Genomic DNA, 57,671 nt, shown 5'->3' on the forward strand with positions numbered 1-57,671 from the left:
AATTGCTGCCGACAATAATCGGTTGATCCGGGTCACCGTGGACAAAATCCACCAAGACTTCATGACCGATGCGGGGAATGGCGATCATCCCCATCAGTTGCCCTGCCCATGCCTGACTGACACGCACCCAGCAGGAACTGTGGTCATTGAACTCACCATATCTGTCCCAGTCAAACTGAATACGGACGCGCCCATGTTCATCACAAAAAATTTCCTCACCCTCCGGCCCCACCACAGTGGCAATATGCGGGCCTTCCATTTTGGGTTTCGGGTAGGGAGAAGGACGATAAGAGTTTTTCCGGGTGGTGAAGGTAAACTGATTGGATAGCCAAGTCCCGCTATCACCTGAATGGGTTTCATCGGCCTGTGGCTGGCTGCCGGAATGGGTGATTTGGATGAGCTGCCATTGATCATTGAAAACCGCTCTGGGGTGATCCGTCAGATTAAACAACAGCCCCGGCCACAGGGCGAAACAGTCACCCTGACCATGACCCAACTGGGTATCCCGGCGCAGGTATTCCAGACGATACTGGCTGGCTCGTTGCCCCGGTTCATCATCCTTAAAACGACTGGGAAAATCGTAGTAGTGGTAGCTGGGCAATGCACGCTGGTTTTGCAGATTACGCCCTTCATACCAGAACTCCCGGTTCCAGCGCGGATTCTTAAAGGTACGGTCTTTGGTCGTGATCGTGGCAACGCCCACCTGTTCTGACCAGACCACTTGCCGGATACCGGTGGTTTGACCGGTGACATCGGTTTCCGGGCGATAAGGCACGGAAATCACCCGATTGAGTGACAGGCAGGAATCGCGAAACACGATGCGTTGTTCATGCTGTTCCTGATCGAAAATAAAATAGTAAAAAAAGCCTTCATCGGCCAGCAGGCGCTGAATAAACGCCAGATCACTTTCATCGTATTGAACGCAAAATTCCCGTTGGCGATGTTTGTAACCGAAGTGAAAAAAGTAACTGCTTATTTTGTTTTCTTTCAGCAGGATCTCAACGATATCCATCACGGACTGGTTCTGGAAAACCCGGCTATTGACCCGCAGGGAGGCGCGCCATAAAGGGGGCTGAATAACGATGTGGTAATGGCTACTATGACGCCCGGTAGACAGCAATGAAAACTGCGTGACCATGCCGGTGACTTGCCGTTCAACCTGCCCGTTGCGATGTACCGCAAAGACGGCATTGCTGTCGAGGACGTTGGCAAAATCAATATCCGGCGTTTTACAGGTCAGAGTGGCTTCCAGCCGAAAAGGGGTAGATAGCGCTTCATTGAGAGAAAAATCGATAACTGCAAACGTTTGTTCGGGTAAATTTTCCGTCATCAAGGTAAAAACCAAACCTGAGCGATCAAGTTGTTGGTTGATTTTATCCATTACCCTGCTCATTTGTGTTCTCCATAATTTATTTATGTGTTAATTAGTTAATCATTGCCGAACCCTGTTGCTGATCATATCTATAAGATGGGAGTTTTCAGTGAGTAATAAAAATTTAAAATATGACTCAATAATCAGATGATTCTTATGAGGAGACATCCTCGTCACTTTCCACCCACCTTAACACCTTTCTATTCACAATTAGCAATGGGTTAGTTTATTAAACCCTGCCATTTTTAGCTGATTTCAGTCTCTTCCTCACCATTATCTACTCGCGTAAGGAGTATTTGCGCTGGCGTTTTTTCAGGAGGTTTATTGTAATGCTCTTTATTTAATTCACTGTCTGGAAACGGAGCTGTTATTGATTTTATATCAAGAATGTTATTGTCAACTTTGACAGAGCCTTCAAAATGACCCAATATTTTACGACCGGCGGTATGAAGTGAATCATAGAAGTTTATTTTTGGCTTTAACCCCGCACTGCCCAGTGCTTTCCAGGTAAAATCAATACAGCTATTCCACGTTCCGACGTAATAAAGGTCAAAGTCAGGATTATCTTTATCTCTGGCTAAATCGCCATATTTTTTCAATTGCTCATAATGTTCTTCTTTAATCTCTATGATTCGACTATATCGAGGTTTTTCATAATGAATTGTATCGAATGGCGTTACCTCTCCATCCCCCCATATTCCTGAATCAATGGGTGCAAAACCATAAGCATGCTTAGATTTTTCATCTGAGATTTCATACCACATATGTCCTGCTGCTGATGTCACTCGTTCTCCGTTCTCAAATTTAGGTTCTCCATTATCTTCATTAAGAGGGGTACCTGGATGAGCAGCATAAATGGTAACTGTATATCGAATCCCTAAAGATCGGATTAGATTTTCTACAAATACAGGCCTTGCTTGTGGAGGTGGACATACAGCGCAGGCTTTCCCTGCGGCATAATTATTATATTGGTCCGGATAAGCTGTGTAATTAATAAGAGTTGTCTTGTTTTCTTTTGTAAGACTATTGTCATTAGCGATATGCAGCAATAACTCTTCTGTCGAATTTGTTGGTGTCATATTTAAATATCCTTATTTTATAGCATGTTGTCTAATATAAACAGAATAACTTAAATCATCTATTTCTAACTCTGGCCAATTAGCTAGAACTTCTACCTGCAACCGATATTGTCCATATTTATAAGGATCAGCCAATTCAACCAAAGTAAAGAATATACCTTCTCGACTTCCATAACCCCCTATAATTTTAGTAAATTTTTTATCATATATTAATTCTTCTGCCAGATTGTCATTAATTTTATAGATTTTTACGTCTAAAATAGGATCTCCATTAAATGTAGTTATGGGGCCTTTCTCCGTAAAAATTTCATGAGTATAGAACCCTAGTTTAGCCCCCTCACGTTTATTAATTTTCAACATGATTTGAGGTGATGGGGTATTTGCAGGGATAAGATACAACAGCTTAGGCCTGGGTTGAGGAACTTTCCAAAAGACTAAATCTATTTTTTCCCCTTTTTTATACAGTTTAATAGGGGTTTCTATTGATTGATATCCACCAATTGTCGTTGCTTTAGGATTTAAGAAAAAGTAAGGATCTTCTGTAGGCGGGCGCATCCATTGAACCAGCAGGACGACCCCCGCACCAAAAAAAGCAGCAAACATAAATAGTATAAACTTTTTCACCCTATCTCCTATATTCCATCAGAAGAAAAAAATTGAGTATCCCGTGTCACAATTAAATGAATCTCAGCAATGATATCACTTCATCCTGACTCCTGAGTGAAAAGCATACTCCATTTCGTGCATGACGTCATTACCGAGAGATTATGATTGCATATTTATAATCAATTATAATTGATTATATGTTTTTTTAAAAAATTTATAACAGAAAGCATTTCCTAAAGCGGATTTTAACCCAATGAAATTGTAGTTTATAACTTGAGCAATTAATTTAATATCATTACCTTATTTATATCTATGGTGTATAAATTAAACCACAATAATCACATATTGATATCATTTATATTCATTCATTCAATAATTCCACTGGAATCCAAGGAGAATATATAAATTCAGACTTTTCTTAAATAAATGGAAATACAGCACATGGTTTTTCCTGCGACAGAGAGCGGGCTGATCAGGCGAATCTCACCGTAAACTTATCTTTGATCAAATTAAGTACAAAGCGGGTTTCCGCCCAAGCCACCCCAAAAACCAAAAAATAGCCGATGCTAACACTAGCATCGGCATAAGAATGGTCAATTATTCTGTACAAATCTCAATATGAGAAGAACTACAATTATGGAGCACAACGTTCATCGCTCAACGTTGTATTCACCTGCGGGAGTTATAGTGCCTTAATTGAGAAACCGGGTTATTGATATATCTCAAACTCGATGCCATTAATTTTTCCTATCCCCTTTTTCCTATAACCATTTGCTTCGCCTTAACCACAAGGCAAAAATGACCATCAGTATAGATAATAGAAAGCTGAATAGGCCGAACCCAAACCGGTAGGTATTGCCGGGTATTCCGCCTAAGTTGACACCAAATAATCCCGTTAAAAACGTCGTTGGCAAGAATATCATCGCCAACAGCGACATCATGTAAGTACGGCGGTTCATCGAGTCTGCCATCATGGAAGTAATTTCATCCGCAAGAACGGCGGTTCGGGCAATACAGCCATCAAGGTCATCCAGGCCACGCCCCAAGCGATCGGAAATTTCCTGCATTAACTGACGCTCATCGTCATTCATCCAGGGCAACCGCTCACTGGCTAACCGGATGAATACATCACGTTGGGGAGCCATATACCGACGCAGGACGATTAATTGCTTGCGCAGTAATACCAACTCCCCGCGACCAGGAACTTTTTGCTCCAGAATATTATCTTCAAGCTCAATCAGGTTATCATGGAGCTCTTCAATAAAATCATTGACTTCATCAGTCATCGCCCCGGCAATCTCAATCAGCCACTGCCCCGTGCTTTTTGCACCAACGCCATTATGTAAATCATCCAAAACTTGATCAATGGAATGAATCTTCCGATGACGGGTGGAGATAATGATTTTGTCATTAATATAGATGCGGAACGAGACTAAATGGTCAGGCCGTGCATTATCATTGCGATTGACCGACCTCAAGGTAATTAAAGTGCCTTCCCCCGTGCGCAACACTTTCGGGCGAATACTTTCATTCATTAACCCTTCCTTAATAGGAGGTGTTAACAATGTGGTATTCATCAGCCATTGATAACTATCCTGATTTTTATAATCAAGATGTTGCCAAAATGGTTGTTCTGTTGTGGCAAGTGAATCTTCTCCCAGTGCCACCATTCCCCCCTTACCATTTAGCTGACAGGAGTAAAGGGCATTTGAATCTTTAAATACCGAGCCATAGATCGTTTCCACATCTGCTCCTTGTTCGTACTGGTCTTTTTATAGTTTAGTGCTTGATGATATACATGTTATGACTATAGGCGACGTCTTCAGGATTGGTGATCGGGTATCCTTTTAGCCACGGTTTGATCAATCGACCATTGGTATATTGATAAATCGGGACAATCGGCACCTGTTCTGCAAGCACTCTTTCTGCCTGATTGTAAGCGCGGTTTCTGGCTATATCGTCCGTTTCATGACTCGCGGCGTTAAGCAATGCATCATAGTCAGCATTATGGAATTTCGCTATGTTGCCACTGTGGGTGGAGGTCAAAAGAGACAGAAAACTGGATGGTTCGTTATAGTCTCCCGTCCAGGACGCCCTGACCACATCGAAATTACCCGTGTTGCGGTTATCAACGTAGGTTTTCCATTCCTGATTAACTAATTTTACCTCCACACCCAGTTTTTTCTTCCATTCTGAGCTAACGGCAATCGCTATCCGCTGGTTATTTTCCAAGCTGTTATAGAGCAATGATATTTTCAACGGATTTTCCGGGCCATACCCCGCTGCTTTCAGCAATGCTTTTGCCCGTTCATCAAGCTCTTGTTGGGTTAATGCCTCTTGCTGGCTTTTCTCTGGCCGGAATCCCGCCGTAACGTCAGGGGTCAAACGCCATGCCGGTTTTTCTCCCGTTCCCACGACTTTTTTTGCAATTAAATTTCTATCGATTGTCATGGCCAGTGCCTGCCTGACCCGAACATCATTCGTGGGTGCCCGTTTTGTGTTGAAAGCATAGTAGTAGGTTCCCAGTTGATCCGGCGTGAAAACTTGTCCCGGAAGCTCCCGCAATAATTTTTGATACCTGTTTTTAGGGAAAGATTCCGTAATATCCAGATCACCTGCCAGATAACGTTGGGTTGCATGAGATTCCTGGTTAATCGGCATAAAGGTGACTTTTTTCAGTACCGTCTTGGGGTTATCCCAGTAGTTGGGGTTCGGCTTCAGGACAATTTTTTCATTCACAACCCGCCCCGTTAAGATAAATGCACCATTACCCGTTAAGTGCCCCACCCGAGTCCAATCGTTGCCATATTTTTCGACGCTCTGTTGATTGACAGGATAGAGACTGAAATTGGTTGTCATGCTGGGAAAATAAGGGACGGGTCGATCCAGACTCACCTTTAATGTATAAGGGCCGATGGCTTCTACGCCCAATTTTTCTGGCGGTAACTTGCTATCAATGATTTGCTGTGCATTCTGAATGCCCGCTAAGGCAGCGAACCAGGAAAAAGAAGATGCATTTGCAGGATTGACCAGCCTCTGCCAGCTATAAACGAAATCAGATGCCGTGACATTGTCACCATTAGACCACCGAGCGTCCTGACGCAATGTAAATATCCATGTTTTGTTATCTGTCGTCTTCCAGCCAATCGCAACGCCCGGGATCACTTGGCCGTGGGCGTCCTGATTGACTAAACCTTCAAACAGATCACGTAATACCTGCGCTTCTGTCAAACCGAAAGATTTTATCGGGTCTAGCGATGCCGGTTCATCTTTCAACTGGCGTACCAATTCCTGGCGGGGATCAAGTTGAATGCCAGCAGGAATATGGGCAGCAGAAACAGAGAAAGAAAGACCGGCCATGAGTAATACAGAAGGAAGTAACGTGAAATGATGATGCATAATTTTTGCCTTGTAAGTCTAATAATTACCCTAAAAATATATTATAAGACATTGTTAATTAAAGGAAGGTGGAGTATTTCATGAATATTGGTTCTATTTTTGTGGGCAAGATCGCACTATTCCTTTACACTGACGGCGCAGTTTACTTTATAGAGGGATAAAACCATGACACAAACAGTCAAGTTTCAAGGTAGTGATATCACCGTTAACGGAGATTTTCCACAAGTAGGTCAAGCGGCGAAAGAATTCACTCTGGTTGCTAAAGACCTTGCTGATGTAGCGTTAAGCCAGTACGCAGGTAAACGTAAAGTGCTTAACATCTTCCCAAGCATTGATACCGGTGTTTGTGCCACATCTGTCCGTCAATTCAATCAACTTGCCAGCGAGTTGGATGATACTGTTGTGCTGTGCATTTCAGCAGATTTGCCTTTTGCCCAGTCTCGTTTCTGCGGTTCTGAAGGCTTGTCTAACGTCATTACTCTTTCCACACTTCGTGGCGGAAAGTTTCAGGAAGATTACGGTGTTGCAATAACCGAAGGCCCATTGGGTGGATTGACTGCCCGTGCTGTTGTTGTTTTAGATGAAAATAACCAAGTCATTTATAGTCAGTTGGTTGATGAAATCACGAATGAACCTGACTATGACAGCGCGCTTTCAGCATTAAAATAATTATTCCATTATCGATGATAATATTGCTTTCGTTTTACGGCGCAGCAAACTAATTGTTTTATAAAAAAATTATTTTCATGGCGGTGATAATTTCACGATAGGTGAATTTATCGCCGCCAATTTTTATATATGCATAAAAAACACTCACCGAAACTCTAAATAATTCCCCTTTCCGCTGCAAAAATCACCTTCACCATTAAAAATGTAATTAAATCAATCAATTACATTTTAAACGGTCTGTTTTACAAATCTAAAACAACATGATTCAAAATTTACTATTCCGTCACAAAAAAAGAAACAAAGGTTATAATCCTGTTGCAATATAGTTTCTTGTGTGAAATATTTGATTCGCGTTAATAACCATAAGAACTAAATGAGTTGATAGCGGTTAGTTGATAACTGTAGTTAGAAAATATTAGAGGTTTTTATTGATTTTCTGGCCCTCCACTAAAGGTTCATGCGGTAGCTTTGGTTTTAAAAGGAGTATTTGATGGAAAAAATCATTATTGCTCACTCTTCACTGGGTGATGACGATTTGCTGTTTAAGTCGTTGAAAGGAGAAGAGAAATTATCAACTATTTATAGTTTCGAAGTTGAACTGTTTAGTAAGAAAAAAGATATTGACATCAAAGAATTACGAAACAAACCAATATCTATTGAGATCAAGGACCCAGCGAATACTTCAGCAGAATCACGCTATCTGAGTGGATTGGTGCGTGAGGCCATTTCCTGTGATTACTACGACAACTATTTATATTTGTATAAGATCATCATCCAGCCTGCTTTGTTTACTCTAACCTTAAACAAAGATTTCAAAATATGGCAACAGAAAACCGTGCCTGAGATTATTAAGGATATTCTAGATAAGCATAAAATAAAATTTAAGAATTCTCTCACTGCAAAATATCAACCATTAGAATATTGCACCCAATATAAAGAAACTGATTTCAATTTTCTGAGCCGAATAATGGAGCGTGAGGGAATTTATTATTATTTTCAACATGGTAAAAAGGAACATACACTTATATTAGCTGATTCACCTCAATCTCATGCGGCTCTGTCAGGATATTCTTCCTTTGAATATTACCCTAATTCTCGTCCGCCCAGAAAAAAAGATAAACATTATTTATATGGCTGGACGGTAAGTTATTCAATTACACCAAAACTCTATACAATGAGTGACTATAATTTTCTTAAACCCAACGCACAGTTAAAAGAAACGCAGCAGAATCCAGATGCCACGGTGCCAGAAACAGAGCTGTTTGAATGGCCGGGGAATTATACCGAAAGTGCCCAAGGGCAGTTCTATGTCAAGGTGCTGCAACAGTCCTGTACCGCACAGAGTCAGTCTATCAACGCGAAGAGTAAAGAGTCAGGCATTGCTCCCGGTTGTACTTTCACATTGTCCAAGGCGTTACGGGATAAAGATAATGGTGAATACCTGATTATCAGCACGAATTATGAATTCTACCAAACCCCATACCTTATCGGGAGAGATGATTCTCTCCCCGATAAAACAGAAGAAAACGTGACTGAATTTACGGCTATTCCAGCCAAAGTGAATTGGCGCGCTCCCCGCATAACACCATGGCCAATCGCAGGCATAGAGCCGGCCACTGTGGTTGGGGCCAGTGGCAAAACGATTTGGACAGATGAAAATGGCCGGGTTAAATTGAAATTTCACTGGGATCGAAGCGATACAAAAGACGATAAAAGCTCCTGTTGGGTTCGCGTTTCCAGTAATTGGGCGGGGGCTAAATTTGGAATGATACAGATCCCCAGAGTTGGGGAAGAAGTCATCGTCAGTTTTGTTAACAGTAACCCTGACGACCCCCTTGTCATAGGACGTAGCTTTAACAAGAATAATATGCCGCCTTGGGGCTTACCTAAAGAAGCCACAAAAATAGGCATCATGTCGCACAGTCTCGAAGGAGGAAATGATAATTCCAGCTACTTGTTTATCGATGATGCTAAAGATAAAGAGTCTTTCGAAATACACGCTGAAAAGGACATGACCGTTTCCATAGAGAATAACCAAACCGTAAAAATTGAAGGTGAGCGTGAAACAACGGTAGAGAAAACAGAAACGGCTATCTTCAAGGATCAACAAAAGACCACCGTTACCAACGGCAAAGAGATTGAAGTCACTAGTGGTGGGATTAAATATACTATTTCTGATGGCTATAAAGCCGATATCACCGGCGATAAAACAGAAAAAATCAGTGCGGCTGCAAAATTAGATATCGGTGGTGATAAAACAGAAAAAATTGGTGCCGCTTTTAAGTTAGATGTCGGTGGTGATAAAACGGAAAAAATCAGTGCGGCTTTTAAATTAGATGTCGGAGGCAATTTTACAGAAAGTGTGACTGGAAATCACAAGTTAAGCATCACGGGTAATAAAAATGAGTCAGTCACAGGCAGTGCCGAGGTTAAAGCAACTAAACTGGCTTTACAATCTAATTCTACATTAGATATTAAGAGTGCAGCCATGATTTCCGTATCAGCCGGAATTATCAAACTGGGTTAGCCCACTGGAAATTTTCCCCGTGCATTCCTTATGTTAGCGTTAGTGAGAAGTCATCTCTAATACAAAAATAAACTGCATCACTCCTTTTTCTCTTCAAAGACTCATTCGGGGCGTTTCAATGAAAATCATTAAACCTCTGCGCTTAAGTATGCTTTATCGCCCTTATCGCTGGCTGCAAAAAAATTATCTTGGGGTCTCCATAATGACTCTGGCTGATATGAGTGCATCCCCTCGCCTACGACCAGAGCCTGAACTTTGGCAACTTGCAGAGGCTGAATTGAAAACCTGCAATGGCATCATTGATCTTGCCATGCCCAAATCCTGCGCTGAATTCCTCGCGACAGGCTATGCCTATACTCATCACCAGACAGATAAAACATCGTGTTCTGCGCGTATTCAGGTTGGGCAATTGGATAAAACATTGATTGCTTTCGGCGACCGTCATTGGATTGATGATAGTCCATCTAAGCCCCTGACATTTGAACAGATGCGACTCGACTGGAGCCGGGCTTTCGGGGGAAAAGATGATGAGGAGAATCCACAAGGTCTCGGTTTCACGCCAGAAAAACAGGAAGATGGCACCGAGATCCATCGGTTGCCGAATATTGAAGCCCTGCACAGACAGTTATTATCGCCACGGGATAAACCCAATCCAGCCAGCTTTTGTCCATTGGACTTTATGTGCCCACGTCGTTTTACCCGTATAGGTAAAAAATATGACAAGGCGTGGCTGGAAAATGAATTTCCCGGTTTTGCCCACGATATCGACTGGCGGCTGTTTAATGCGGCTCCCCGCGATCAATGGTGGGAACAATATGAAGCGTTACCTGAAAAAGCAGCATGGCGCATTTGGAATATGCACCCGAAGAAACCGGTGCTGGAAGGCGTACTTCCCTCATGGCAGGCGCGTTGTTTTATCAAGCGATTGCGGGGTGATGAAGAGGTTTTCGAAGAAATTGTCATGCGCAATACGACCGTCTGGTTTTTTCCCCATTTAGAACAAATGATCCTGATCTGGCACGGTTGTGCACCGATTAATGAAGATGATGCCACTGATGTTTTACAGATGCTCGCAGCAATGGAATTGAGTGGAGAGCCTCGTACTGAAAGCGATTATCTCCAAATACTCAACCAGCGCACAGATAAAGAAAAAGGGGCACTGTATGCCTTCCGGGAAAAGGATTTGATTCCAGAAGAAATTATTGGCCCGTGGGTGGATACAGAACAACCGGAAAATGACAGCCCTCTGAGCGAGAATCTGCAAAATCGTGAAAAACGCCTGCGTGAGCAACAAAGGGAACGGATGGAGAAATATGGGCGAGATATCAATACATTAATTCCTCTTGTCACTGAACGCCCCCCTAACCCAAAGCCTGATGAATTGCCGGAGTTTGTCAATCAAATCGAACAAGACGCGATGCAAAAACACACTGAAGCCGAGCAACACAGGGAAAAAATTCTGGCGCGAGCCAAAGCATTGGGCATCAATGTCAATAACGCCACAATGGAAAATCAAGCCAGGGGGCCACAAAATTTCCATCAGGTACGGGATATGCTGCACCAACAGCAACAACAAACAGGACTTAACGATGAACAGCTAACGCAGGCAGAACTGGCCTTGTACAAAATGTATCTGGCTTCTGCGCAATCACACAGTCCTGCCCTGCGTTTACCCACGGATTTGTCACAGATTATTCGCAAACACGCCCAACGGATCATGCAGAAAGGCGGTAATTTCTGCGGGATGGATTTTACTGGCGTTGACTTCTCCGGCATGGATCTGCGCGGTGCCCATTTTTCCCGTGCCTTGCTGGAAAGCGCCTGCTTCAATAACTGTCAACTGGATGATGCAGATTTCAGTGAGGCCATGCTGGTCAGAACAGAGATATGCCATGCCTCTTTATATGGCGTAAAACTGGATAATGCCAATTTGGCACAGGCAGTATGTAAACAGAGCGATTTTTCCGTAGCCAGTTTTAAGGAAACTCAATTGCAGGAGACGTTGTTTGACCATTGTCGATTCAACAATGCCACCTTCACCGATTTATTCCTGCAAAGTACTTTTATCACCCATTGTCGCTTTCAGCATTCACGATGGCAGAACTGTACTTTTCTGGAAATGACATTACCTGCACTTAAGTTCAACTACGCCAACCTAAATAAAGTGTCTTTTATCAAATGTCAGCTAGAGAAAGCGGTTTTTGATCATGCCACACTGGATGGCTGTTCATGGGCGGAAACAAAAGCAGAGGCCATCCATTTTCGTTCTGCCAAGTTGCTGGCCTGTTCATTTGTTATGGAAAGTGACCTGAATCAGGCCGATTTCAGCAATGCCACATTAACAGAATGTAACTTGCGTCAGGCCTATCTGGTTCAGTCTATATTTCATTCGGCAACCCTCAATAACAGTGACTTAAGCGAAGCAAACTGCCAGTTAACCAATATGCAGTATTTGAATACGGTTCAAAGTACATTCATCAGAACCGATTTTCAGGGGGCACAGTTAAATAATGCCAATCTGATAGGCGCCCTGATGCAGAAATGCAGTTTTAATGGAACTGATTTAAGGGAGGCCAACCTGTTCCGTACTGATTTGTCCCAATCCATCATTGATGATTTAACGTTGATTGATCATGCCTATACAAAACGGACTAAAACTTTACCCAAACGCGATCAGGAAGTGATATGAGTACACTGACGGCGGATGAACTCATGATTAAAATCAGGCAGGGTGACGTCATTGAAAAAGTCAATTTGCAGGGAATATCATTGACTGGGTGCAATTTATCCGGGGGCAGATTCAAGGCGGTCGATTTTTCAGAAGCTGATTTTTCCCATTCCATTCTTAGAGAGTCCGTTTTTATTGAGTGCCTGCTGGAAGAAACCCGTTTCAATTCGGTCATGTGCGATCAAACCCAATTTGATCAATGTGGTATGGTCCATGCCAAGTTCAATAAAAGTACCTTGAACAATAGCGTATTCACGCAATGCGTTTTGGAAAAAACCCAGTTTAAAATGACCCAACAAAATAGTAGCCAGTTTTCATCCTGTAATCTGCAATATGCTGATTTTAGTGACAGTGAGCTTGATCGGGTGACTTTTATCGGTTCTTCACTGGATCACATCATATTGCATCATTGTTCCCTTTTTCTGGTTACCTTTTTCCGGCAGGACTTACGGAAAACTGATTTTTACACCTGTGAATTCATCAAAACGGTTTTTTTTGCCTGTGATCAACGTGGTCAGAATTACCAAAAACAGAAATTTCAAGGGTGCCTGTTTACTGATAATCAACTTGAAGCGGTCAATTTCAACCATGCCAAATTGACTCAATGCAACTTTAAGGGCGCTGGATTGCAAGACGCCCAGTTATCCGATGCCGATGCGACTCAAGCGTTATTCATTGACACCGATTTAACGAGTGCATGTTGTCGCAATAGTTTGTTCAATGGGGCTATTTTTATCGGCGCTTGTCTTAACCTGGCTGACTTCCGGCAAAGTCAGTTGCGACAAGCCATCATGCACAAAGTCCATGCGGTAAATACACAATTTGCCGGCTGCGATATGACTTATACCGATCTTTCCTATGCCAATATCAGTAAAAGTGATTTTCGCACCGCACGGTTCATGAGAACGCTCTTTCACCGTACTCACCAGGTTGGAACCTTATTTTCTGACCGTCAGGGCATACTGGAAAATGATCCTGAGCTATTTGCTGCTGAAGAGTGGAGTACTCAACAACGCCAACGTAAAATTTAACTTGGAGAATCGATATGACGGAATCCTCTTATGCTCTTTCTTCATATTCTCTTGCTACAGAGCCACTACAACAGATTGCGGGTCAGGTTGTTAATATTCTTCAAGATGGCAGTTTGATGGTCGAAAGCAAAAACCGTGGATGGCATTGCCGGCGGGCTGCAAGCTGCCTTTTAACCCCTGAAATGGGTGACATCGTATTAATTATAAAGACCCATGAACAGTTATGGATATTAGCGGTTTTAGAACGGGCAGCACAACAGAATCCGGCTGAAATAAACATACCCGGTGATTTATCCATTACTGCCCAGGGAAATTTAAACCTGAGCAGTAACGGGCTGAATATCACGGCAGATAATGGGAGCTGCCATATCAATGAAATGCAATACAGTGGTGAATCTCTGTCCGCTTGGGTTTCCATCACCAGAGTCATCGGCAATCAATTTGAATCGGTTTGGCACGTCGTCACACAATTAAGTCATCGCCTATTCCGCCATACCATCCAGACCGAACAAGTCCACGCTGGGCAATTAGATATGCAGGCTGAAAGCTATGCGCGGTTACATGCCCAAAATACCGTCGTTTCTGCCAAGGCAATCACCAAAATAGATGCGGAACAGATCCATATTGGCTAGAGAGGTAAAATGATGTTCGCTAATACCCAAGGTGGCGGCTCTGATATGGCAACACCCGATGTCTGCCTGACCCCGGCGCCGCCCAGCCCTCCCGTACCCATGCCTTATCCCAATATCGCACAGGGTACGAGCGGGATTTGTGCCAGTACCTGCAATATCCTTTTTGTGGGCAGTCCGGCCCATAACATTACAACAACCATTGCCATGACAAATGGCGATAATCCGGGGGTCAATCTGGGGGTTGCTTCGGGTATGGTGATGGGACCCTCCCGGCATACGCTGGGAGCCAATAGTATTCTGATTAAAGGTTCACCGGCAACCCGTCTGTCAAGTCCCACCATGCAGAACTCAACCAATGCCATAGGGTCACGCATCTGCCCCAGCCAGACAAAAGTCATGATCTCAGGCGCCTGATTCATCTTGTTATAGGGCAAAACGAAAGATGAGGAAGACTATGGCTAATACCGGCGTTAATGCAGGAAACATTTTCCATGAGAAACCGTCTTTCGATAACAAAGTCAAAATAGCTTCAATAAATAAATTAAGATTAAACATCAAGCGGATAAGGACGATATTACTCCCGCTCATTTTGATGGCATTCGCCGGGTGTTCTTCATCACCAGAGCAGAAAATATTACCGCCCTATCAATTGCATTTCGACGCCCAGCCTAACGTGAATGACTCAGCGCCACTGAAAATACGAGTTATGCTATTGAAATCCAAAGAAGAATTTATGTCGGCTGATTTTTTCGCCCTACAGGGGGATACAAAGGCGGTATTGGGCGATAAGTGGGTGAATGTTGATCAGTTTTTTTTACTTCCTGCCCAAAAATCACATTTTCTGCGTGAAAAGAATGTTCCCGAAGCCAGCTATATCGGAATTTTAGCTGAATATAAGCAGTTGAATGGGAAAAGATGGCGGATCTCATTCCCGGTTCCCGAACCTGAAGAACCCGCTTTTTACCAATTTTGGGCATCATCGCCAGACGAATTAAACATCGACATTCAGGTCACCGCCAACGGTTTGGCTCTTGATCATCAATACAAATAATAACAATCAATACAACTAACGTATGCCGCAAGGGAAGGAACTGCATGAATAGATCAGAAAAAGTTATCTGGACAGAAGGCATGTTTTTGCGTCCCCATCATTTTCAGCAGGCTGAAAATTATCTGGAGGCCTATGTTCGTGATTGGGGAATGGCCCAGATTGCCTATTATTGGGGCTTTCTGACGCTGAAATTAGATCCGTCATTCCTTGAGCAAGGCAAGGTGATGGTTTCATCCGCCAGCGGCATTTTTCCTGATGGAACCCCTTTTCGTTTTACTGAAGCCCAGGCACCCACCCCATTGCAGGTTGCGGAAAACCAAACAGGAGAAAAGGTGGTCTTGGCACTACCCATTTTCCGGGGCGGGAAAGAAGAGATCATTTTCAGTGAGAGAAACGATTCTATGGCGCGTTTTGTCAGCGTTGAATCTGAAGTCAATGATTTTAATGCCATGTCAGTCGGAAGAGCCACGGTGCAATTTGGGAAAATGCGCCTGCGGCTGATGCTGGAGTCAGAATTAACACCAGAATGGACGTCACTGAGTGTTGTGCATATTGTGAACAGAACCCGTGATAATAAATTGCATCTCAATCCGCAATTTATTCCTCCCCTGCTCAATTGTCATGCACATCCGCAAATGGTCAGTTTCATGACTGACTTACAGGGATTGCTGGAACAACGCCGCCAGCAAATAAGCCAGCATTTGTTACAACTGGGGCGAAACAACGATTCAGAAGTCATGGATTTTCTTCTATTGTCCTTGGTCAATCGTTATAGCGGCCAGGTGAGCCACATCCGAAACTTGCCATCACTGCATCCGGAACGTTTGTTCAGCGAATGGCTGCAATTTGCAGCCGAATTGACCAGTTTCACCCGGACACGCATACCCGAAGAGACGTTCCCTCTTTATGATCATGACAATCTGGCGATGTGTTTCAATCACCTCATCTTCCAATTGCGGCAGGGGTTATCCATCATTCTGGAAGAACATGCCATTCAGTTACCGCTGACCGAATATTCTCATGGGTTGAATGTTGCCACTCTACCCAACGCCAATATGCTAAATACGTTCAGCTTTGTGTTGGCTGTCTATGCTGATGTGCCCAAAGAAACACTGATGAGCCGTTTTCCCACACAGATGAAAATCGCGCCTGTTGGCCGTATCCGTGAATTGGTTCAGTTGCAGTTACCGGGCATTTCAGTATGCGCAATGCCCTCTGTTCCCCGACAGCTCCCCTGGCATTCAGGTTACCTATACTTCGAATTAGAAAAAGAGGGTGAACTCTGGAACCAAATGGAAAAATCGGGTGGCTTTGCGTTACATCTGGCGGGTGATTTTCCCGGCCTGAACATGGAATTCTGGGCTATTCGCAATCAGTCCAAATAGAAAACAGTCCAAATAGTCAGTCCAAATAGATAGCTAGAGGGAACGTTTCATATGACGCAGAAAAAACATCCTCACAGTGACACTGTGCTTTCTGGTGATCCCCGTGACAATCCCTTGGTTCATGCTGCAAACCGCTTGTTGAATAGCATCCCACAGATCCGTCATTCTACTGACCATCCAGACCCGGCCGATTTACGGCAAAAACTGATTGATGAAATTCGCAGCTTTGAAGTGAAATGCCAACATGCCCAACTGGCTTATGAAGTGATCATTGGAGCACGTTACTGCCTGTGCACCGCGTTGGATGAAGCCGCAGCACTCACCCCCTGGGGAATTCGCAGTGTCTGGTCCGGCAGTGGGTTACTGGTCACTTTTCACAATGAAACATGGGGAGGTGAAAAATTTTTCCAGCTATTAGCGACGTTATCACAACAACCCAAAGAAAATTTGTGGTTGCTGGAACTGATTAACTTTTGTCTACAACTTGGATTTGAGGGGCGCTACCGTATTATGGATAACGGACGCTCCCAGCTTGAGACAGTGAAACAGCGCCTGTTTCAGTTGATTCATTCAATCCGTGGCAACCATCCCCCAGAATTATCACCGACGTTAAAGAGTATTACGGTTCAGAACAAATCCTGGCAGTCCCCTTTCCCCATCTGGGCCTGTGCAGCGATAGTCAGTTTCTTCGTGTGTATTCTGTATATCGGATTGAACTGGCAATTGGGGGATCTGACCAGCCCGGTTTTAGCCACCATTTATCAAACCAATATTCCTAATGTATCTGTCGATGATCGGGTATCCCCTTCCGTACCACCGACGTTCAATCTGCAAGAGATGCTGCGGAATGAAAGGACAGCAGGATTGCTCAGTGTGAACGATGCGGCGGACAGAAGCATCGTGACGTTGAAAGGTGATGGATTGTTCAGGACCGGTTCCATCCAGATTAAAAGCAACTATCTGGCTGTCATCAAACATATTGCCCAAACAGTCAACAATTTCAAGGGCGAGATCCTGGTCATTGGCTATACCGATAACATCCCCATTCACAGCGCGAGCTTTGCATCCAACTATGCACTGTCTCTGGCCAGGGCAAAATCAGTAAAAAGAGAACTTCAGAAATATCTGGATCAACCAGAACGGGTCAGAACAGAAGGAAGAGGAGCCAGTAACCCTTTGGTTCCAAATGATACGCCAAATCATCGGGCTAAAAACAGACGAGTAGAAATCATACTGTTAGTTTCTCCTGTAAACCAGACGGAGTGAGAAAATTTAAACATGTTGAACGCCATTCTTTCTATCATTATTAACCCGTTATTGTGGAGTTTCCTTGGAATAACCGCCATTTCTTTCATTATCTGGACGATTGGCCCGATTATTTCCATTGGCAACGCCGTTCCTTTTGAGTCGAATTTGGTACGCATAGTTACCATTGCCTTATTCTTCTTTATCTGGATCTTGACCCTGTTAATACCTCGCCTTTATCGGGCACGGTTGAATAAAAAACTCGCCAGCCCATCGAACAAGGACAGCAAAGATAAGAAAGAGGGCAATAATGAAAGCGAACAATGTCAATATGTACAATATGCCTCACTGTCAGAACGCTTTTCTGATGCTGCACGGCTCCTGAAAAATGCCTATTTTTATGGTCTGAATACCAAATACAAGCCGAACTGGAAGTTCCTTTTCAACCGCCAATACTTATATCAATTACCCTGGTATGTCGTTATCGGACCACCCAACTCAGGGAAAACTACCGCGCTGGCAAATTCCGGCCTGCACTTTCCATTGGCAGACCATTTCGAAACATTGTCCCTGCAAGGCATAAAAGAAGCGAATAACTGTAATTGGTGGTTCACCAATGACGCGGTTTTTCTGGATACGGCCGGGCGATATACCCTACAAGATGCACAGCATCCGCAAGACGCCAGTGAATGGTACGGTTTTATTAAACTATTGAGAAAGTATCGTAAACGTCAACCCCTCAATGGCGTCATTATTACCATCAGTGTGGAAGATTTACTTAATTCACCAAAGGAAGCCTGTGAACGGCAGGCTTATCTGTTACGCCGCCGTCTGTCAGAATTGCATGAGCAACTCAAAATCCGCTTTCCAATTTATGTCGTCATCACTAAAACGGATTTATTGAAAGGATTTAGTGCTTATTTTTCGCATCTTGATAAAGTTCAACGCAATCAAATCTGGGGATTTAACTTTCCGTGGGACAAGACTGACTGGAATATAAGCGAGGTTTTTGAACAGCAATATAGTCTGTTACAAAAAAGATTAGATGCAGAATTACCCGATATCTTACTGCATCAGAATATTCCTCGATACTGCGCCGAAAGTTATCTGTTTCCACAAGAGTTCGGGACACTGCGCCCATTGATGGCGCAATATCTTGAGATAGTATTCGCTAAATCCGGATTCGAAATTCCTTATTCACCCCGTGGGCTTTATTTCACCAGCGGAACACAAAAAGGCGTGCCATTTGATAAGGTCATGGAAGGATTTAATCAAAATCTCCAATTACCAACCGACAATGAGAGTCGTTCTCTATCATGGAACAGTAATAAGGCGTGGGAGAATAATGGAAATATTGTGTCTCAGCCTCCAATTCATCAAGTTTATTTTCTAAAGGATTTACTGGGAAACCTGTTTCAAGAAGCCGGATTAGCCAGTTACAACCGTTGGTGGGTATACCGCAATCATCTACTGAATGGATTAGCTTATACTATTCTGGCGGCGGCGTTGGGGCTGATTATCACCCTATTTTTTACCAGCTATAACAACAACAAAAATTACCTTATGGAAGTACAGGCTAAAATCTCCCCTATCCTGCGCCAAGGGGCAGAGTTAAGAAAAAACACCGACAATACCGATATTTATGCCTTACTGCCGATTCTGAACAATCTGGCTAACTTAGCAAAAAGTAAGCAATTTTCACTTGATGATCCGCCTCTCTCCTATCGCATGGGATTGTATTGTGGAGAACAGATCAGTGATGCAAGCCGGACTCTGTACACCAAAACCCTCAATGCGTTGCTGCTGCCACAGGTAGCGCAGTTAATCACGACCCAGATGCGCCGGGATCAGGGCAATAATACGGATAACACATACAGTACGTTGAAAGCCTATCAAATGTTGTATCAGCCTAAGTATTATGACAGCCGGTTTTTACGTCATTGGGTCATGCAATATTTGCAAACCTACTTACAACCTAATATTCCCCAAGAACAGTTGGCTCAAATAGACAGTCATCTCAGGCAATTACTGGATAATCAAATTGTTACTTCGCCCTATATTCGTGATAACTCACTGGTGGAACAAAAACAGGCACTCCTCAGCAATATTCCACCCGCACAACGCATCTATACCCATTTGAAAGATAGCTTGTTGAATGACGGGAACTTATCCCCGGTCAGTTTAAGAACGCTTGCAGGCTCCCAGACTGAACTCGTTTTTTCCCGTATCAGTGGTAAACCCATCACTCTCGGTGTACCCGGAATGTTTACGCCGGCGGGTTATAAAGCAGGTGTCGGCAAAAAACTCAACGCGCTTATCAAGACATTGTACAGTCAGGATAACTGGATACTTGGCCATTATGAAAGAAAACAACCGCCGGAAGAGATCGCCGTTTTCGTCCGCCAACTTTATATCAATGATTATATTTATCAGTGGGATCAATTTCTGTCTGACATCCGCCTGAATGATTTCGTCACTCTGGAACAACGCGCCAATGTAACCCGGTTATTGGCTTCAAATCTTTCTCCCCTGCGTTACCTACTGATTAATGTCAGCAAGAATGTCAATCTGGATGAAGGACTAAGCGATGGCAAAGTCAATAAAATAAGCCGTCTCGTAAACAGTAAACCCAGTTCATTAACCCAATCAGTGACCAATCAACGACGGCCGGAAAATGGGCAACCCACGCCAGAAGAAATACTCAGAGAGCACTTTGCACAAATCATTGCCTTGGCAAAAAGCCCTGATGGTCAGAACAAGAAAATTCCTTTTGATGAGGTACTTAAACAAATCAATGAATTACATGAATATTTAAATTCAGTACAAGATGCAGCCAATATAGGTATGCCTGCTCCATCAGACAAAATCATCACGCAGCTACAAGCAACGACTGAATATTTGCCCACACCGTTCAACGGCATGATTTCTTCACTGGCGATGGGTGCCAGCAATGATACCCAGCTCAATGACATAAAGAGTGTCAATAAGCATCTCAGCGCAGAAGTCAGCAGTTTTTGCAATCAGGCCATTGCCAATCGCTACCCTCTGACACATCAGGCACGTAGTGACATCAAACCGGATGACATGGCCCGGATGTTTGCCCCCGGATCAGGCATAATGGACAGTTTTTTCCAGAAAAATCTGGCGGGGAAAGTGGATATCACCCAATCTGACTGGCGTTTTATACCTGAATTAGTTAGAAAAAATGGCGCTGGAAAAACAGTCATTGGAAAAACAGTGCCGGAAAACGGCAATAGAGATCTGCTCAAACCGTTCAAACAAGCCCAAATTATCCGTAATACCTTTTTTAGCAGCGGAACACTCACCCCTTCATTCCGCGTCATCGTTCGCACGATTGATATGGATGACAGTATCCTGAACATGATACTGGATGTGGATGGTCAGCAATTACAATACAGTCATGGCCCACCCGTTTCACTGTTGCTCAATTGGCCCGGCCCCGGTAAAACCAATCAGGTTCGCATCCAATTGAATTTAGTTGATGGAACCACCGCCAGTTTAACAACTTCGGGTCCGTGGGCTTTAAACCGCCTGCTTGATGATGCAAGCGATTCTCAACTAAAAACAGCCCCTAACGATGATATGAGCCTACAGGCAACATTCAATATCAGTGGTCATCATGTTTCATTGAAATTTATTCCAAACAGTATTTTCAGCCCGTTTCAGTTACCCAGTTTCACCTGCCCCAGCCTGATGACGTCATAAAAAAACACGCGTGTATTTAATCATCAACATCAGCATCGGTTAATACAGATATTATTGCCGTAGATATTATTACTATGGATATTGTTACTATGGATATCGTTACCATGAATATTGATGCCTTACTTGAACCTGTCAGCACCGAATTACCTTGCGGGGAAGATTTGGAATACGATGTCGAATTTATGGAATTAGAGCAATCCTTGTTCGGAAAAACAGAACAACAGTTCGGCGATATCACTATTCCAGCAGAATCCCCCAACTGGATACAGGTAGAACAACAAGCCATTAACCTATTGACTCGTACCAAAGATCTGCGGGTCGTCATTGCGCTGGCCCAGGCATGGCTGGAACTACGAGGACTCTGTGGTTATGCGGATGGCATGAATTTGCTCAGACAGATACTGGAACGTTATTGGGAAGAGGTTTGGCCAATACTGGAGTTTGAAGATGAATATGACCCCTTGTTCCGCCTGAATATACTGGCAGCCATTGAAGATGATTCACCTCTCACCCTGCAAGTACAACGTTCCATTCTGTTAAAAAGTATTTCAAAAGAATTATCGTTGCAGGAAGTCTATTCATTACTGGATGGCTCAATAAGTGAACTCAGTGGTTATACCGGGGGGCGCACCCGATTGCAGGATGAGCTGAAACAACACGTCAACAGCCCTGAAATTTTGGCCGTCACCCGTATTCGCGATCACCTCTGTGCAATACTGAACATTATCCGCCAGAAATTATCACCAAATCATACGCCTGAATTGACCAGACTTTTAAAAAATTTGAATAAGGTGATTGAGTTCTGCTTTATACCTCAGCCAGCCATGAACAGCCCTGAGGGGAAAATGCCTCAGGAGGCCATGCAATCAGTCTCATTTGTGAAACAGACTGAACCTTTATTATCAGCGACGGCGGTGGATCAAGCCGCTATTCCCTGGAGTGAGATTGAAGCCAGCAACCGCGATGAAGTACGCATGTTATTGGAGAAATCCAAAAACTATTTTCTCAAATATGAGCCAAGCCACCCTGCCCCGATGATGATTGCCCGCATTCTGCGGTTAATTGATCGTGATTTTATTGACATTGTTTATGATCTTGCCCCGGATGGGTTAAACCAACTCGAAATTATTTTTGGTCGCCCGGATAATTTTAACTCAAATTAGCATTCATCGTTTCTGGTCTTAATGCAACATTCGGATCACCGAATGATTTCTTATCAGCCTGCCAAATTAATTAGCTAGTACCAGTAAGTCAATGGAGAAATTGCCATGAAATCCAGTGGACAAAAGTTTATCGGTCGAAATCGTCCCCCGAGGGTACAGATTGAATATGATGTCGAACTCTACGGTTCAGAACAGACAATTCAATTACCGTTTGTTATGGGGGTCATGGCCGATTTAATCGGAAAACCGATAGAAGCGTTGCCTGAAGTCAGTGATCGCAGCTTCTTGGAAATTGATGTTGATAATTTTGATGAGCGCATGAAATCACTAAAACCCCGTGTCGCTTTTCAGGTGGACAATACCTTAACGGGTGATGGACAACTCAGTATCGAACTAACCTTTGAAAAAATGGAGGATTTTCAACCTGGTGCCATTGCTAAAAAAGTGGAACCACTGGCCAAGCTACTGGAAGCACGAACTCAACTGGCAAACTTATTATCCTATATGGATGGCAAAAGTGGTGCAGAACAACTGATTACCGATATTCTGCAAAACCCTGCCTTGCTGAAATCTCTGGCCGAAACGCCAAACCCCTCAGAGAGTGCCCCTGAAGCAGAGAGTCAACCTGCTGAAGGGACTGAAAATAAGGAGTAATACATGAGCGAACAAGAAACTGAACTTCAGCAAGAGCAAGAACAGGCACGGAAAGAGTATACGCCTGATGAGTTAAGTGTATTACTGAACAAAGAATTCCGTCCTCAAAGTGATCAGGCACTCAACGCTGTTGAAAATGCAGTCGCAACGCTGGCGCAGCAAGCGTTGGAGAATACCGTTCCCGTTTCCGGTGATACCTATCGTACTATTCAGGCGCTCATTGCTGAAATCGATAAAAAATTAACCGGGCAAATCAATCATATTCTGCATCATAACGAATTCCAGACACTGGAAGGTGCCTGGCGCGGTCTGCATCATCTCATCAACAGCACTGAAACAGATGAAATGCTAAAGATCCGGGTGATGTGCATTTCCAAAAAAGAGTTGAGCAATACCCTGAAACGTTTCAAAGGGGTCAGTTGGGATCAAAGCCCCATCTTCAAAAAGATTTATGAAGCGGAATATGGACAGTTTGGTGGTGAACCTTTTGGCTGTCTGATTGGTGATTACTATTTCGGCCATAACGCTCCCGATGTTGAACTTTTGCGTGAGATGGCCCAAATTAGCGCAGCAGCACATTGCCCATTTCTTGCAGGTGCCGCTCCGGGCGTTATGCAGATGGAGTCTTGGCAGGAGCTATCTAACCCGCGTGATCTGACCAAAATTTTCCAGAATACTGAATATGCTGCCTGGCGCAGTTTACGCGAATCAGAAGATGTTCGTTATCTGGGATTGGTTCTGCCACGTTTTCTTTCTCGTCTTCCTTATGGCAATAAAACCAACCCGGTGGATGATTTTAATTTTGAAGAAGATACTGAAGGCCCTACACACAGTAACTACACTTGGGCCAATTCTGCTTATGCCATGGCCGTTAATATTAATCGTTCATTTAAACTGTATGGCTGGTGTACTTCTATCCGGGGCGTAGAATCCGGCGGCAGTGTAGAAAATTTGCCTTGCTATACTTTCCCATCCGATGATGGCGGGGTTGATATAAAATGCCCCACCGAAATTGCCATTAGTGATCGACGTGAGGCTGAATTAGCCAAAAATGGTTTTATTCCATTATTGCATCGTAAGAATACCGATATGGCGGCATTTATTGGTGCGCAATCACTGCAAAAACCTGCCGAGTATTACGATCCTGATGCCACTGCCAACGCCAACCTTTCAGCGCGCCTACCCTATTTATTTGCCTGCTGCCGTTTTGCCCATTATCTGAAATGTATCGTGCGCGATAAAATAGGCACTTTTCAAGAACGCAGTGATATAGAACGTTGGCTCAATGGTTGGATTATAAACTACGTTGATGGCGACCCTGTTAACTCGTCACAAACAGTCAAAGCGAAAAAACCGCTAGCCAATGCAGAAGTTCAAGTAGAAGACGTTGACGGGAACCCTGGATATTATAATGCTAAATTCTTCCTGCGCCCTCATTATCAATTAGAGGGACTGACGGTTTCTCTACGTTTAGTATCAAAACTTCCCTCATTAAAAGGGGGTTAAAATCAAACAATCTATATATCAACATCTTTTAATAAAATATTTTCGTAATATCGACCCATACACAATTACAAAATATATATTATTTATACATCATCAATTTAATTGGAGTAAATTATGTCTGAAGTTAATCCTCATTATGGATATATTCAGTTTGAGGGAATTAAAGGCGAATCCGGAGATTCAGGACACACAGGTTGGACCGGTTTTGACAACTTTTGTGTTCAAACTTTAAATCCAGCCAGTACAGATGATATTAGTGGCCTAAGTGCGGCTACACCAACAATAGATTTAATCCAAATAGCATTCGAGCTTGAGAAGGCTTATGTAACAATGCGTAAATTTCTATTACAAGGAAAGCATATTCCAACAGTGACAATAGAAGTCATGAAAAGGGGGGAAGGAAAAGATACACCATGGCAGAAAATTGTCCTGACAAATGTATTATTTGTTTACCTTAATGTGAGTATTTCTGCTGGTTTCCGTTATTGCCAGCTTGGTATGGACTTCGAACAATACGATGAAACATACACAGGGCAAAAACCAGATGGTACGGCTGATGCAGCAATTAAGCATGGTTACAATCGTTATACCAACGTAGTTAGTTGATTAATTTAAAGAGAAATTAATTATGAGCGAACCAACCTGTGGATATTTAGAAATAAAAGATATTAAAGGTGAATCCAGGCACACAAAATATAAAGATTGGATAGCTGTTGTAAGCATAGAACATACTATATCCAATGAATCCAGTATATCTCAGAAACAAGGATTATGTGCAGGAACACCTTTCGTTAATGAAATAGCACTAAAGATATTATATGATAAATCCAGCACTGCTTTACGTGGTTTCTTATTCAAAGGCAAACATGCTGAAACCGCTAAATTAGTATGTTTAAGATCATCAAGTGGAGACGAAGAAGTACCATTTTATACATTTGACATGAAAAAGGTTCTTATTACCGCATGTCATACAAATTACACATCTCTTGGTCCTGGTAAGAGTGTTAATGATATTTTTATTAAGTTATCTTTTGAAGAATATACAGAAAATTATATCGGCCAAAAATTTGACGGCACTGCAGAAGCTGCAATCTCTTGTGGCTATAATGTTTCAACCAAGGTCATCACTTAATATACTCAATGGATTTCAAGATACAGCCAACAAAGCTACAACTTGAAAGACAACAAGTATAAACATAAGAAAATATTAATGTCAGCAACTTCAATAATAACCTCCCTATTCCAAAGGGAGGTTATTTTTCTCAATCATCGACATTTATATCAACAATAGGCATATCAACAATAGGTATCCATGGTTATGCGATTCACCATTGTTAAAAACACCGGTACAAACCAACCGCCACAGCTCAGTTATGAGTTCATACCGCCGGGCGGCACTATTGGCCGTAGCCCGGACAATAACTGGGTTTTACCCGATGAAGAACAGGCTATTGCCCGCTTACAGGCCATTGTATCCATTTCTTCCGATGGCGAATGTCGTATAACTAATCGAGGGGCTGCCTCTGAGATTTTACTGAACACAATACCCATGGCGCCCGACCGTCAGATTGAAGTTCGTGATGGTGACATGCTGAACATGGGGGAATACCAAATTCAAGTTGTTAATGTCAGCCAAAGTGCCCCGCCTGTGGCTACAACCCGTGTTCTCAATACGACTCGCCCCTTCGGCGATAAGTCGGAAAATATCCCTAATGAAATTTGGGATGGATTAGAAAATATTTTCACTGCAACCGAGGCAACACCCACGCAAGAGGCCCGGCAAAAGCCTCAGGAACTGCATGACAATAACCCGCTAATCAAGCCCCAGCAACATCAGGAGCGTAATCCCATCGACCCACTCGCACAAATGGAAACAACAATCAGCCTTGATGATCTGCAATTTCGCGCCACTGATCCCGTTACGATGTTTAATCCAGATACTGATTTACAACAAGAAAACATTCTGAATGACACCACGCCCAGCACGTTATTACAATCATTATCAAAACCATCATCAAAACCATTATCAACACAAAGAAAACAATATGATCAGCGAGATGACAAATCAGACGTTGATCCCTTGGCACTGTTTACCAATAAATTGTTTACCGATAAATTGTTTACCGATAAACATACACGGAAAGAGATTAAAAATGATGATCCTCTTAGCCTAATGCTGGATAATGCTGAACCACTGGCACCTTTGGATAACACAACGATTTCTGCATCACAGGAAAACCCTTATCAGGATAAATCAGCCTATTTTACGCAAGCATCTTCCCCCCCCTTGCCACCCCTTTTCGCAACAGAGGATACAACAGAAAAGTTAACCCAAAAACCGCCAGATGCCGATCCCCAGAATCAGAATCCAGTTAATCACCAATACCCTATCAATAATGCCGATAAGATTAATAGTGCCGATCATACCCATAATTCGACTTCCCGTCGTGATAATGGCATTGATGCCAGTGAGCGCCTTAATATTGATCCTGTTACATATAAAATCAATCCTGCCAAAACAGATGAAGTCAAATTAGAAGGTAAATTATTGGCGGCTTTATTGGATGGCATGGGACTCAATCATTTTCAACCGCTGCAATTCGATGAACATATCATGTATCAACTGGGCAAATTACTCAGCCAGCTCTCCCAGGGAATTATGGCTCTGAACGCGGCACGAACCCAGCTAAAACATCAGGCGAATGCTGAAATGACCCAGATTCTGACAGATGCCAACAACCCGTTTAAACTACTGCCTTCGGGTCAGGCGGTGCTGGTTCAAATGTTTGGGACGCATATGCCGGGTTTTATGGCACCGGAACAGGCAACACGGGATATCTTAATCGAACTACAGGCTCATCAATTAGGCATGATTGCGGGGTTACACTCCATTACAGCAGATATTTTGCAATCATTCGAGCCTGACGTGATTGAGAGAAGAGCACGTGAAGAAGGTGGATTTTCCCGCTTATCATTATCGTCAACTTATAAAGCCTCTTTATGGGACTATCTCTCTAAGTATCATCAGAAAATAGCGCATGAATTTAAACAACATCATGTCCTGTTTGGTGAAAATTTCCTGCAAGCCTATGAGGCAGAAGTCGAGCGATATAAAAATTCTCAAGATAGATCAAGAAAATAAAAAAATTAGTGTTAAAAAATAGCTCGTGTTAGTACTTCTTTCCTGCAATTTTTTCGTCACCTTAATCAATATTTCCTATACCCACAATGCCTAACCTAATAGGTGACTAATGAATGACAATATCACTTTATTATATGGCGGTTACCATGCACGAAAACCTCCTGCGCGCATAACCGCCAGAGATAAAATGCTGCCTTCTTTACTCGACAGACTCACAGATAATGAACCCGACAAGAAAAAAGAAACGGTCAGCAATTACTTACTGTCACACAAAGCCCTGCGACAAAATGTGCTACGTGATTTGCAGTGGCTGCTCAACAGCATCAATAAAGGAGATCATCAGGATCTTGCCTTTTTCCCAGAAATACAACGCTCCACCTATAACTTCGGCATAACGCCGTTGGCGGGTAAAAACATGTCTGATATTGAATGGGATGATATTCAAAATAAGATTATTCATGCCATTCATGTTTTTGAACCCCGCATCATTCCCGACGAACTTCAGGTGAATTGTATTTCCGATATGACCTCACTGTACCTATACAATGTATTATCCATCGAAATAAAAGGGTTTTTGTGGTGTATTCCTTGGCCACTGGAATTCCTGTTCCGCAGTGATATCGATCTGGAAAATGGCTATTTCACCATGCAAGAAGCAGGATAAAAAATACAGGAAAAATAATGGATAGCAAATTACTGGAATATTACAATCGAGAGCTGATGTATTTGCGTGAAATGGGCAAAGAATTTGCTGAACGCTATCCCAAAGTTGCCAGCCGGCTGGGAATGCACGGTATTGAGATCGCCGATCCCTATGTTGAACGCCTGTTGGAAGGTTTTGCTTTCCTGACTTCCCGCATCCAGTTAAAAATGGATGCCGAGTTTCAACATTTTACCCAGCATTTATTGGAAATGCTGTACCCAAACTATTTGGCTCCCACTCCCTCAATGGCGATCACCCAACTCCAGCCTGACCTGAGTAAGGGAGACATCAGCCATGGGTTTTTGGTCCCGCGCGGCACCATCATGCTCTGTCAGGCACTGAAAAAAGAGGGAATTACGTTTCAGTACGCTACCACTCAGGATGTCGTTTTACAGCCATTGACATTAAAAAACGTTGAACTTGGCAAAATCCCCGCCAATATTCCGCTTATGGGATTGAATCTTCATCAATATGGGGCGGTCAGCGCACTGCGGCTCCGCCTTGCCTGTGAAGGAAAGTTTTTTCTCGAAGAGCTGAATCTGAATAAACTGACTTTTTTTCTCTCAGCACCCGATATTCAGTCCCAAAAATTGCTGGAACTGATTATGGAGCACTCTGTTGGCATGGTCTGCCAGACAGGGGCTGAAACGCCGCAATATCAGGTTTTACCTGATATTTCACCACATCATGAAGGTTTTGAAGATAATCAGGCACTTTTGCCTAACGATCCCCGTAATTTCAGCGGATACCGCCAAGTTCAAGAGTATTTTGCCTTTCCAGCCTGTTTCCGTTTCTTCAGTATTCAGGGGATGCAATCTTTGCTGGAACAAACAAAAAAAGAGAATGAATTTGAACTCATCTTACTTTTGGACAAAACTGACAGTGACTTAGAAAGTTTAGTCGATGTCTCCTATTTGGCATTGAACTGTACTCCCGTCATCAATTTATTCCCCAAAGTCACTGAACGAGTCACTGTCGATGAGAGCACCAATGAATATCATCTGGTTGTCGATAATGTCCGTCCTCTGGATTACGAAATTTTTTCTGTGCAACGCCTATATGGTGCCGATAAGCAACACAACGAAGAACGTATATTCCGCCCTTTCTGGTCAACGAACAGTGATGACAAAAGCAATTACGGCGCTTATTTTACCCTGCGCCGTGATCCCCGCGTTTTGTCAGAACATGCTTATCATTACGGAACCCGCACCAGCTATGTGGGTACAGAAACATTTATCTCCATTGTCGATGAACATCATTCTCCGTGGCCTGACGCACTCAAATATTTGAGTGCCGATGTTATGTGTACCAACCGCGATTTACCGGCGATGCTACGGCAACAGGATATCGACAGTTTTGTGATGTTGGACTCTATTCCTATTAGTCAAATTATCTTTCTCAAGAGGCCCACGATCCCACACCCAGCCCTGGCAGAAGGTGCCACATCATGGAATTTAATCAGCCAGCTACAAATCAATTATTTGAACCTGATGGATAAAGGCAAAAAGGAAGGAACTCAGGCACTACGGCAATTATTAAGCCTCTATGCCAATCTTGCTGAACCGGCAGTAACACGTCAAATCAATGGAATACGCCATTGCTCGTTAAAAGAAATTTATCGTCGGGCGCCTGAACCAGGGCCAATCGCTTTCGCCCGTGGCATCAGTATTAAACTTGAAGTGAATGAACAAGAGTTTGCAGGTAACAGCCCATGGCTTCTGGGCAGTGTGTTGGCAAAGTTATTCTCACGTCTGGTGACGATAAACTCATTCACGGAGATGACACTGCATAGCCAACAACGCGGGCAAATCGGTTTTTGGTCTGCCCGCATGGGCAGCAAGAAACTGATATGAGACGATATTTATCCCGATAGATGGGTTGATCTTGTTGATATAAAAGATAGAGATACAGATGACTATGAAAGCAGGTATTGTTGCCATTCATCGTGTGTGTCGTTTACCCAATGCTTTTTGGCAGCAACTCACGCAAGTCCCGTGGCAATTTGATTTATTCCAGACTCTGCGCCGGATTGACGCTCAATCCGGCGAATATTATCGGCTGGGGACGGCCCCATTACCACGATATGAACCCTTGCGCTTGGGGCAAAAAGCGTCAATGGCTTTCGCGCCTTCGACGATTTCAGCCGTTCAACAGCGGGAAAATTCAACATTGTATGAAATTCTCATTTACAGTTTCGGGTTATTTGGCCCCAATGGTCCCTTGCCACTGCATCTGACTGAATATGCCTATACGCGGGAATATAATTATCACGACCCCACGTTGAATGCCTTTGCTAATTTATTCCACCACCGCCTGATACTTTTGTTCTATCGAGCCTGGGCTAATGCACAACCCATTTCATCACTGGATAGGCCGGATCATCAGCCCTTTTGCCATTATTTGGCCTGCCTGATAGGCATGGGACTGCCCGCCCAACAGACGTCCCCTGAAATGCCCGACAATAACACGGTCGATCATACCACCAGCAACAACGCTGTCAAAAGCCACGCCTGTTACTCGCTGGCAGGTCATCTTTCCCGTCAGGGGCATGGTGCGGAAGGGCTGGAGAAGATTTTACTGTTTTATTTCCAAGTGCCCATCAAAGTTCTCCAGAATATCCCACAATGGTTAACCATAGAAACTCAGGATCAAGCGCGATTGACCGCAGGGCGTCATATGCCCCGCTTAGGAAAATCTACGTTTTTAGGCACCGCCGTATACGATATTCAACATAAATTCCGCATTGAGTTAGGGCCATTAACAAAATCAGAATATGACATGTTTCTGCCAGGACAACCCAAGGCACAACAATTGTGCGATTGGGTCTACCGATATTTAGGTATTGAATATCTCTGGGATATCAAGCTGATCCTGGATAAATCCGTCATGACCGAAATACGTTTGTCAGCAACCGTCCAATTGGGCCTGAATAGCTGGATTGGGCAAGTCGCTGAACCGACTCATCATGATGATTTAATCTATCACCCTGACCCCCCCCGGAACGAATCCAACGCTATTGATCTATAACCACTATTGATCTCTGGTTAACTTCTCCCATAACCAACAACTATTATTGCGGGTTACCTTTATGTCGGAAATCAGTCGTTCTGTTCTCTTTGGTAAACTTAATCGTCTATTATTCACTTCGCTGGAAAATGCCACCACATTCTGCAAACTACGCAGTAATCCTTATGTCGAATTAGTGCATTGGTTACATCAGCTCATGCAGCAGCAAAATAGTGATTTGCGGTTCATTGTCCGTTACTTTGCGCTGGATGAACCCACCCTGACAAAAGATATTATTGCTGCACTGGATCGCTTACCACGCGGTGCCAGCACCATCTCTGATCTCTCTGAGCAAATTGACAGCGCGGTAGAACGTGCCTGGGTCTATGGCTCCCTGAAATTTGGCGTTGACAAAATCCGCAGTGCGCACTGGCTGATTGGGATGTTGAAAACGTTCAATCTGCGCAATACCCTGAAAGCCATTTCCCCTCAGTTTGATCGGATCAATACAGAGACTCTGGTGGATAATTTTAACGCCATCTGCGGTAGCAGTGATGAAGCTCAGGAGAGTCGCGAACTCTCGTCCAATCATGCACAAACACCGATGCAATCCCCGACTGACAGTGCATTGCAGAAATATGGACAAGAACTGACTGCCCGTGCCCGCAAAGGTGATATTGACCCTGTATCAGGGCGCGATGAAGAGATCCGCCAAATTATCGATATTCTGATGCGTCGGCGGCAAAATAATCCTCTGCTGACCGGTGAAGCCGGGGTCGGCAAAACTGCCGTCATTGAAGGGCTGGCATTGCGGATTGCAACGAACGAAGTTCCCCCTCCCCTACAGAATGTCCAGCTTTGGCTATTGGATATCGGTATGTTACAGGCGGGTGCGGGGGTCAGGGGTGAGTTCGAATCCCGCTTACGCAAAGTCATTGAAGAAGTACAATCCAGCCCGATCCCCATCATTCTGTTTATTGATGAAATTCATACGCTGATCGGCGCCGGTGGACAACAAGGAACCGGCGATGCGGCTAACTTGTTAAAGCCCGCATTGGCACGGGGTCATTTACGCACCCTTGGTGCCACCACATGGTCAGAATACAAAAAATATATCGAAAAAGACCCCGCCCTTACCCGCCGTTTTCAGGTTGTTCCAGTCCATGAACCGGATGAAACCAAGGCGCTGTTAATGCTGCGCAGTCTGGTGAATACGCTGGAAAAACATCACCATGTTCTTTTATTGGATGAAGCGGTTGAAGCGGCGGTACGTCTCTCCCACCGCTATATTCCTGCCCGTCAGTTACCGGATAAAGCTATTGCTTTGCTGGATACCGCCTGTGCCAGGGTTGCAATTAGCCAACACGCTGAACCGCCTCAGTTGGAAAATTGCCGCCATCAAATTGATGCCTTGCAGATTGAGTTGGAAATCGCTGAACGGGAATCAAAAGTCGGCGTCGGAGATCCGCAGCGCTCAGAAACCCTCCTGAATCAACTCTCGATACTGAAGGAAAAACGCATCCAACTGGAAAATCGCTGGCAACAAGAACTTGTTTTAATTAATAAAATCATTCAGCTACAAACCCAGTTGCATGAACAGAAACCGGACGATACCAATGCGCTCCACACTGAACTGAGAGAACAACAGCAGCAATTGAAAACGGTACAGGAAGAGATGCCCCTGATCTTTGCCACCGTAGACAGCCATGTTGTTTCTGCGGTTGTATCGGACTGGACGGGTATTCCGCTCAGCCGGATGGTAAAAGATGAAATTGAGGCGGTATTACAGTTGGCTGATACCCTTAACCAACGTGTCATCGGTCAGTACCATGCCTTAGAATTAATCGCAAAACGGGTGCGTACTTCGCGGGCCAGATTAGATGATCCGAATAAACCGGTGGGTGTCTTTATGCTGTGTGGTCCCTCCGGGGTGGGTAAAACTGAAACCGCTCTGGCTCTGGCAGAAACGCTATATGGGGGTGAACAGAATCTGATCACCATCAATATGAGTGAGTTTCAGGAAGCCCACACCGTATCTACATTGAAAGGTGCCCCACCGGGCTACGTCGGTTATGGTGAAGGTGGTGTGTTGACCGAAGCCGTCCGGCGTCGCCCCTACAGTGTGGTGTTGCTGGATGAAATTGAAAAGGCCCATTCCGATGTCCATGAAATTTTCTTTCAGGTCTTTGACAAAGGCTGGATGGAAGATGGTGAAGGTCGCCACATTGATTTTCGCAACACCATTATTATCCTGACATCGAATGTTGGCGCTGATTTAGTCAGCGCGTTATGTTTACCGCAAGCATCCATTCCAGACCCGGAAAAACTCGGCACGGCATTGCGAAAACCGTTACTGCAGGTCTTTCCTGCCGCTTTGCTTGGACGTTTGCTGGTTATTCCATACTACCCATTGAGTGATGAAGTCATGACCAATATCGTTCATCTGCAATTGGATCGCATTAGGAAACGCCTGCTGGAAAATCATGGTATTATCGCAACATTCGATAACGCCATGGTTAAACATATCGTCGAACGATGTACAGAAATCGAATCAGGGGGTCGCATGGTCGATGCCATCCTGACCAACACGTTACTTCCCCAGATCAGTCAGCACCTTCTGTCTGCCACGGTCAATGACCAACAATATCATCAGTTACACGTCTTTCTCGAACAAGGTGAATTTCAATGCCAATTCACAAATTAGATTTGTGAGCAGGAGACCCTTTCATTATGTTGAATTCCCATAACAACCCTCTCAGGGACAATCCGCTAGCCATCCATACACTTCCCATCGGGTACTGTCTGAATGAATTTGAAATCGAAAAAGTGATTGGCAAGGGCGGATTCGGCATTGTATATCGCGCTTGGGATCATCATCTGAAACAAAGCATTGCCATCAAAGAGTATATGCCGGTTTCTCTGGTCATACGTGGGGAAGATCTCACGTTAAAGCTGCGCAGAAAAAGTTTCAGGGATAGTTTTCAAATCGGGCTGACGAATTTTATGCGTGAGGCTCATTTTATGAGTTGTTTCCGTCACCCCTGCCTGCCACCTTTTCTTCGTTTCTGGCAAAAAAACGGGACCGCCTATATTGCAACCTCTTTTTACAATGGCATGACGTTAAAGGCATTGCAGGCAAAACAACCGGAAATAATCAATCAACGCTGGCTGTGCAACATCTTGTATTCTTTGCTGGATGCGATCGATACGCTCCATCAGGCAGCCTATCTGCACTGTGATATCTCTTTGGATAATATCCTGATCCAAGAGAATGGCACCCCGATACTACTTGACTTAGGTTCAGCCAGAAAACTGACTGATCGGCTGGCGGATAAATCTGAGATCACCATCAGACCCGGCTTTACGCCGATTGAGCAATACACCGCCAATGACGAAGGACAACAAGGACCTTGGACAGATATCTATGCACTGGGAGCGGCGCTTCATACTTTAATTGCAGGAAGCCCCCCACCAGTGAGTATTGTGCGCAATATTGAAGACCATTATCAACCTTTGGTAAAACGACACCTTGTGGGTTATTCTCTCTCATTTCTGCATGCCATCGATTGTGCTTTATCCATCCAACCTTCTGAACGACCCATGACTATTTCCGAATTAGCCGCGCTGATAAAATTACCTGCCAGAGAATCTTGCCTGCCTCTGACATTATCGGGTTCTGGTACGCTATCTGAGTATTGAAAATTCCTGCATTTATCAATTCCTGCATTTCTATTGTAGATTCGAACACCCATGATCCGAGATAAATCCCATGTATTCTGAAGAAGAACTTTATAAAACATCATCCGATTGTTTTACAAGAAATCAATTTGACGTCATATCAAAACTAAGATCATACTTGGCAATAATAAATTATAATATCAAAGAAAATAAACAAATTAATCCTGATTTTGCTGTCATAGCAGATAAAATCTTACTACCCAAGATTATAGAGTTAGAAAATATCAAAAGACCGGGATTAAACTTATTTTACGCTGAAACACCTATCGCCTTAGCTAGAAAACTCACTGAATTAGTTCAAAAAAATGAAACCTCCGCTAGATTTATTGTTGGATCAGGCGTCGAATCCCGTTATCACTTTATTGCGTTAGATTATAGAAAGTTAGGAGGAAAACCTTCGTTAATAGGTATTGAATCGGCAATAATAAATGAGGGTAACGAGCACAATGTACCACGCATGTTAATTGAGAACATGAAACTTGCATTCAAACTCAATAATATCGACATTCCTTTTGTTGTTATTCCATCTGATGTGCAAAAAAGTATGGGAGAATGCCTGATTTTCAGTATTTTCTTTTGTAAAAGAATGTTTAAGGATTCTATCCATATCGAAAAATTGCATCAAAATAATACGTTAATGAGTGATACGTTTATTCAACGTGGATTTACCTCATCCAACGCCGCCAATGCAGTGTTACCTCCCACATTTATGAAACATGTTCAAGCAAGATCCAGATTAGACAATTTTTTGTCCCGATGGAAAGAAAGTCATGATTTTATTGTCAATAAAAAAAATCAGACATTAGCTAAACGCTTTGAGCAACATAAGATTACCGGCGAAAACCAAAAGGTTTACAGTAATTCGATAGAGATAAAAAGAAAAAATATGATTGAATCAATTTTAGAGTCGTATAACAAGAGAGAGGATTTTTTTGATAAAAAATAGAGCCTATGATTATTCTGTCAGAGATTATCTCTGACAGAATATTTAATCATTACTCATCTTCTTCATGTTCAATAGGTTGTTTCTTACCACTCAAATTATATTCACGCAATTTATTGGCTATTGCGGTATGAGAAACACCCAGCCGTTTTGCCAGCTTGCGGGTGCTGGGATAATGGCGATAAAGGCGGGTCAGTACAGAACGTTCGAAGCGCTTGCTGATTTCATCCAACGATCCCACCAGCACATCTTCATTAAAGGCCACTTCTGTTTCTAATTCAGGTAACTGAATATCCTGCGGGCATAGTTTGTTCGTTTCGAGCTGAGTCAACGCATGGTAAATGGCATTCCGCAGTTGTCTGACATTTCCCGGCCAATGGTAACCAGACAAAAAGTGTTCCAGATCAGGAGAGAATTTAGGTTTATTGACACCTTGCTCCTCAGCAAAACGCGTCACAAAGTCATCTGTCAGCGGCATAATATCTGCCCGACGTTCCCGTAAAGGAGGCAATGTCATCGTTAACACATTCAGCCGGTAATAAAGGTCTTCGCGAAATGCCCCCTTCTGCACCAATTCAACCAAATTTTTCTGCGTGGCGCAGATGATCCGAACATTAACTTTAACTTCATTGTCTGCCCCCACCCGACGGAATGTCCCATCGTTCAGGAAGCGCAGCAATTTGTTCTGCATTTGTGGCGACATTTCACCGATTTCATCCAACAAAACCGTACCGCCATTCGCCTGTTCAAAGAACCCTTTTTTACCTTCTATCGCATTCGGATAAGCGCCCGCCGCATAACCGAACAGCTCACTCTCTACCACATCATCCGGCATCGAAGCACAATTTAACCCAAGAAAAGGCTGCGTTCCCCTTGCACTGCGCAGGTGACAGGCTTTGGCAAACTCATCTTTTCCGGTTCCCGTTTCTCCGATCAGCAACAAAGGTGCATCAAGCATCGCCATCTTACGTGCCTGCTCAACGACATGAACCATTTTAGGACTGACGGCAATAAGTTGCTCAAAGGCACAATCGTCATTAACCGTTAATTTGTTGCGTGATGATTCAATACGCACCGCCGGGCGGCGTGTGCCAGAACGCAACATAACCACCGCGCCGACACACCTGACAGCCTGATGTTCATCCGTTAACTGCATCGGAATAATATCCATCTCATAGTTCTGCCCTTTGATGGAGACATGTGCCGAATATTGTTGCTGCTGCCCGCTTTCAAGCCAACGCTGAAAGGGGTCATCGTTAATCAAGTGACTGATGTTTTTTTGACTTATATCTTCTTTACTGAGGCCAAATAATACCAATGAGGCGGGATTAGCCAGTTCGATGTTGCCTTTCATATCAATAGAAAAGATAGGCTCAGGAACCGATTCCAGCAGTGTCCACATCGCCCGGTGCTCTTTTTCTGACGGCATGAAAGCCACCGTCCGAACATCAATCACGCCATTGATGCGGCGAATTTCCGCCATCAGTAAACGAAATGTGTTGAAATCAATTTGAGTAAAATTAAGGTAAATACGACGAGCAGGAGAAATCTCAATGCCTTTCAGGTCGATATTTCTTAAAACCAGTAAATCAAGTAGCTCGCGGGTTAACCCTATTCGATCCTGACAAGTAACTTCCAATCGCATTATTCTGGCCTTATTTACACAATGTCCATAGCTGCCCGAAATGTTACCCGTTACCGCGCAATAGATGAAGCCCTTGTCAGTAAAAGTTTACGATAAGGTGAGCTGTCAAGCTGGAATGACAGTCGCTACGGCTTGGTGACTGTACTGTTTTCTGTCTTTATGCTTTTTGCCGTCGGTAACGTTCTTTTTAGCTGATTAAGCAACTGGTGGCGAAAATCCCCCAGTTTCGGCTTATCATCCTCAAGCCACGGCAAAGGACGACACAATTCCATCGCCTTGATACCCAGACGGGCAGTCAACAGCCCTGCGCCGATCCCTTGAGCAGCACGCGCCGAAAGACGAGCCGCAATGTCTTGTGATAACCAGTCCATGCCAACTTCCCTCACCAATTCTGACGCCCCGGCAAAGGCAATGTTCAGTAAAACCAGCCGGAACAGACGAATACGGCTGAAATAACCTAATTCGATGCCATACAGTGCCGCTATGCGATTAATCAGGCGAATATTTCGCCATGCAATAAAAGCCATATCGACAATCGCCAGCGGACTGACCGCAATCATCAAGGCAGATTCCGCCGCCGATCGACTGATCTCTTTTCTGGCCTGCGTATCTAAAACCGGTTGGACCAATTTGCTGTACAACATGACGATTTCACGATCATTGTGCGTTTCATGTACCGTTGCCTGCCAACGTTGCAACGCAGGATGTTGCTGCCCAATTCCGGCTTGTTGTGCCAATTTTTCGCAAAATTGACGCCCTTTGCCAACCCCCTGGCTCTGCAATAGCGTCTTCGCCGTATCCCGTTCTTCTGTGCGCTGGCGTAAGTGATAGAGACGCCGCCATTCTCTTATCACTGTGCCTATTCCCGCCAAAATAATCAGGCTGCCCGCAGCGACAACGCCCAGTGCAATCCAATCGTGCTGCTGCCACGATTGATATATCCACTGAATAAATTGCGCAATCACACTGATGCCCAACAACAACATGGCGCAGGAAAATATTTTTCGCCACACACTGCGTTTCGGTTTCAGTGCCTCATTGACGGCACCTTCAAATTCGCCCTCTTGCTCCTCGGCTTCAATCTCAGGCATGGCGGGATAGAATTCTTCCTGCCCATGGAATTCTTTTTTGGCTTTCAGTGAGGGTTCTGATGATGTTGACGCCAGATCGTCAAAATCCATTCTCGGCTTCAGGGGTTCGGTCATGTTAATTTGTCTCCCAGTAAAAATTCCATGGCACTGTCCATGCGAATATGGGGTAACGGTGTGTCTGCACTGACTTGTTTTGGTCGGAAGGCTTCAAAATTGAACCCTTGTTGCTGCCAGAAATCACTCTTCGGCAAACGCTGCGGCACCTCTCCCGGAAAGAACGTCATTAATTGATCATCTGACAAGCGATGGCCTTTAATGGCCGGGATTTTTTCGCCATCATGAATGACAATGCCACTTTCTGTTGCCTGAACGGAGGCCAGACCGACACAATCCATGCTAATCCCTTCAAACGCCGCGTTTTGCCAAGCCTCCTGAACCAATTGCTGTAAAAGAGAAACCAGGTTGGCATGTTGATCCGTGGTAATGTGATCGGCTTTGCTGGCAGCAAACATCAATTTATCAATGCAGGGGGAAAATAAACGCCGGAACAAAGTTCGCTTGCCATAATGGAAACTCTGCATAAGCTGTGTCAATGCGAGCCGCATATCGTTAAATGCCTGTGGGCCACTGTTTAAAGGCTGCAAACAATCCACCAGAACAATTTGCCGATCAAAACGCAAAAAATGCTCTTTATAGAAGCCCTTGACGATATGTTCACAATAATAAGCAAAACGTTCCCGCAACATGCCAATGTTGGTCTGTTTATCCGCTCTGGCTAATTGAGGTTCACCGATTTTGTCGATATCCGGCCACGGGAAAAATTGCAGCGCTGGCGCACCGGCCAAATCCCCCGGCAATATAAATCGACCGGGCTGAATAAAATGCAGCCCTTGCTGTTTGCACTGGTGCAGGTAATCCGTATACGCCTGTGCGATCCTGGCCAGCAAATTTTCATCCGCTGGCGCCAATGGATCACACTGTTTGCATAATTCCAACCACGGTTTGGCCCAGTTTATTCTTTCCCCTTTCAGCAACCCATTCATATGCCGTGACCACGCCAGATAATGTTGTTCCAGCATGGGTAAATCCAGTAACCATTCTCCCGGATAGTCAACAATTTCCAGATACAGGGTGGTGGTTTCCTTAAGATAACGCAGGAGGGAATCTTCAGAACGATAACGCAGGGCCAGGCGGATTTCACTCACGCCACGTGTGGGTATTGGCCAATAAGGTGGTGTGTCGTGTAATGCGGCAATGTTTTCATCATAAGCAAAACGGGGAACACCAAAATCTCGCTGTGGCACTCGTTTTACTCCCAGCAAACGTCCGTCACGCACAGCAGAAAACAGGGGCAATCTGGCCCCACTCTGAATATGAAGTAGTTGATTGACTAAAGAAGTAATAAAGGCGGTTTTTCCACTGCGGCTTAACCCTGTTACCGCCAGTCGCAAGTGGCGATCCATTCCACGATTCACAAGAGCGGTCAGTTCATTTTGCAATCGTCTCATGTTTCTCCTAATAAAGTACCGGGACTTAAGTTTCATCCGGTCTGTAACATCGGCACGACGGTTAACGATAACCTGACATTATTCCCGATGTTACTGACCAGATCCCACATTTTTCCAGATGGAAAAATGTTCGGGTATTTAAATTTAAGGCACTAAACTTATAGTCTAATTTAGGGCCTAATATTGTCCACGGTCTAGAGCTGGCGGAAACGACTGCGTACATTGTAAGTATCAGAAGTAATATAACGTTCCATCTGACGCAAACGCGCTTCACCTGCCCGCAGTTGGTAATCAACTTCATTCAGCATTTTCTGTGCTGATGGCTCTCTCCCTTTTTCCTCTGCCACATAGCCCGCCGGTGCGGGGTCCATGACAAAGGTCAAGATAATATAAGCCAATACCGTTATGCCAAATAACCCAAAGAACAGCGACAAAATCGTGATGGTACGGATAAGCGGAGCAGGCACGTTAAAATAATCGGCCAGCCCGGCACAAACCCCTTTCACCATCCCCTGCTCCGGCAGACGATAGAGTTTCCGGCGATATGTATTCGACATTATGACTGTCTCCAGTTTGGATGTTCAGCATCAAGAATGTCTTCCAGAGTTTTAATCCGTTCCTGCATACGTCGAGCATTCTCTGTCAATTGTTCTAGACGCTGAATTTCACTGTTCCCTAACTGACCCCGGTTGGCATTCTGGTTGCTATAATGCAGCCACAACCAGATCGGTAAAACAAAAAGCACGAAGATGATCAGTGGAACCCCAAGAAATATATAGCCCATTCTCTTTCCTTAGTTGTGCATGACATCAGTTATACATAACCTATGTCATCATTGTGGATCTTTGCTACTCATTTTAGCTTTCAGGGCCGCAAGTTGTGCACTGATTTCATCATCCGCCTTCAATTCGACAAATTGTTGTTCGAGTGATTTCTGTTTGCCCAACCCAACAGATTCCGCTTCAGCTTCCATGTGATCTATCCGGCGCTCAAACTGTTCGAAACGCGCCATTGCCTCATCTATTTTACCACTGTCCAGATGACGACGTACTTCACGGGAAGAGGCCGCAGCCTGGTGACGCAAACTTAGTGACTGTTGTCTTGCACGGGCTTCTATCAATTTGTTTTCCAGCTCCGTGACTTCGCCTTTAATGCGTTCAAACGTTTCATCCAGAATAGACAGCTCATTTGCCAATACTTCAACCAGATTGCTGATTTTCTGTTTTTCAATCAACGCGGCACGGGCCAAATCTTCTTTTCCCTTGCTCAACGCCAGCTCAGCTTTTTCCTGCCAGCCATCAGCCTGGTTTTCACCATTGCTGATACGGCGCAGAAGCTGTTTTTTCTCCGCTAAGGTGCGGGCTGAGGTTGAGCGAATTTCTACCAACGTATCTTCCATTTCCTGAATCATCAAGCGGATCATTTTTTGTGGATCTTCAGCTTTATCCAGCAGAGAAGAAATGTTGGCGTTAACGATATCAGCAAAGCGAGAAAAAATACCCATAGTCATAAACCTCTTTCATTAGAATGTATGTATGTTATGCCGGTGTACTGTTAAAGCGGATACAAGATACACGGTAAGACATCTAATTAAATACAAGATACATGCCAACTTTTATGCTTTTATTATCTTATTGAAATTAATCAAATAATTTTTCTTTGACTTTTTACCGCAATGATTTAATGTAGCTAAATTGACCAATGAGTGGTGAAAAATACCATGTCCCAGTTTATTGATAACCTATTAGGTGAAGCAAACTGTTTTATTGAAATTTTGGAACAAGTCTCTGCGCTGGCAAAGTTAAATAAACCTGTTTTAGTTCTGGGAGAACGGGGAACCGGCAAAGAGCTAATTGCACGCCGTTTGCACTATCTTTCCCCACGTTGGCAAGGCCCTTTCATTTCGCTGAACTGTGCGGCGCTGAATGAAAACCTGCTTGATTCAGAACTCTTTGGCCATGAAGCCGGTGCGTTCACCGGTGCTCATTCAAAACATCAAGGGCGCTTTGAACGGGCTGACGGGGGAACGTTATTTCTTGACGAACTGGCTACCGCTCCCATGCAGGTACAAGAGAAATTACTGCGTGTGATTGAGTATGGTCATTTGGAGCGCGTAGGGGGTAATCACGCCTTACAGGTAGATGTACGCCTGATCTGTGCAACCAATGAAGATTTGCCTGTCATGGCTGCCCGTGGGAAATTCAGGGCTGATTTGCTCGATAGGCTGGCATTCGATGTGGTGCAAATTCCACCACTACGTCAACGGCAACCGGATATCATGTTACTGGCACAGAATTTTGCGATTCAGATGTGCCGCGAATTGAATCTGCCCTTTTTCCCCGGCTTTACTGACGAGGCTGAACAGCAGTTACTTTCTTATCACTGGCCCGGCAACGTTCGCGAATTAAAAAACGTCATAGAACGTTCCATTTATCGACATGGTGATAATCAAAATGAGTTGAGCACTATCATTATTAATCCCTTTTCACCGGCACAAGGACTTACTGCAAAACCTTTCCATTCATTATCTGCATCCGCTGCATTATCTATATCTGATAATAGTGAAGATAGCGGGATGACCGAAAATGCCCTTCCCGGATTACCGCTTGATTTAAGGCAGTGGCAAAATGATAGTGAAAGGATTTTGATCATACAGGCATTGGCAGAGAGTCAATTCAATCAGAAAAAAGCGGCTGACAAGCTCACGCTGACTTACCATCAACTACGGGGTTTAATCAAAAAACACCATATCAATATTCACACCAATGAATAAATCCACAATCAGTCAGCGCAATCGCCGGTTGACCTGAGTTCAGGTGAAATACTAAAAAAATAGCCGGCACCCGAGCCGGCTAATAAAAAATACTGGAAGCAATGTGAGCAATGTCGTGCTCTTTCTGAAGATAACACCCTTGTTATTACAAGAGTATTTCCCTGAAAGAACGGAACAAATGATAATACTTCTCAATTCTGTTTGTAAAGTGTTTTATTGAGAATTTTTCTCATTGACGTGATCTGACCGTTGTTTTTGAGCAAAAAGCGTTAATTAAGTTACAATAGCCGAACTCTATTTTATAACTGACGTTTTATATGCGCTATTTGATTTACTGGATTATATTATGGCTTTCCGCTCCTGCCCTGGCGGATGAAAACGCTGTTCCAGAATCCATGAAAACGATTTCAGAATCAACTCAAACGATCCCTGAATCCAGGACTGACCGCCCTGCGGAAAACCTGTCTTACGCCTCAACCCATCCAAGACAGAGTGGTTTTATTTATTGTGTTAATGGCACCTTGAATACCTTTAATCCACAATTGAGTATCAGTGGACTGACGGTAGATACCCTTGCCGCACAAATCTACAATCGTCTGCTGGGCATCGATCCCCTTACCTATCGTCTGACTCCGGAGCTGGCTGCGAACTGGGAAGTGAGTGACCATGGAGCAACCTATCGCTTTCACTTGCGTCATAATGTCTCTTTTCAAACAACGGACTGGTTTACCCCCACCCGTACCATGAACGCTGATGATGTGGTTTTCAGCTTCCGCCGCGTTTTCGACAAAACACATGATTATCATTATGTTAATGGCGGGCGTTACCCCTATTTTGATAGCTTGCAATTTGGCGATTCAGTACAGGATATTCGAAAAATAGATCAGTATACCGTCGAATTTCGTCTTAAAGCCCCCGATGCTTCTTTCATCTGGCATCTGGCAACTTACTATGCGCCTATACTGTCTCAGGAATATGCCCAAAAATTGCGGCAGGCGAATCAACAGAGACAAATTGACTGGAAACCTGTAGGAACAGGGCCATTCATGCTGGAGGATTATCAGATGGAACAATTTATCCGCCTTGTTCGTCATGATAACTATTGGAAAGGTAAACCACGCATGGAACAGGTTGTTATCGATACCGGAGCTGGCGGTACAGGCAGAATATCGAAACTGCTCACGGGTGAATGCGATGTCTTGGCCTATCCCGATGCCAATCAGTGGAATATGTTGCAAGATGATCCAAACCTGCGCCAGACATTGCGTTCAGGCATGAACATCGCCTACCTTGCATTTAATACCAGCAAGCCACCGTTGGATAAGCTGGAAGTTCGTCAGGCCATTGCTTATGCCATCAATAACCAACGGCTGATGAAGTCCATTTATTATGGTACGGCTGAAACTGCGGCGTCGATTTTGCCACGCGCATCCTGGGCATATGATAACCGTGCCGAAATTACTGAATACGATCCTGAAAAATCCCGCAAGATGTTAGCTGAATTGGGATTAAACGGATTGGCGTTGACATTATGGGTTCCCACTGCGTCACAATCCTATAATCCAAGCCCGCTGAAAATGGCCGAACTCATTCAGGCAGATCTGGCTCAAGTCGGGATTAAAATGGCGATCCGCCCGGTCGAAGGCCGTTACCAAGAAAATCAATTGATGGACAAAACCCACGATATGACACTGGCGGGATGGTCTACTGACAGCAACGATCCCGATAGTTTTTTCCGTCCATTACTGAGTTGTGCTGCCATCGCTTCCCAAACTAACCTAAGCCGCTGGTGTAACCCTGATTTCGATAATGCACTGCATCAGGCCCTGTTGAATCAGCAACTTGCTGCCCGCATTAAAAATTATCAAGTGGCACAAGAAATTCTTGCGCAGCAATTGCCGGTTCTTCCATTGGCTTATTCGATGCGTTTGCAGCTATTTCGTTATAACATTAAAGGATTGGTACTGAGTCCATTTGGCAATAGTCCTTTCGGCGGAGTTTACCGCGAACAGCAAGCCACCGTTCCTGATGAAAATAAAAAGGAAAGCAGATGATTATTTATATTCTACGTCGTTTGCTGCTTCTGGTTGTGACGTTGTTTTTTCTTTCATTAATCAGTTTCAGCCTGATGTATTTCACTCCTCATGGTCCCTTGAGTGGTGCATCTCTGACCGATGCCGTTGTTCATTATTTCAGTGGATTGCTCCAATGGAATTTTGGCATTTCCAGCATTAATGGAGAGCTGATTATTGAACAGTTGTATGACGTTCTCCCTGCAACCATGGAGCTTTGTATTCTCTCTTTTTCCGTGGCGTTGTTGGTCGGTATCCCCCTTGGGATTATCGCCGGGGTCTGGCGCAACAAAAAAGCAGATATCATTATCAGCACACTTGCCCTGTGTGGTTTTTCCATCCCGGTTTTCTGGCTGGCTCTTTTGCTGACGCTGTTCTTTTCACTCCACTTGGGATGGTTACCGGTTTCAGGGCGATTTGATTTGCTCTATCGGATGGAACCCGTGACTGGCTCTGCCTTAGTTGATGCCTGGCTGTCAAAGGAACCTTATCGCAATGAGATGATCATGAGCGTTATTCTGCATATGATCCTGCCTGTTATCACGCTGGCCGTTGCTCCCACCACTGAAGTCATTCGCTTGATGCGTAATAGTACTGAGGAAATATCAGCCGCAAACTATATTAAATCCGCCGCAACACGCGGTTTATCACGGTTGACCATCATTCGCCGCCACCTACTGCATAATGCCTTGCCCCCCATTATTCCCAAATTGGGGTTACAATTTTCCACCATGCTTACATTGGCAATGGTGACAGAACAGGTCTTTAACTGGCCGGGTTTAGGGCGCTGGCTTATCAGTGCTATCCGCCAGCAGGATTATTCAGTCATTTCAGCGGGGGTTATGGTGATAGGCACGTTGGTTATTTCAGTGAATGTGCTGACCGATATTATCGGCGCGATGGCTAATTCTCTGAAGCATAAGGAATGGTATGCCCTTAGATAACTTTTACCAAGAAAAGAAAATGCCGTCGCCATTGAAAGTGATCTGGCGATTTTTCTGTGCTGATATATTGGCAATGACGGGTTTTTATGGGGTACTGGTCTTAATTGCTTTGAGCTTGTTGGGAAGCTATCTCGCCCCCTATAAACTTGATCAGCAATTTATGGATCAACTGATGCCACCTTCATGGTCGCACCACGGTAATGTCGCCTTTTTCCTCGGCACCGACGATCTTGGGCGGGATATTTTCAGCCGTCTGTTAATCGGCACATCTTCCACGTTCGGCGCTGCATTGGTTGTTACCGCTGCGGCTGCCGTTGTAGGATTAATCATCGGCAGTCTGGCGGGAATGACTCACGGATTCAGGTCTGCCATCCTGAACCATATTCTTGATACCTTACTCTCAATTCCTTCGCTGTTGCTGGCGATTATTGTCGTTGCTTTCGTTGGGGCCAGCCTGCAACATGCCATGATAGCGGTCTGGCTGGCATTACTGCCAAGAATAGTGCGGACGATTTATACGGCTGTACATGACGAGTTGGATAAAGAGTACATCACCGCAGCACGTCTGGATGGGGCATCAAATTACCATATTTTGCGCTATGCCATTATTCCAAATATCACTGCGGTGACGGTTATTGAGCTAACCCGTGCACTTTCCATTGCTATCCTTGATATTGCTGCTTTGGGATTTCTTGATCTTGGTGCACAACTGCCATCACCTGAATGGGGAGCCATGCTGGGAGATTCATTAGAATTGATCTATGCTGCCCCCTGGACCGTTATGTTGCCGGGAGCCGCGATTATGCTCAGTGTTCTGTTGGTTAACCTACTGGGTGACGGGCTTCACCGCGCCATAAACGCAGGAGTCGAATAATGCCATTACTTGATATTCGAAACCTCACCATTGAATTCATGACGGCAGAGGGTCCCGTCAAGGCCGTTGACCGAATGAGTATTTCACTGACGGAAGGTGAAATCCTCGGTTTGGCTGGCGAATCAGGATCGGGTAAGAGTTTGATTGCCAAAGCGATATGTGGTGTTACAAAAGATAATCTTAACGTCACCGCTGACCGTTTTCGCTTCAATGATATTGATTTATTGCGTCTGACACCACGGCAACGGCGTAAAGTGATTGGTCACAATATCTCAATGATTTTTCAGGAGCCTCAATCATGTCTCGATCCATCAGAAAATATCGGTAAACAGCTTATTCAAGCTATTCCAGGATGGACGTTTAAAGGCCGTTGGTGGCAGAGACTCAACTGGCGAAAACGCCGGGCAATTGAACTTCTGCATCGTGTTGGCATTAAAGACCACAATGACATCATGCACAGTTATCCTTATGAGTTAACGGATGGCGAATGTCAAAAAGTCATGATTGCCATTGCGCTGGCCAATCAACCCCGCTTGCTGATTGCCGATGAGCCAACCAATGCCATGGAGCCAACCACACAAGCCCAGATATTCCGTTTGCTGTCGAGTTTAAATCAGAACAACAACATGACAATTCTGTTAATCAGTCATGATCTGCAAATGATGAGCAAACTGGTGAAACGCATCAATGTACTCTATTGCGGTCAAACAGTGGAAAGTGCCACGCCTGATGAATTGCTGGTGAAACCTTATCATCCTTATACGCAAGCCCTGATCCGCTCAATCCCTGATTTTGGCAGTCCACTACCGCACAAAAGCCGGCTGAATACGCTACCCGGAGCTATCCCGTCACTGGAACATTTGCCGATAGGATGCCGTTTGGGACCACGTTGTCCTTATGCACAGAAAACCTGCATTGCAACCCCCCGGTTACGGGTGATTAAAAACCACACATTCGCCTGCCACTTCCCCTTGAATATGGAGGAACCGTAAGTGGTTGATACATTACTGGAAGTAAAAAACCTGACTAAAACATTTCGCTATCGAACCGGGCTATTTCGCCGCCATCATCTCGATGCAGTAAAACCCGTGAGCTTTACTTTACAGTCTAAAAAAACACTGGCCATTATTGGCGCAAATGGTTCCGGCAAATCCACGCTGGCGAGAATGTTATCGGGGGTTATCGAACCGACTTCGGGTGAAATCCTGATTAACAGCCACAAGCTGGCTTATGGTGATTACAGTTACCGCAGCCAACTTATTCGCATGATTTTTCAGGATCCCAGCACTTCATTGAATCCTCGTCAACGCATTGGTCAGATTCTGGATATGCCACTAATCCTGAATACCGAACTGTCTCCTTCCGAGCGGGAGAAACGAATCAACCAAACCCTGCGCCAAGTGGGTTTATTGCCAGACCACGCCAACCATTATCCACATATGCTGGCATCAGGACAGAAACAGCGGGTGGCCCTGGCCCGCTCTCTGATATTGCAGCCACAAATCATCGTTGCAGACGAAGCATTGGCTTCCCTTGATATGTCGATGCGCTCTCAAATCATCAACCTGATGCTGGAATTACAAGAACAACACGGTATTTCTTATATCTATGTCACTCAACATCTCGGTATGATGAAACATATCAGTGATCAGGTACTGGTAATGCATCAAGGCGAAGTTGTAGAGCGTGGTAATACAGCGGAGGTACTGGCTTCTCCCCTGCATGATATTACACGCAAATTGATAGCCAGCCATTTTGGTGAAGCCCTGTCCGCTGAAGCATGGCGTCAGGATCTCACCTGATGTTTTAATTGCTGAAGTTTTAATTGCTGAAGTTTTAATTGGATATATTTTATTCACTGATCGGAACAGAAGGGGAAACTCACCACATTTCTCTCCGGCGTGGTAGAATTGTCCCCGTTAATTAACAATAAACACTATGGTCATGTTAGGTAGATTATTTTTGTTACTCATGACTATGAGGGTTTGATCATAAAGAACAATAAGGATACTGCTATGGGTTTCATGACCGGCAAGCGCATTCTCATCACTGGTGTCGCCAGCAAACTGTCTATCGCTTATGGGATTGCCAAGGCAATGCGCGAACAAGGTGCAGAGCTGGCTTTCACCTATCAAAATGACAAATTGAAACCTCGTGTTGAAGAATTCGCTGCTTCATTGAATTCGAATATCGTTCTGCCGTGTGACGTGGCTGAAGACGAAAGTATCGATGCACTGTTCGTTGAATTAGGTAAAGTATGGCCTAAGTTCGACGGGTTCGTTCACTCTATCGGTTATGCTCCCGCCGATCAGCTTGATGGCGATTATGTGAATGCCGTCAGCCGTGAAGGCTTCAAAATTGCACATGATATCAGTGCATACAGTTTTGTTGCGATGGCAAAAGCATGCCGTGAAATGCTGAACCCTAATTCAGCCCTGCTGACCCTGAGCTATTTGGGTGCAGAACGTGCAATTCCTAACTATAACGTCATGGGTCTGGCGAAAGCCTCCCTGGAAGCAAACGTTCGTTATATGGCAAATGCAATGGGTGTCGAAGGCATTCGCGTTAACGGGATCTCTGCCGGGCCAATCCGCACGCTGGCCGCTTCCGGCATCAAGGACTTCCGTAAAATGCTGGCTCATTGCGAAGCCGTCACACCGATTCGCCGTACTGTAACCACAGAAGATGTCGGTAATGCCGCCGCATTCCTGTGCTCCGATCTGGCTGGTGGTGTTACAGGTGAAATTTTGCACGTTGACGGTGGCTTCAGCATTGCTGCCATGAACGAGTTGGAATTGAAATAAGTTCAATATATCCCCCGTGGATTTCAAATCCATGGGGGATATCATCTTAACCAATCAATCAATTTGTGATGCACTGAATTGATGGGTTGGTTTTACTATCTTATCTTGTGCAGCAACGAGTTGTAATTCAAACTCCCCACTCTTTTGAGTTTCCAACATGACTTCATAAACTGCGGCGGCAATATGCTCCAATGCCGCTTGCAATGCTGCATTTGTCAAAGAGGGATTTTTCAATAGATTGACCAGAAATAAACCACTGGTTAGGTCACCGACACCAACGGGTTGACGTACTCCCGTATCAATCAAAGGACGACTAATATGCCAGCTATGTTCTTTAGTCACTAAAAGCATTTCAAAACAATCTGTTTGGTAACCGGCACGGCTTAGGTGCTTAACTAACACAATCTTAGGGCCTTTCTCACATAACTCACGCGCTGCGGATATCGCTTGTTCTACGTTTTCAATTTTCCGCATGGTCAGTGTTTCAAGCTCCAGCAAATTAGGTGCAATGATATCACTGACAGGCAATGCCTTTTCACAAAGAAATTCAGCCACACCCGGTGCGACGATACATCCTTTTTCTGGATGCCCCATGACAGGGTCACAGAAATACCAGGCTTCGGGATTAGCTTGCTTAACCTGCTTCACAATATCAAGGATACAATGTCCCTGCTCCGCAGAGCCGATATAGCCACTCAGAACAGCATCACAAGATGACAATTTATGAATTTCACTAATTCCCTGTGCAATTTCAGTCAGGTGTTCTGGTGGCATGACACATCCACGCCATTGAGGATATTGAGTGTGGTTAGAAAATTGAACCGTATTTAATGGCCATACGTTCACTCCCATACGACTCATTGGAAAAACAGCCGCGCTGTTTCCCGCATGACCAAAGACGACATGAGATTGAATTGAAAGAACATTTTTCATTATAAGACCTAGTTTATTATTTTAAGATCCATGAATAGCTGACAAAAATAAAGATGTCAGATAATTAAAAGGCAACATCATTGTTGCCCTTTAATAACATCTTTATACCCGTCATACTTCAAGCTGCCTCTTTGTTGGCTACGCTCACTCACCCCGGTCACCGTTCTTATAAACATAGAGTGATCTATGCTCCCGGGGATTACTGAGAGGCTCCTGCCTCTCACCGGAGGCCAGCCTTTGGCTGGGCAAATTCGTTCCCGACGAATTTGTCGCTCCCTTGCCGCCGCGATGCAACTCGAATTATTTTGGGTATATGAATTATTTCCAGTCGATGAGGCAATAATGTTTTTTACCACGACGCAACAAAGTGTAACGCCCAAACAAACGGTCATCGCCCGTAAATGTGTACATAGGCTCAGATTGTTTTTCACCATTGATGGAAACGGCATTAGAACTGATCATAGTACGGGCTTGCCCACGGGATGGAACAAACTCAGCAGAAACCAGGGCTTGTTGCAAATCAGCCCCATTTTCCAGTTCAATAGCTGGCATACCATCCTGAGCCAATTGTGCAAAATCATCTTCGGTCAAATCAGCAACGCTGCCGGAAAATAAACTTTCAGTAATGCGCTTCGCCGCAGCAAGACCGACTTCTCCATGTACCAATTTGGTGACTTGTTCTGCCAGTACATATTGGGCACGTGGGGCTTTACCACTATTCTTGTCTTCTTCTTCCAGTGCATTGATTTCTTCAATGCTCATGAAAGTAAAGAATTTCAGGAAACGGTAAACATCTGCATCTGCTGTGTTAATCCAGAACTGGTAAAATTTGTATGGGCTGGTTCTCTTCGGATCTAACCAAACTGCCCCGCCTTCAGTCTTACCAAATTTAGTTCCATCCGACTTAGTGATCAGTGGAACAGTCATGCCAAACACTTGTTTCTGGTGTAAGCGACGAGTCAAATCGATACCTGAAGTAATGTTACCCCACTGATCTGAACCACCGATCTGTAACTCAACACCATATTTTCCATTCAAGTTAGCAAAGTCATAGGACTGCAACAGGTTATAAGAAAATTCGGTGTAGGAAATACCAACATCATCACGATTTAGACGTTGTTTCACCGCTTCTTTGTTGATCATCTGATTAACGGAAAAATGCTTACCAATATCACGCAGGAAAGCCAGTACATCCATTTGACCAAACCAATCATAGTTATTGGCTAACTCAGCACCATTTTCACCTTCAAAACTAAGGAATGGTGAAACCTGTTTGCGAATTTTCTCAACCCATTCATTGACTGTTTCTTCTGTGTTTAATTTGCGTTCGGTTGCTTTAAAGCTAGGATCGCCAATCAAACCTGTCGCACCACCGACCAACGCAATAGGCTTATGCCCAGCAAGTTGGAATCGTTTTAAACACAGCAAGGGAACCAGATGGCCCAAATGCAAGCTGTCAGCGGTAGGATCGAAGCCACAATAGAGAGAAACCGGACCTTGCGCCAGTCTCTCAGCTAACGCCTCTTCATCCGTTACCTGGGCAACAAGGCCCCGCTCTTGCAGTTGTTTAATCAGGTTATTGCTAGACATTAATGACTCCATCGGTTTGTATTCTTTACCTATATATACCCGTCATACTTCAAGCTGCCTCTTTGTTGGCTGCGCTCACTCACCCCGGTCACCATTCTTATAAACATAGAGTGATCTATGCTCCCGGGGATGAGCTCCCTTGCCGCCGCGATGCAACTCGAATTATTTTGGGTATACTTATATAAGTATCTCGTTATAAATCACGTGCTATAGCATAAAACGCCCGTAATATAAGTGCCAGTATTAAAAACGGTAATTATCTCCGTCGTCTTTCAAGTTGCAGCTTGGTTGGCTGCATCTTGAAAATCATCGGGTTTCATCCGGTACAAGGCATTCAGTATAAAGCCGCGATGTCGTTAAAGCGCCAAGCGATCGGTGTTAAGGCGCCAAACGATCGACATGCCATTCCTCACCTTCACGCTGATACAGAAAACGATCATGAAGACGATGAGCGCCTCCCTGCCAGAATTCCACCGAATCAAATTTGACTCTGAATCCCCCCCAAAAACTGGGCAAAGGAACTTCCCCATTCTGGAACTTCTGCTTCAACTCTAAAAACTTACCTTCCAAAATACCTCTTGCAGAAACCCGTGAAGATTGCTGGGAAGCCCAAGCTGCAATTTGGCTATCTCTTGGACGGCTATGGAAATATTTTACTACTTCAGTCGGAGACAATTTTTCTGCCTTACCGAGAAAACTGACCTGCCTTTCCAGTTGATACCACGGAAAATGGAGACTGATCCGATTATTCTGGGCCAGATGTTTCGCCTTACGGCTGCCAAGGTTGGTATAAAAAATTAGGCTGTGAGCGTCAAAATGCTTTAATAGAACAATACGCTGGTAAGGCTGACCGTGCTCATCTACCGTGGCGATACACATTGCTGTCGGATCGCTGAGTTTGGCCTCACACGCCTGTTTGAACCAACGTTCAAAAAGTTCAATGGGTTCTTGAGTAAGATCTTTGCGCCTTAACCCACCACGTATATATTCGCGACGCAGTTCCGCAATAGCGGTTTCATTATGTTCTGACATTTCTCATTCTCGATTTTTCATATAGCCATCATAAATAGCGTCCAACTGATTTTCATTCGCTAACTACGGGGTAAATTGCCCCTAAAATCGTTTCCCTGTCAGCTCCCGTTACTGATGGCAGATTACCTGACAATCCAGACATAGTACGAAATGCCAACCAAGCAAATGCCAACGCTTCCATGTCATCACCACTCAATCCATATTTGTCTGTCGTCGCCACTTCAGAGTCCGGCAATAAAGCGGATAACCGACTCATCACAAGTGGGTTTCTTGCACCACCACCACAAACCAAAAGGCGATCGCATCCACCACTCAACACAACCTGTTGAGCAATACTTACAGCCGTTAATTCAGCCAGCGTTGCCTGAACATCCACGGGAACAATTTCAGGGAAGTCTGCCAGCTGTTTTTCCAACCACGCCATATTAAAGTATTCACGTCCTGTGCTCTTTGGTGCGGTGCGTGCAAAATAGGGATCAGAAAGCATTTTCAGGAGCAAGGATTCATTGACATTACCTTCACGCGCCCATAACGCATTTTTGTCATAAGGTATTTGCTTATGTCGCCATACCCAGGCATCCATCAACATGTTTCCAGGCCCAGTATCATACCCTTTAACCGCAGAATCAGGCAGAAGCGCGGAGATATTCGCAATTCCACCAATATTCAAAATAATACGCCTCTCGGTCGGGTGACCCAATACAGCCATATGGAATGCAGGTACCAGAGGCGCTCCTTGGCCACCATAAGCCATATCACGTCGCCTGAAATCACCTACGGTTGTAATATTGGTCAGTGCGGCAACACGATTATTGTCACCGATTTGCATGGTAAACGGTTTTTCGCCATCTGGCTCATGCCATACTGTCTGCCCATGGCACCCGATTGCAGTAACATCATTCGCAGTCAACCCCGCTTTATCCAGCAGACCCTGCACTGATTCCGCAAAAAGAGTGCCAAGCTCATAATCAAATCTTCCTACCATTGATAATGTCGTTTGCTGCCCCTGACAGATGGAAAGCAATTTTTGTTTTAGTTCTTGCGGGAAAGGATGGTTATAACTCACTTGCTGAGTAACCGCTTTATCACTAATTTCCGCCAGAATAACATCAACACCATCCATGCTGGTGCCAGACATCACACCAATATAACGCCCTGACTTCATAAATATTCCCCTATTAAAGAATGGATTACATTTAATCTTGAGTAAACTATAAAACACATCCATTCGGCTATATATGTTTAATGATCATTATCAGGGATAAAATCTGAGTTTTGGAAAGCTCTTCACAAAACATGCTAGACTCTTGGTCAGGAATTATTCCTTTCAGAGTTGTTCGTGAGCACTTATTATATATGTAGATATGAGTCATTAGTGGCCGACAGATTTATTATTCCCGCTACTAACAATAGTATCCGCTACGAACAAGAGTAGCTGAATGCTTGATTATCGATTTATTATCAAGCGCCCCTATCAGGCAGTAAAATTAGGAGTGACTATGTTTAAACGTTTCCTGGTTGGTGCAGTCGTAGTAACCACATTGTCTGGTTGTGCAGACATGGGGGCACTTTCTAGTGATACTTATACTATGGATCAAGCCAAACAAGCTCAAGCTGTAACCTATGGCACTATCCTATCTGTGCGCCCTGTCACTATCAAAGGTAATCAGGCTGGCGACCCCAATATGTTGGGCCTCATTGGCGGCGCCGTTTTGGGTGGGCTGTTAGGTAATACGGTTGGTGGTGGTTCTGGTCAAAGGATTGCTACGGCTGCTGGTGCTATCGCAGGTGGTTTAGCCGGACAAGGAATCGAAGGTGTTGTAGATCAAACGAAAGGTGTTGAACTAGAAGTTCGTACAGATAGCGGAAAAAACATCATCGTAGTACAAAAATTGGATCGGGTTGCATTCAGCAGAGGGCAACGGGTCAAAATCGCCAATTTCGGAGATACCCTGACTGTATCGCCACTCTGAAACGCTCAAGTAGCACAAAACTAAAAATCGCGGTTTACTAATGTCTGAACCGCGATTTTATTTTTATATTACCTGTTTGTGTAATTGGCTAATATTTTTTTCGATTTTTTTTATTACAGAAGCAAGCAGAATTAACTCATCATGAGTAATTCCCTCCAAAATTTCTTTCCTTGTTGAATCAATAACACTATCTACTTCTCTGATAAAAGTTTCCGATTCTCCGGTTAATTTGATTCTTTTTGCTCGCCGATCATTGGCACATGTGTGGCGTGTAATCAGTTTCTTTTCTTCTAATTGATCAAGCGTTCTCACCAGAGATGGCTGCTCAATGCCAATGGCCTTTGCGAGCTGTATCTGTGACTGTTCTGGTGGTAGTTGACTAATATTGTATAGAGTAACCCAATGCGTCTGAGTTAATTTCAACGGTTTCAAACGATGATCAATTAAAGCACGCCAAACACGGACTAAACGAGCCAGATCTGATCCCAATGTCAATTCCAATTACCCCTCCTTATAATTAGAGACTCATATAACATCAATGGATTATCCAATCAGTTTATTCATATGAATAATGGATACGCACCCTATATCATGCTTACATTAGCAGGGTCAGAAATTTCGCTAATTACCTAATTAGTGTCGCGTTGGTTTGTTACTCAAAGTTGACATCTTCGTCTCCCTAAAGAACGAAGTTTTACGGCGCATCGAATAAAATTGCGCATTAATTCACCAACGATATAAACTGTATAAAATAATCCTTCAACTAAACTATTATAATTTTAAATATCAACAAAAAAAATACAAACCCCCAAAATATATACATTTCCACTCGGTTAAAGTTCCATAAGAATAACCGCCATCCAGATACTAATCTATATATTTTTACATTAATATCATTTTTCTCTTACAGATAGTGTCAATATCAGAATAAATAATATAAAAAACAATGAGATAATAAACCAGCTCTTTTATTGTTCAATAAATAATTCTTTGATAAGAAATTCTTACTAAAATACCTAAATTAGTCAACATAAGTGATATTTTAAAATGACTTATGTCAAATAAAAGAGATATGATGTAAAAATTACATCATTTTTTACTGGTAATATTTTTTTATTTTTAAGTTAATTATGAAATATTATTCATGTAAGCAAGTTTTTTCACCAATTCAGTATAAAATTAAAATAAACTTGGATGATTTAGTATAATATCACTATCTTTATCTTTTATTTTTAATGCTCTTAGAGATCTATGGTGACATAACCGCAATATTTTTCTTTTTTCACTATCCGATAATGTTGTCCATATAAATCGTTCTTCCCTGCTCCGATAGCATCCTCGACAAAAACCCCGGGAGTCAGATTCACAAATCCCCCGGCAAGGGTTTGGGATAGCAAAAAATTCTAATTGTTCAGCCATCTGATCCTCCTGCATCTAGACTTGTCAACTTCTTCCCCAGCAAAAATGTCTACCTTATTGACCAGTATAAGCCTGCAACATAACAATTCAAGATGGGATAATAACTAAAGGAAATCAAATAAAAGAAAGATGAATTGAATTATTTTATCTACACAAGTTATAGTCTAAACAGACATATCCAGAGTTAATGAGCAAAGTTTTGCAATAAAGCCATTTATCGAACTAAAACCTTAAATATCAAGAGGTAATCATGCGTTTACTCCATACTATGATCCGTGTTGGCAACCTGCAGCACTCGATTGATTTCTACACTCAGGTAATGGGTATGCGTTTACTTCGCACCAGTGAAAATCCAGAGTATAAATATTCCCTTGCATTTGTGGGTTATACCGATGAAAGCCAAGGTGCAGTCATTGAGTTAACCTATAATTGGGGCGTTGAAAACTACGAAATGGGAACTGCATTTGGACACATCGCGTTAGGTGTCGATGATGTCGCGGCAACCTGCGAACGTATTAAGCTCGCTGGTGGGAATGTCATCCGCGAGGCCGGACCCGTCAAAGGCGGGACGACGGTTATTGCTTTTGTTGAAGACCCCGATGGCTATAAGATCGAACTTATCGAAAACACAAGTGCCAGTAATGCCTTGGGAAACTAATGATCAAATAGGTTTGAGCTGCCGTTTGAGAAGCAAGCGGTATATTTACC

The 57,671-nt window shown here is 44.0% G+C and carries 48 protein-coding genes; 31 read left to right on the forward strand and 17 right to left on the reverse strand.

All coding sequences use genetic code 11. The features are described from left to right. From tssI to Xbed_RS05760, 5 genes are all read right to left on the reverse strand, one after another. A partial coding sequence (gene tssI / locus Xbed_RS05740) for a type VI secretion system tip protein TssI/VgrG (protein WP_244182413.1) occupies positions 1-1,393 on the reverse strand: 1,393 nt, incomplete at its 3' end. Between the two features lie 224 nt (positions 1,394-1,617). Further along, the gene (locus Xbed_RS05745; RefSeq protein ID WP_086111970.1) at positions 1,618-2,451 is read right to left on the reverse strand and encodes a hypothetical protein; all 834 of its coding nucleotides are present in this window, start codon (positions 2,449-2,451) and stop codon (positions 1,618-1,620) included. 12 nt (positions 2,452-2,463) lie between these two features. After that, on the reverse strand, positions 2,464-3,075 hold the full coding sequence (locus Xbed_RS05750; RefSeq protein ID WP_086111971.1) for a hypothetical protein: 612 nt from the start codon (positions 3,073-3,075) through the stop codon (positions 2,464-2,466). A gap of 743 nt (positions 3,076-3,818) precedes the next feature. Next, entirely contained in the window at positions 3,819-4,802 is a 984-nt protein-coding gene (zntB, locus tag Xbed_RS05755) for a zinc transporter ZntB (protein ID WP_086111972.1), read from the reverse strand. Between the two features lie 34 nt (positions 4,803-4,836). Next, positions 4,837-6,456: a peptide ABC transporter substrate-binding protein gene (locus Xbed_RS05760; RefSeq protein ID WP_086111973.1), complete on the reverse strand. Its 1,620-nt coding sequence runs from the start codon at positions 6,454-6,456 to the stop codon at positions 4,837-4,839. 165 nt (positions 6,457-6,621) lie between these two features. Here Xbed_RS05760 and tpx point away from each other — a divergent pair, with 165 nt between their 5' ends. The 22 genes from tpx (at position 6,622) to Xbed_RS05870 (ending at position 36,308) form a co-directional block, all read left to right on the forward strand. Next, entirely contained in the window at positions 6,622-7,125 is a 504-nt protein-coding gene (tpx, locus tag Xbed_RS05765) for a thiol peroxidase (RefSeq protein WP_086111974.1), read from the forward strand. 490 nt (positions 7,126-7,615) lie between these two features. Then, positions 7,616-9,652, forward strand: a complete 2,037-nt coding sequence (locus Xbed_RS05770) for a type VI secretion system Vgr family protein (protein ID WP_086111975.1) — start codon at positions 7,616-7,618, stop codon at positions 9,650-9,652. Positions 9,653-9,770: 118 nt separating this feature from the next. After that, positions 9,771-12,341, forward strand: coding sequence for a DUF2169 family type VI secretion system accessory protein (locus Xbed_RS05775; protein ID WP_086111976.1), 2,571 nt, complete (start codon positions 9,771-9,773; stop codon positions 12,339-12,341). Further along, complete coding sequence (locus Xbed_RS05780) at positions 12,338-13,411, forward strand: pentapeptide repeat-containing protein (protein ID WP_086111977.1); 1,074 nt, start codon at positions 12,338-12,340, stop codon at positions 13,409-13,411. The genes Xbed_RS05775 and Xbed_RS05780 overlap by 4 nt, the downstream gene beginning before the upstream one ends. Before the next feature lie 14 nt (positions 13,412-13,425). Next, complete coding sequence (locus Xbed_RS05785; protein WP_086111978.1) at positions 13,426-14,043, forward strand: DUF3540 domain-containing protein; 618 nt, start codon at positions 13,426-13,428, stop codon at positions 14,041-14,043. 12 nt (positions 14,044-14,055) lie between these two features. Then, positions 14,056-14,457, forward strand: coding sequence for a DUF4150 domain-containing protein (locus tag Xbed_RS05790; RefSeq protein ID WP_086111979.1), 402 nt, complete (start codon positions 14,056-14,058; stop codon positions 14,455-14,457). 40 nt (positions 14,458-14,497) lie between these two features. Further along, the gene (gene tssJ, locus Xbed_RS05795) at positions 14,498-15,094 is read left to right on the forward strand and encodes a type VI secretion system lipoprotein TssJ (protein WP_086111980.1); all 597 of its coding nucleotides are present in this window, start codon (positions 14,498-14,500) and stop codon (positions 15,092-15,094) included. Between the two features lie 44 nt (positions 15,095-15,138). After that, complete coding sequence (gene tssK / locus Xbed_RS05800) at positions 15,139-16,479, forward strand: type VI secretion system baseplate subunit TssK (RefSeq protein ID WP_086111981.1); 1,341 nt, start codon at positions 15,139-15,141, stop codon at positions 16,477-16,479. A 51-nt stretch (positions 16,480-16,530) separates the two neighbouring features. Continuing rightward, the gene (locus tag Xbed_RS05805; RefSeq protein WP_086111982.1) at positions 16,531-17,745 is read left to right on the forward strand and encodes a DotU family type VI secretion system protein; all 1,215 of its coding nucleotides are present in this window, start codon (positions 16,531-16,533) and stop codon (positions 17,743-17,745) included. A gap of 12 nt (positions 17,746-17,757) precedes the next feature. Beyond that, on the forward strand, positions 17,758-21,450 hold the full coding sequence (gene tssM / locus Xbed_RS05810) for a type VI secretion system membrane subunit TssM (protein ID WP_086111983.1): 3,693 nt from the start codon (positions 17,758-17,760) through the stop codon (positions 21,448-21,450). An 89-nt stretch (positions 21,451-21,539) separates the two neighbouring features. Beyond that, a complete protein-coding gene (tssA, locus tag Xbed_RS05815; RefSeq protein ID WP_244182414.1) occupies positions 21,540-22,613 on the forward strand; it encodes a type VI secretion system protein TssA in 1,074 nt (357 codons plus the stop codon). Between the two features lie 99 nt (positions 22,614-22,712). Continuing rightward, positions 22,713-23,267 carry a type VI secretion system contractile sheath small subunit gene (tssB, locus tag Xbed_RS05820; RefSeq protein ID WP_208612201.1) on the forward strand — a complete coding sequence of 185 codons (555 nt, stop codon included), beginning with the start codon at positions 22,713-22,715 and terminating at the stop codon, positions 23,265-23,267. Positions 23,268-23,270: 3 nt separating this feature from the next. Beyond that, positions 23,271-24,773: a type VI secretion system contractile sheath large subunit gene (gene tssC, locus Xbed_RS05825; RefSeq protein WP_086111985.1), complete on the forward strand. Its 1,503-nt coding sequence runs from the start codon at positions 23,271-23,273 to the stop codon at positions 24,771-24,773. Positions 24,774-24,887: 114 nt separating this feature from the next. Beyond that, the gene (locus Xbed_RS05830) at positions 24,888-25,379 is read left to right on the forward strand and encodes a type VI secretion system tube protein Hcp (protein ID WP_086111986.1); all 492 of its coding nucleotides are present in this window, start codon (positions 24,888-24,890) and stop codon (positions 25,377-25,379) included. Positions 25,380-25,401: 22 nt separating this feature from the next. Continuing rightward, complete coding sequence (locus tag Xbed_RS05835) at positions 25,402-25,905, forward strand: Hcp family type VI secretion system effector (protein WP_086111987.1); 504 nt, start codon at positions 25,402-25,404, stop codon at positions 25,903-25,905. 186 nt (positions 25,906-26,091) lie between these two features. Continuing rightward, positions 26,092-27,915 (forward strand): type VI secretion system-associated FHA domain protein, encoded by a 1,824-nt coding sequence (locus tag Xbed_RS05840; RefSeq protein WP_167371876.1) that lies wholly within the window; start codon positions 26,092-26,094, stop codon positions 27,913-27,915. Positions 27,916-28,024: 109 nt separating this feature from the next. After that, positions 28,025-28,579, forward strand: a complete 555-nt coding sequence (locus Xbed_RS05845; RefSeq protein ID WP_086111989.1) for a type VI secretion system baseplate subunit TssE — start codon at positions 28,025-28,027, stop codon at positions 28,577-28,579. A gap of 17 nt (positions 28,580-28,596) precedes the next feature. Then, positions 28,597-30,471 carry a type VI secretion system baseplate subunit TssF gene (tssF, locus tag Xbed_RS05850; protein WP_086111990.1) on the forward strand — a complete coding sequence of 625 codons (1,875 nt, stop codon included), beginning with the start codon at positions 28,597-28,599 and terminating at the stop codon, positions 30,469-30,471. Positions 30,472-30,529: 58 nt separating this feature from the next. Beyond that, entirely contained in the window at positions 30,530-31,645 is a 1,116-nt protein-coding gene (gene tssG, locus Xbed_RS05855; RefSeq protein WP_086111991.1) for a type VI secretion system baseplate subunit TssG, read from the forward strand. A 61-nt stretch (positions 31,646-31,706) separates the two neighbouring features. Continuing rightward, positions 31,707-34,328 (forward strand): type VI secretion system ATPase TssH, encoded by a 2,622-nt coding sequence (gene tssH / locus Xbed_RS05860; protein WP_086111992.1) that lies wholly within the window; start codon positions 31,707-31,709, stop codon positions 34,326-34,328. 26 nt (positions 34,329-34,354) lie between these two features. Continuing rightward, positions 34,355-35,323 (forward strand): serine/threonine protein kinase, encoded by a 969-nt coding sequence (locus Xbed_RS05865; RefSeq protein ID WP_086111993.1) that lies wholly within the window; start codon positions 34,355-34,357, stop codon positions 35,321-35,323. A 70-nt stretch (positions 35,324-35,393) separates the two neighbouring features. Then, positions 35,394-36,308 (forward strand): YopJ family acetyltransferase, encoded by a 915-nt coding sequence (locus tag Xbed_RS05870; RefSeq protein ID WP_086111994.1) that lies wholly within the window; start codon positions 35,394-35,396, stop codon positions 36,306-36,308. Positions 36,309-36,357: 49 nt separating this feature from the next. Here Xbed_RS05870 and tyrR read toward each other — a convergent pair whose 3' ends face one another. The 6 genes from tyrR to pspA form a co-directional block, all read right to left on the reverse strand. Then, the gene (gene tyrR / locus Xbed_RS05875) at positions 36,358-37,950 is read right to left on the reverse strand and encodes a transcriptional regulator TyrR (protein WP_086111995.1); all 1,593 of its coding nucleotides are present in this window, start codon (positions 37,948-37,950) and stop codon (positions 36,358-36,360) included. A 125-nt stretch (positions 37,951-38,075) separates the two neighbouring features. After that, on the reverse strand, positions 38,076-39,155 hold the full coding sequence (locus tag Xbed_RS05880) for a YcjF family protein (RefSeq protein ID WP_086111996.1): 1,080 nt from the start codon (positions 39,153-39,155) through the stop codon (positions 38,076-38,078). Beyond that, on the reverse strand, positions 39,152-40,549 hold the full coding sequence (locus Xbed_RS05885; protein ID WP_086111997.1) for a YcjX family GTP-binding protein: 1,398 nt from the start codon (positions 40,547-40,549) through the stop codon (positions 39,152-39,154). The genes Xbed_RS05880 and Xbed_RS05885 overlap by 4 nt, the downstream gene beginning before the upstream one ends. 194 nt (positions 40,550-40,743) lie before the next feature. Further along, positions 40,744-41,106, reverse strand: coding sequence for an envelope stress response membrane protein PspC (gene pspC, locus Xbed_RS05890; RefSeq protein WP_086111998.1), 363 nt, complete (start codon positions 41,104-41,106; stop codon positions 40,744-40,746). Continuing rightward, on the reverse strand, positions 41,106-41,333 hold the full coding sequence (pspB, locus tag Xbed_RS05895; protein WP_086111999.1) for an envelope stress response membrane protein PspB: 228 nt from the start codon (positions 41,331-41,333) through the stop codon (positions 41,106-41,108). Before pspB ends, pspC begins: the two co-directional genes overlap by 1 nt. A 48-nt stretch (positions 41,334-41,381) precedes the next feature. Next, on the reverse strand, positions 41,382-42,053 hold the full coding sequence (gene pspA, locus Xbed_RS05900; protein WP_086112000.1) for a phage shock protein PspA: 672 nt from the start codon (positions 42,051-42,053) through the stop codon (positions 41,382-41,384). Between the two features lie 216 nt (positions 42,054-42,269). Between pspA and pspF the strand changes: the two genes are divergently transcribed. The 7 genes from pspF (at position 42,270) to fabI (ending at position 50,016) form a co-directional block, all read left to right on the forward strand. Next, a complete protein-coding gene (gene pspF, locus Xbed_RS05905) occupies positions 42,270-43,322 on the forward strand; it encodes a phage shock protein operon transcriptional activator (RefSeq protein ID WP_086112001.1) in 1,053 nt (350 codons plus the stop codon). Positions 43,323-43,639: 317 nt separating this feature from the next. Further along, a complete protein-coding gene (sapA, locus tag Xbed_RS05910) occupies positions 43,640-45,376 on the forward strand; it encodes an ABC transporter substrate-binding protein SapA (protein ID WP_086112002.1) in 1,737 nt (578 codons plus the stop codon). Further along, complete coding sequence (gene sapB / locus Xbed_RS05915; RefSeq protein ID WP_086112003.1) at positions 45,373-46,338, forward strand: putrescine export ABC transporter permease SapB; 966 nt, start codon at positions 45,373-45,375, stop codon at positions 46,336-46,338. The genes sapA and sapB overlap by 4 nt, the downstream gene beginning before the upstream one ends. Further along, on the forward strand, positions 46,325-47,212 hold the full coding sequence (gene sapC, locus Xbed_RS05920; protein ID WP_086112004.1) for a putrescine export ABC transporter permease SapC: 888 nt from the start codon (positions 46,325-46,327) through the stop codon (positions 47,210-47,212). Before sapB ends, sapC begins: the two co-directional genes overlap by 14 nt. Then, entirely contained in the window at positions 47,212-48,204 is a 993-nt protein-coding gene (gene sapD, locus Xbed_RS05925; protein ID WP_086112005.1) for a putrescine export ABC transporter ATP-binding protein SapD, read from the forward strand. The genes sapC and sapD overlap by 1 nt, the downstream gene beginning before the upstream one ends. After that, positions 48,205-49,014, forward strand: coding sequence for a putrescine export ABC transporter ATP-binding protein SapF (gene sapF / locus Xbed_RS05930; RefSeq protein WP_086112006.1), 810 nt, complete (start codon positions 48,205-48,207; stop codon positions 49,012-49,014). A gap of 213 nt (positions 49,015-49,227) precedes the next feature. After that, on the forward strand, positions 49,228-50,016 hold the full coding sequence (fabI, locus tag Xbed_RS05935; protein WP_086112007.1) for an enoyl-ACP reductase FabI: 789 nt from the start codon (positions 49,228-49,230) through the stop codon (positions 50,014-50,016). Between the two features lie 54 nt (positions 50,017-50,070). Here the strand turns inward: fabI and pdxY are convergent, their stop codons facing one another. From pdxY to anmK, 4 genes are all read right to left on the reverse strand, one after another. Continuing rightward, positions 50,071-50,949, reverse strand: coding sequence for a pyridoxal kinase PdxY (pdxY, locus tag Xbed_RS05940; protein ID WP_086112008.1), 879 nt, complete (start codon positions 50,947-50,949; stop codon positions 50,071-50,073). Between the two features lie 318 nt (positions 50,950-51,267). Beyond that, entirely contained in the window at positions 51,268-52,539 is a 1,272-nt protein-coding gene (gene tyrS / locus Xbed_RS05945) for a tyrosine--tRNA ligase (protein WP_086112009.1), read from the reverse strand. A gap of 378 nt (positions 52,540-52,917) precedes the next feature. Further along, positions 52,918-53,571: a pyridoxamine 5'-phosphate oxidase gene (pdxH, locus tag Xbed_RS05955; protein WP_086112011.1), complete on the reverse strand. Its 654-nt coding sequence runs from the start codon at positions 53,569-53,571 to the stop codon at positions 52,918-52,920. Between the two features lie 52 nt (positions 53,572-53,623). Beyond that, on the reverse strand, positions 53,624-54,736 hold the full coding sequence (gene anmK, locus Xbed_RS05960; protein ID WP_086112012.1) for an anhydro-N-acetylmuramic acid kinase: 1,113 nt from the start codon (positions 54,734-54,736) through the stop codon (positions 53,624-53,626). 334 nt (positions 54,737-55,070) lie between these two features. On the opposite strand from anmK, the gene Xbed_RS05965 reads away from it, so the two are divergent. Continuing rightward, positions 55,071-55,544, forward strand: coding sequence for an outer membrane lipoprotein (locus Xbed_RS05965; protein WP_086112013.1), 474 nt, complete (start codon positions 55,071-55,073; stop codon positions 55,542-55,544). A 63-nt stretch (positions 55,545-55,607) separates the two neighbouring features. Here Xbed_RS05965 and slyA read toward each other — a convergent pair whose 3' ends face one another. Together slyA and Xbed_RS05975 are read right to left on the reverse strand one after the other, a co-directional pair. After that, positions 55,608-56,045, reverse strand: coding sequence for a transcriptional regulator SlyA (slyA, locus tag Xbed_RS05970; protein WP_069316026.1), 438 nt, complete (start codon positions 56,043-56,045; stop codon positions 55,608-55,610). Positions 56,046-56,723: 678 nt separating this feature from the next. After that, the gene (locus tag Xbed_RS05975; protein ID WP_086112014.1) at positions 56,724-56,963 is read right to left on the reverse strand and encodes a DUF1289 domain-containing protein; all 240 of its coding nucleotides are present in this window, start codon (positions 56,961-56,963) and stop codon (positions 56,724-56,726) included. A 250-nt stretch (positions 56,964-57,213) separates the two neighbouring features. Here Xbed_RS05975 and gloA point away from each other — a divergent pair, with 250 nt between their 5' ends. After that, positions 57,214-57,621, forward strand: coding sequence for a lactoylglutathione lyase (gene gloA / locus Xbed_RS05980; protein ID WP_086112015.1), 408 nt, complete (start codon positions 57,214-57,216; stop codon positions 57,619-57,621). Positions 57,622-57,671: the final 50 nt, after the last annotated feature.

This window comes from Xenorhabdus beddingii, assembly GCF_002127545.1.
Lineage (GTDB): Bacteria > Pseudomonadota > Gammaproteobacteria > Enterobacterales > Enterobacteriaceae > Xenorhabdus > Xenorhabdus beddingii.

Excerpts from the sequence above, each read along its gene's own strand:
- pdxH (WP_086112011.1), bottom strand. The coding sequence starts at position 53,571 with ATGTCAGAACATAATGAAACCGCTATTGCGGAACTGCGTCGCGAATAT.
- Xbed_RS05790 (WP_086111979.1), top strand. The coding sequence starts at position 14,056 with ATGTTCGCTAATACCCAAGGTGGCGGCTCTGATATGGCAACACCCGAT.
- pspA (WP_086112000.1), bottom strand. The coding sequence starts at position 42,053 with ATGGGTATTTTTTCTCGCTTTGCTGATATCGTTAACGCCAACATTTCT.
- pspC (WP_086111998.1), bottom strand. The coding sequence starts at position 41,106 with ATGTCGAATACATATCGCCGGAAACTCTATCGTCTGCCGGAGCAGGGG.
- Xbed_RS05760 (WP_086111973.1), bottom strand. The coding sequence starts at position 6,456 with ATGCATCATCATTTCACGTTACTTCCTTCTGTATTACTCATGGCCGGT.
- Xbed_RS05840 (WP_167371876.1), top strand. The coding sequence starts at position 26,092 with ATGCGATTCACCATTGTTAAAAACACCGGTACAAACCAACCGCCACAG.
- Xbed_RS05845 (WP_086111989.1), top strand. The coding sequence starts at position 28,025 with ATGAATGACAATATCACTTTATTATATGGCGGTTACCATGCACGAAAA.
- fabI (WP_086112007.1), top strand. The coding sequence starts at position 49,228 with ATGGGTTTCATGACCGGCAAGCGCATTCTCATCACTGGTGTCGCCAGC.
- Xbed_RS05965 (WP_086112013.1), top strand. The coding sequence starts at position 55,071 with ATGTTTAAACGTTTCCTGGTTGGTGCAGTCGTAGTAACCACATTGTCT.
- tssG (WP_086111991.1), top strand. The coding sequence starts at position 30,530 with ATGACTATGAAAGCAGGTATTGTTGCCATTCATCGTGTGTGTCGTTTA.
- Xbed_RS05770 (WP_086111975.1), top strand. The coding sequence starts at position 7,616 with ATGGAAAAAATCATTATTGCTCACTCTTCACTGGGTGATGACGATTTG.
- tssM (WP_086111983.1), top strand. The coding sequence starts at position 17,758 with ATGTTGAACGCCATTCTTTCTATCATTATTAACCCGTTATTGTGGAGT.
- tssF (WP_086111990.1), top strand. The coding sequence starts at position 28,597 with ATGGATAGCAAATTACTGGAATATTACAATCGAGAGCTGATGTATTTG.
- pdxY (WP_086112008.1), bottom strand. The coding sequence starts at position 50,949 with ATGAAAAATGTTCTTTCAATTCAATCTCATGTCGTCTTTGGTCATGCG.
- sapB (WP_086112003.1), top strand. The coding sequence starts at position 45,373 with ATGATTATTTATATTCTACGTCGTTTGCTGCTTCTGGTTGTGACGTTG.
- Xbed_RS05830 (WP_086111986.1), top strand. The coding sequence starts at position 24,888 with ATGTCTGAAGTTAATCCTCATTATGGATATATTCAGTTTGAGGGAATT.
- Xbed_RS05885 (WP_086111997.1), bottom strand. The coding sequence starts at position 40,549 with ATGAGACGATTGCAAAATGAACTGACCGCTCTTGTGAATCGTGGAATG.
- tssK (WP_086111981.1), top strand. The coding sequence starts at position 15,139 with ATGAATAGATCAGAAAAAGTTATCTGGACAGAAGGCATGTTTTTGCGT.
- Xbed_RS05775 (WP_086111976.1), top strand. The coding sequence starts at position 9,771 with ATGAAAATCATTAAACCTCTGCGCTTAAGTATGCTTTATCGCCCTTAT.
- tyrR (WP_086111995.1), bottom strand. The coding sequence starts at position 37,950 with ATGCGATTGGAAGTTACTTGTCAGGATCGAATAGGGTTAACCCGCGAG.
- tssC (WP_086111985.1), top strand. The coding sequence starts at position 23,271 with ATGAGCGAACAAGAAACTGAACTTCAGCAAGAGCAAGAACAGGCACGG.
- Xbed_RS05870 (WP_086111994.1), top strand. The coding sequence starts at position 35,394 with ATGTATTCTGAAGAAGAACTTTATAAAACATCATCCGATTGTTTTACA.
- Xbed_RS05865 (WP_086111993.1), top strand. The coding sequence starts at position 34,355 with ATGTTGAATTCCCATAACAACCCTCTCAGGGACAATCCGCTAGCCATC.
- Xbed_RS05835 (WP_086111987.1), top strand. The coding sequence starts at position 25,402 with ATGAGCGAACCAACCTGTGGATATTTAGAAATAAAAGATATTAAAGGT.
- sapC (WP_086112004.1), top strand. The coding sequence starts at position 46,325 with ATGCCCTTAGATAACTTTTACCAAGAAAAGAAAATGCCGTCGCCATTG.
- Xbed_RS05805 (WP_086111982.1), top strand. The coding sequence starts at position 16,531 with ATGACGCAGAAAAAACATCCTCACAGTGACACTGTGCTTTCTGGTGAT.
- tyrS (WP_086112009.1), bottom strand. The coding sequence starts at position 52,539 with ATGTCTAGCAATAACCTGATTAAACAACTGCAAGAGCGGGGCCTTGTT.
- sapA (WP_086112002.1), top strand. The coding sequence starts at position 43,640 with ATGCGCTATTTGATTTACTGGATTATATTATGGCTTTCCGCTCCTGCC.
- anmK (WP_086112012.1), bottom strand. The coding sequence starts at position 54,736 with ATGAAGTCAGGGCGTTATATTGGTGTGATGTCTGGCACCAGCATGGAT.
- sapD (WP_086112005.1), top strand. The coding sequence starts at position 47,212 with ATGCCATTACTTGATATTCGAAACCTCACCATTGAATTCATGACGGCA.
- Xbed_RS05975 (WP_086112014.1), bottom strand. The coding sequence starts at position 56,963 with ATGGCTGAACAATTAGAATTTTTTGCTATCCCAAACCCTTGCCGGGGG.
- Xbed_RS05880 (WP_086111996.1), bottom strand. The coding sequence starts at position 39,155 with ATGACCGAACCCCTGAAGCCGAGAATGGATTTTGACGATCTGGCGTCA.
- gloA (WP_086112015.1), top strand. The coding sequence starts at position 57,214 with ATGCGTTTACTCCATACTATGATCCGTGTTGGCAACCTGCAGCACTCG.
- tssJ (WP_086111980.1), top strand. The coding sequence starts at position 14,498 with ATGGCTAATACCGGCGTTAATGCAGGAAACATTTTCCATGAGAAACCG.
- Xbed_RS05785 (WP_086111978.1), top strand. The coding sequence starts at position 13,426 with ATGACGGAATCCTCTTATGCTCTTTCTTCATATTCTCTTGCTACAGAG.
- tssA (WP_244182414.1), top strand. The coding sequence starts at position 21,540 with ATGGATATCGTTACCATGAATATTGATGCCTTACTTGAACCTGTCAGC.
- Xbed_RS05745 (WP_086111970.1), bottom strand. The coding sequence starts at position 2,451 with ATGACACCAACAAATTCGACAGAAGAGTTATTGCTGCATATCGCTAAT.
- pspB (WP_086111999.1), bottom strand. The coding sequence starts at position 41,333 with ATGGGCTATATATTTCTTGGGGTTCCACTGATCATCTTCGTGCTTTTT.
- pspF (WP_086112001.1), top strand. The coding sequence starts at position 42,270 with ATGTCCCAGTTTATTGATAACCTATTAGGTGAAGCAAACTGTTTTATT.
- Xbed_RS05780 (WP_086111977.1), top strand. The coding sequence starts at position 12,338 with ATGAGTACACTGACGGCGGATGAACTCATGATTAAAATCAGGCAGGGT.
- tssH (WP_086111992.1), top strand. The coding sequence starts at position 31,707 with ATGTCGGAAATCAGTCGTTCTGTTCTCTTTGGTAAACTTAATCGTCTA.
- tpx (WP_086111974.1), top strand. The coding sequence starts at position 6,622 with ATGACACAAACAGTCAAGTTTCAAGGTAGTGATATCACCGTTAACGGA.